Source organism: Leptospira haakeii (genome assembly GCF_002812045.1).
GTDB lineage: Bacteria > Spirochaetota > Leptospiria > Leptospirales > Leptospiraceae > Leptospira_B > Leptospira_B haakeii.
In genome coordinates this window covers 1-57,671 of record NZ_NPEG01000018.1, presented here as the reverse complement: position 1 = coordinate 57,671, position 57,671 = coordinate 1, and the positions used below count along the sequence as shown (strand labels likewise).

The window sequence follows — 57,671 nt, the reverse complement described above, 5'->3', positions numbered from 1 at the left end:
CTTTTTTTATCCACTACAAGCAATGCAAACAAGGCGGAAAAATCTCTGATCGATTTCTCTATGGGATACTTAAAAGGAGATTTTAATTTAAAAATTTCCCCAACTAGGCCCGGCCAAAGTCTGGATTGGCAAATCCTTTCCGAAATACAATCCCATTCGGAACTAAGGAATATTTCCGCAGTCCGACCTCGAATACAACAGGAAGGAATTTCCTCCGATAATCTAAGAGTTTTGTATATGGGAATGGATTTGACCAAAGAATATTTAGGGATCCCTTTAAAGGAAGACGCCGGTTCCGAATTTTCCGGTCCATTAGAAAAAACGTATGTATCCAAATCTCTGGCCGAAAAATTTAAAGGTGCCCCTTTTACTCTTCTACTAAATGGGAAAACCTGGGAGTTTAAAGATTACATCTCAGTGGATATGGAAGGTGGATTTCTGATCATCGAAGATATTTCTTTGATCCAAGAAAAACTCTCTGATATAAACGGAGCAGACTATCTTCTTTTAAAATCTTCCGACCCGAATCTTTCTCAAACAAAAGAAAATTTACAAAAGATCTTAGGATCAAATGTCAAAATAGAAACTTCTGAAGAGATCCAAGAAAAGTCCGCAAATGCACTTCGTTCCTTTCAGTTAAATCTGCTTATCATTTCTTTTATATCGTTATTGATCGCATTCTTCATGGTTTCCAATACTATGACTGGTTTGTATTTAAGTAGAGAAAGAGAATTAGGGATTTTAAGAACTTTAGGATTGGATGTAAAATCTTCTATTTTTCTTTTTTTAAGCCAATCAGTTTTGCTGGGAAGTATAGGTACGGTTTTAGGGATTGTATTCGGTATATTCTTCTCAGGTTTAGATTTTTTCCGTCCTGAATCAGGCCTTGTAGACAAAAACTTATTATCAACCTATAGTTCTATTTCTCTTTCTGACTTAGGTCTCGCGGCAGGACTTGGGATCTTGGGTTCGGTTATTTCTTCAGTATATCCTGCGATACGTGCAGGAAAAGTCCCTCCCCTTTCCATACTTCGAGATTCCCAAAATGAAAAAAGAAAGATCCCGAATTCCAGGCTCGCTATCTATGGAGGGATAATATTTTTTACTTCTTTAGGAATTTCTAATCTTCCTTCTCCTTGGAAACTTCCTCTTCCCGGTTTATTGGGTGTGGGAGGAGTGACAATCGGGATCACATTCGCTTTTCCATATTTACTTTCCTTATTCAGTTCCGGCGTTTCTAAAATCCTGGATAGAAGTGATGAGAGTTTTCCTTTTTTCAGAATAGGTTTGGAAGAATTAAAGGAAAATCCAGGAAGGAATACTTTAACTGCAGCAACTGTGATGCTTGCAGTTTCATTGGTCCTATGCCTGACCATTCTTACTGACAGTTATAAAAAATCCCTGAATGATTGGGTAGATTCAGAATATCCTTCCGATTTTACGATCATCAATGATCGGTTCTTCCATTCTGGGATCCATGGTGGAGTTCCTAAAGATCTTCCGGAAAAGATCAGAGAATTAGGCCTAAGTTCTTATCTGGACGGATTTTTAGTGAATACTTCCTTCGAAACTGATAAAGGGAATTTTATCATTCACGCGTATGATTTCTCAGTATATCGGGACAAACCGGAAAGAATAGAGAATGAAGTAAAAGAAGAAACGGATGTTTTAATTTCTTCGAATATGGCGCATTTAAAAAAGCTAAAAGTAGGAGATATGCTGGTCGCTCAAACTCCTTTCGGCAAAAAGAATTTTCTTATCAAAGGGATTAAAGAACATTTCTTTTCGGAAAAGGGAACGGTGATGATGGATGTAAGTTCCTACGAAAAAAATTTCGAATTTAAAACTTTGAACTCCATTAAACTTTTCTTAAAAAAAGAATACTCCGATATTTCTGGAATGGAGTATTCCAAGAAAAAAATTACGGATTTTATGAAGTCCGACCCTGAATACAAAGACCTGATCCTACTCGATTCAGCACAACTTAGGGAAATTTATCTATACGAGATTAATAAAGTATTCAGAGTTCTAGATTCCCTTAAGGCCACTGCAATTCTGATCTCTGTTATTTCTCTACTTTCTTCTCTGGTTCATACATTATACGATAAGCGTAGGATCTTGGGACTTCTCAAATATTTGGGGGCTTCTCAGGATCAGCTTGGGATTATTCTTAAAACGGAGTCGGTTTATCTGACAGGATTCGGGGCATTCTTCGGGATCATCTCTTCTCTCATCATGTCTCCTATTATTCTTTATGTAGTGAATAAGAACGCGTTCGGTTGGACACTTACCTTCTCCTTTTTACCAGAAACCCCGATCCTTATTTTAATTTTTGCACCTATCTTAGGCTGGATTTCCGCAGTATATCCCCTACGTTTATTGAGAAAAATGAGCTTCCAGCTCAGTCCGGAATAAGGAAAACTATCTTGATTCCTAACTAGCCCGGAAGTATGTTATTCCTTCAATGGCTACTCAGCTAGAAATCGCCCTGGAACTTGCGGAAGAGATCAAAAAGATCAACCAGCAAGAAGACAATCGGATCCCTACTTCCGATTCTTTTTTGAAAGATATGATCGCATTCTTCTCCCGGGATATGCATGAGATCCGCCAAGTCCTGGAAATGCTCCGGGAATCTAAGTATATTTTTATTATTAAGATCGTTCTTCCTGAACAATCCAAAAATTCCAGGGACCAAGACCAGGGAGTGGATGCTTATATTTATGCGGACCTAAAGATCGTGAACGAACTGAAAGGTTTTGCGGAAAAAAAATTGGAGAAGGCTTACGAAGCCACCTATTACAAAAGAAAATCCCCCTTTCAGATCACTAGGGAATTATTTCCCAAGATAAAAGAGCATAATAATACTCCTTTGGGAAGATTTATCAATATCGCAGTGATGTTGGAAGAATACCAGAGAGTTCTAACTGCCGCCCCAAATGATTACGATGATAATAGACGTAGGAATTTATTATCGGAGTTATTGGAAAGAAACGGAGCTCCAGTTACGGTTGCGAGAGACATTCCGGATTACGAGATCACTTCATTGGGCGGAGGAGGAGGTTCTCCTTTAGGTTTTAAAAGAGCTGCCGACGCAGTTGCATCGAATGAAGTCGCTTTTAATCCTAAAAGTCCTTGGTCCAGACTTACTTCTAAATTTTCAGTGGAGTTTTTAGTCCGTATCCATTTGAGAAAATACGAATTCGATACTGTACGTAAGCTGATCCTAGGCGGTAAGTTAGTAAGCTTTGATGATCTAAAGTATGTAAGAGATAGTGTCCAGACCATGGAGAACCATATACATCTGGATCCTATCTTACAAAATTTTACGGAAGAGATGACCGAGCTAAGAAGACTCGCTCAGAAAAAAATGAATATCCTGAAAGGTATCACAAATTCAGGTTCTATCCAAAATTAATCCACTCAAAATATCGAGCAAGTAAAGCAACCAAGAGCACCACTAAGATAAAGATATAACGCCTTCTTGCGGAATATCCAGTATCCATTCTATCTTTAGGAAAATAGATCAGGAATAAAAGTGCATTCGCTACGAAAACTATAAATAGCGCGTCTTGTTTTTCTTTCCAGTATCCGCTTCCGAAAGCGATTGCTGCACCGATAGAAGGCAAAAATGCTATTAAAGTTTTCCAGCTTAAGACTTTTGTATCTTCCTCGAAAATTTTTGCCTTTTTGCCGGACTTCTTCTCTAGTTCACTTAAGAACTGGTCCATATTTTCCAGATTCAGGATCGGGATATAAGTTCCTTGTTTAGAGATGAGTATAATTCGTTCGTAACCGCGAAATCTATCCTTCTCTATACTTTCCAGATCGCGAAATTCGAACTCCATACATTGGCCTTTCGCGTTCCATTGTTTTAAAGAAGAAGAGTCCAATTCCACCTTAGCACCTTCTAATACTTTCAACTGCCTTCTGTAATTTTTTAAAAGAAGAAGTATCAGAACGCCGCTCAAGAGCAAATACATGGAAAGAAATGCGGATCTTTTGTCCAATTCTACCTGAACAAAACTGACACCTATAAATATTACGAAAACCGAAAGCACAAGCCCAGTGCGGATCAATAATTTCTTCTTAAAAACGGGAGAATCGTAATTGAATACGGACATTAGTCTAAACTTCCGAATTCTGATTTTTTAAATAAAGGGAAAACTTTGATTCCTTCTTCTTCTATTGCTTTTCTTCCGCCTTCTTCTCTGTCCAAAATGCAAATACAAGCAGTGACTTCCAATCCGGCATCTCTCAAACTTTTGATCGCTTGCAAGGTAGAACCTCCAGTAGTGATCACATCATCCACAACCACACAGGATTTGACTGCGTTTACTCCACCTTCTACCAAATTTTTGGTTCCATGGTCCTTGGCTTGTTTCCTCACGATCAATGGAAAAACATTCTTGGACTGTTTTCTATATTCTAAGGAAATCCCAAAACAGATAGGATCTGCTCCCATTGTGAGACCACCGAATGCCTCTTCCCCATCCAGACCGGATTCTGGGAGATGTTTTTCCACAATATACTTACAAAGTAATTCTAATCTTTGAGGATGAAGAGTGATTTCCTTACAATTAAAATAATGCCTGGATTTTCTACCACTGGCCAGGGTGAACGGTTCCTCTCGGAAACGATAGGCGTGGGTTTGAATGAGTTGAAATAATTCTTCCCTCAAAGCGGATCTCCCTCGGGCATCGCCCGGAATTCCATGATAGTAGGAACTCCTCAGGAAAAAACAGATTTTTGAGCCGGATTGTGACCACAGGGAAAAATTCTAAATTTCCGAATTTTTTCGCAACCTGGGTCCCCAATTCCGCTCTTATCAGAAAAACCAAGACGGGAAAAACCGACATGGAACAAACGAAAAAGAAATTAGCGTTGAAGACCACAATCTTCTTATTTGCGACTCCGATCATCGGGGTCATCGGGACGGGTGCCTTATTATTTACTAGAGGTATTCCATTAAACACATGGCTTGTGTATCTATTTATGACCGCAGCGACCGGGCTTGCGATCACCGGGGGATACCACCGTCTGTTTTCGCATAGAGCTTATAAAGCGTCTTTTCCAGTAAAACTTTTTTATATTCTTTTCGGAGCTGCTGCGTTCCAGCAATCAGTGATTGAATGGAGTTCTGATCATAGAATTCACCACAGATTCGTAGATAAGGAAGAAGATCCATATGCGATCACAAAAGGATTCTGGTATGCTCATATTCTTTGGTTATTCGAGAATAGAGATCATAGAACTCCTGTTAACGTAAACGATCTTTACGAAGACAAATGGGTGAAATTCCAAGACGATCATTATTATCCGATCGCTATCTTCATGGGATTTTTGTTCCCTACTCTTCTATGTGCTCTTTGGGGAGATGCATTGGGCGGATTATTATTAGCAGGTTCTTTAAGAATCGCGATCAACCACCATATGACATTCTTTATCAATTCCTTAGCTCATTATAAAGGAGATCAACCTTTCTCCGATAAACATACTGCTAAGGACAATTGGATCATTGCATTATTCACATTCGGAGAAGGATATCATAACTTCCACCATGAGTTCCAAGCCGATTACAGAAACGGTATCCGTTGGTTCGATTACGATCCTACCAAATGGTTGATCAACACTTTTGCATTTTTCGGTTTGGCAAGCGATAGAAAGACTATCTCTGAAGAGCAGATCCTGCGTAAAAAAATGGTGATGGAAGAGAAGGCTTTACGTAACAAACTAGAAGCTAAGTCTCAAACCTTAAACCAAGGATTTGAAGAAAGATTAGAGGCTCTGCGTAATTCCGTTCAGGAAAGCCAAGCCAGAATGATCAATTTAAAATCTGTGAAAGAAGAAGCAGGCAAAAAGGCGGTTAAAGAAGCGGAGTCGGAATACAAAGTGGCATTAAACACTTGGAAAAGATTCGTTTCTGGAGATCTTGCGCCGGTCTGATATTATTCCCAGTACCTGATCCATTGCCCTCCTTCGGGAGGGCTTTTTTCATTCAAATATGATTTCCGATCGCGTTAGGATCTCCTAACTGAGAAACATCCACTTCCACCTTCAATTTATGTTTCCCACCACCGAATAGAATTCCTTTTAAAGGAGAAACATCCGAAAAATCCCTGCCCACAGAGGTATGAATGTATTCGTCTGTGATCGCCTTTCCGTTTGTAGGATCAAAATCGAACCAACCTTCTCCAGGACAATATACGGAGATCCAAGCATGGGTTGCATCACTTCCTCTTAACTTAGGTTTACCGGGAGGAGGATACGTTTCTATATAACCGGAAACATATTTGCAAGGCAAACCCATAGAACGAAATGCAGCCAAGGAAAGATGAGTGAAGTCTTGACAGACTCCTTCTTTTTTCTCTAAGACCTCGTCCAAAGGTGTATAAATATTAGTGCTTCCTGCCTTGAACTTAAAATCTTCTCTGAATCTTCTTACATATTCCAAAACAGATTCCAGGTAAGGACGATCCATCGGCAGATATTTTTCTAAAAAATTCTTATACGAAACAGCGCGAGTTACAAAAGAAGAATCTCCTACGAATTCCATCGCTTCCAGATCTTCTTTTTCAGTAACCATTTTCAGTTTTTCTAATATTTCAGAGGTAGAGATCTGGATTTGACCCTTTTTTTTCTCCGGCTCAGAAGTGAAAACTTTCGCTTCCGCAGTCACGGAAAGAATATTATGAGGAGTTTCCACTGCGAATGAATATACCGTATTCCCGAAATAATCCGTTCTGAATTCCTTATATTTAGGTTTTGGGAAAATTTCTATTTTGAATTCCCTACAGATCTGTCTTTCGTTGGATGTAGGACAAAGATGAGCCAGATTCAAACAATGAGAAACTTCTTTCTCGTAAGTATAATGGGTCAGGTGACGAACTGAATATTCAGCCATAAGGTCCTCCCAATCTAACTTGGTTTTCCACATAGCGGAAGTATTTAGTGGCGACCGCATCGGAAACGGATTTTAATTGAGCAAGAATATCTTCTAACCATCTGCGAAGCCCTCCGGCAGGATCCGCATATTCAAAAATACGTTTTGCATCTTCTTCGCTGAATCGAACTAAAACATCAGTCAGCCTTTGGATCTCTTCTGAAATTTCTTCATCTTTTCCGGTAGAAGAGAATAAAGTATTTTCTCTTAATCTTTCCAATTGGAAAGCAAGCGAGCGAGGATTACTTTCGTCGAAGATCAGAATGTCCACTACTGATTCGGCTTCTACTCTATATTTATAACGTCTTCTGTAAGTAATTCGAATATCGTTCACATTCAGAAGACTTTCAAACATACTTTTATTATATACTGAAGATCTTTCGATCGTGGAAAGTAGAAGCCTCGCGATGAATTGAGCCCTTTCCAATCTTTTTCCCATATCCAGGAAGAAATATCCGGTCTCGCGGCTCATACTTTCGTTCGCAAGACCTGAGAGAGAAGCAAACAGATTCACAAGTTTTTGTAGGTATTCCAACACTTCGTCATAACTTGAATTTCGAGGAGATTCCGATTCTAACCTAGAGATCAAATAACGTGTATCGTCTGAGATCCTATCTCGAACCGCCTTTGTGCTTCCCACAAAAAAGTTCAGATCGTGACGAATACTTCCGGAAGAATAAGGAGATGTTGCTAATTGGAATATTTTCTCCCGGATAGAATCCAAAGAGTCCAATCCATTTGTTTCGAAAAACCCAAGGCTGTATCCCGAGAGTTGGTCCAAGATCCCCAGTAACATTGAGAATTGTTCCTTCTCGTAGGACTCTTCTGCTTCTAATATCTTGTGAACAGTTTCTCTAAGAAGTCTGGACATATTTTCTGCACGTTCCGCATAACGTCCCATCCAGAACATATTGTCAGCAACCCTGCTCGGAATACCTGAACCTTTTCTTTTGATAGGCATCCTTCCTATCTGTCCAGGAAGAAGGCTGAACTCCTTCTTCTCTTCTGAAGCTAAGATCCAAAGATCCTTGGAAATAGCTCCTCTTTGGTTGGTAATGATAAGTTCATCCCGCTTAGGAGAAACCCTTACGAGTCCTCCCGGCATACAAGTATATCCATTCTCAGAAAGACAGGTAAATGTCCTTAAGACCGACTTGCCTATTAGAAGTTCTTCCGAATCTCCCGAAAAAATAGGAGATGTAGAACCTGCGAGTATTTCCTGAGCAACATAACGTTCCGGCCTTGCTTCCACCTTGGTTCTTAGTTCTAACATTTCAGTCTCTTTCAAAGTAGAAAGGAATATGGAAGGATCCAAAGGAGAACGAATCGCCGGTTTGATCGTATATTTATGAGGATTGGAAAATACTTCTTTTCGGGAATTTTCATCTCCCATCCAAAGAGTTGGAACATTTGGAAGGATCAGATCCTCTCCCAAATAAAATTTACATAAATTAGGAAGATACGCGTGAATTGCTCGGTTCTCTAAAAATCCGGAGCCAATAGGATTTGCTACGGTAACAGTCCCTGCCCTCACAGCACCTAAGATACCTGGAACTCCCAAAAGAGAATCTCCCTTTAATTCAAGAGGATCCATGTACCAATCGTCCACCCGACGAAAGATCACATCTACTTGTTGTAAACCTTCTATCGTTTTCAGAAAGACCTTATTATCCCTAACGGTCAGGTCCTCAGCTTGGGCCAAAATATATCCCAGATATCCTGCAAGATAAGCATGTTCGAAATAAGTTTCATTGCCAGGTCCAGGAGTCAGAAGAATAGTAAGAGGCTCTCTATCTTTATTCGAAGAAAATGAATTTAAAGTCCTTCTTAATGCTCTGAAGTATAAAGCGACTCTATGGACCTGAGAATCTCGGTAAAGAGAAGGAAAAATACGAGAGAGAACGATCCGATTCTCAAGAGCATATCCGGAACCGGAAGGTGCCTGAATACGATCCCCTATCACATAAAAATTCCCTTGGCTATCCCTGCTGATATCCGTGGCTAAAAATGCCAAACGGAAATTTGTAAAATCATAAACAGGAGCGCAGGCTCTTAAAAATCCGCCGGATTGGAATAGTACTTCGTGAGGGATCTTTTTTTCGTATAAAGATCTTTTAGGACCGTAAACATCCTTTAGAATTTCGTTAAGTAGTTCGGATCTTTGGGCGAGACCTCTTTCTATCCCATCCCATTCTTTGCTGTCCATGAGAAGAGGAAAAAGATCCAGTCCCCAGGCTCTTTCTCTCTCGTCCCCATAAACATTATAAGTTACTCCGCTTTCTTTTAAAATACGGAGACTATCTTCTTTGCGCCTTCTTAATTCTGCTCCGCCTAGATTATTTAAAGAACGAAGTAAAAATTCGTATTTCTCCCTGGACTTTCCGTCGGGGAGGCATAGCTCGTCATAGACTCCTGGAGCAGGTTTATATCCGGAGAGAAGATTTGCTGCTTGGGAAGTTCTCTGATTCATCTTCCGAGAGACATTTTCATCTCCCGTCCGATTTTAATCCAGCTTTAAAGTAGCCCCGATATTGATTTGTCTGTATGGCCCTTGTTGGATCCCGACAGGAAGTCTTCCTGAGATATACACTCTATCTTCTAAATTTTTTCCGTTCACGAAAATGGACCATCTTCCGCCTGGAGCCTCGTATCCAAAGTCGGCATTCCAAATTCCGTATGCAGGAACAATACCTTGGCTTCCATCGGTACTTTGGTTTTTGGTATTCTGCAAATCGGAATATTGTTTGTCGAAATACTGATATTCTACTCTGGCATAAAATCCAGATGGACTTTTTACTCCGATCGCACCTATAAAAACATTCATAGGAACGTACGGTAGATAATTTCCGTTCGTGTTTACCTTGATCAAATTTCCGGCGGAATTAACCGCATACAAAGGTTGGTTCGTGATACTCACGGTACCATCCGCATTTTGTATTGTGCCTACAGGAACGTAAGTGGTAGAAATTGCTTTTGTATATGAATAAGTAAATTCCAAAGGAATTTCCCATCTGGACTCCGCAAATTTTCCGAAATCGAAAACAAAATTACTTTCCACACCTCTATTTACGGATCTTCCCGCATTGATCGGAACGGCTCCGAGCCCTGAACCTGCTTCATTCGTATTTACGATCTGATTCGAAAAATATAATGCGTATGTACTAACCTGAGTGTAGAAGTAGCGGGTGATATTTCCCCTAAAACCCGTTTCGTAATTATTGGATCTTTCCGCACTTAGTTTATAACCTAAACCTAATGCAGGGTTTTGAACGGTGGAAAATGTAGGAGGAGAGAATGCGGTGTGTGCACCAGCAAACCAAATAAACTTCTCCGTAATGTCAAAAGTAAGACCTATCCCTGGTAAAACTACTTTTGTATAAGTTTCGTTCGCATCATTCACCAACATCGATTGCCCGACAGAATCCGCATATCCCTTGGCAACATCATTCGCAGTAGCAAGTCTTCTATGAGTATATACTCCTTGGAAGATATGTTCGTAACGAACTCCAGGGATTACCTTGAACTTATCCGTTAACTTAATTGAATCTTGAACATAAAGCGCATAAGCTCTTGCATTACGATTTTGCTGTTGGGTAGTAATACCTTTTGCAAGAGTCGGGTAAGGAAATACATTATTCGCTGCGTTTACGGATTCATAATGCATTCTTGCTCCAAAAGCGATCTCATGATCAAAGCCGAACGTATTAAACTTACCTTCTACCTTAGTTTCCAGACCTCCAGTCTTAAAGAAAGAGTGTCTATTCGGAGTGGAATTTAACATATAAATCACATCTCCAGGCTGGTTACCGATCACATCGGGAGCATAAACACCAAACGCATTTTCAGGCGGCCTTGCAGGAAAACCGAATTCGGTTAAATTATTATAAGAATATGATTCTTGGCGAAATAAGAAACCTACATTGGTCCAATAAGCCCTTGTGATCATCTTCCAATTTTCATTAAAAGTATGATCATGACCGATCACCGCAGCCTGCCTATCAATTGACTTTTGGTCGTATCTAGCGGGATTGATCTTTGGATTTTTCCAATATAAACCTTGGGTCAGTCCCAAATAAGTAGATTGCGCCTCTTGTTGATAAGATTGGTATTTTAGAAAAACAGAATCCTTCTCTCCTAACTTCTGGATCAACTTCAGGTTCAGATCGTTTACTCTAAAACCTTGGTAATCCCTAAAACCATTTCCTTGGTTATGCATATAAGAAATATCATAACCGGTATTCGTAGTTTGGTTGGTTCCACCATACTGCATCAGACTGGAAGCATAACCGTTCATTCCTCCGATTACCTTTGCACTAAACGTAGGTTTTTCAGGAGGTTTTCGGGTCACATAGTTGACAATACCACCTAGTGTGGTTGGTCCAAAAAGAATGGAGCCTGAACCTTTCACGACCTCTACTCTTTCCATTCTATCTATATGAGGCACAAAATAACTTTCAGGTTGTCCGTAAGGACTTAAAGAAGTGAAAACACCATCTTCTAAGATTAAAGTTTTCCTAGATTCTTCGTTACTCACACCTCTAAATGCGATATTCGGTGTAAGACCCACTGCATCCTGGTAACGGATCGTTGCACCGGGAACCCTGCGTAGAGCTTCCATAGAATCAATTGGATTTGTTTCTTTTAGGATCTTTTTCCCGATCACATTCGCAGAACCGGGGATCTTTTTAATATCGTCATCCTTGGCACCGATCACATTGATCTGACCGCTTTCTAAAAACCTTCTTTTCTTTTCCGCAAGAGTTTCCTCTTGTTTGGAAGTCTCCTTTTTAGAAGGATCTTCTTGCTCGTTTTCCGAGGAAGTTCCATTTGGTTGGGAGAAGAGAAAAGAATTAGAAAAAATTAAAATACTTAAAATAAGAGAAGAACGGAATCGTTTTTGGAACATCAATCTCCGTCCCCTCCTGGTCCACCTGAAACCGGACTCGAGCCTGTAAGAGCGGCTAACTCAGTATTCAGGATTTTTAATAATTCACTTAAATCTGCGATGCTTGATTTGATCGCTACAAAATTCGTAGTATTAGCACTTCCCCACGCAGCAGGCGGATTAGAGGTTGAAGGAGTAATACCCCCTAAATGTCCCTCCAGTTCGGCGATCTCACTTTTAATTTCCTCATCCAAGGTAGGACTATAGAATTTTACATAATCCGAAAGTCCTACACCTGTTCCATTCCCAGTGTAGATCGCTTTAAAAGTACTTAAATTATCAATCAAACTTTGGAAAGATTGTCCTGAAAATCTGAACTCTGCTCGATCGGAGTTAGGAGAAGAACCATTCCCTCCTCCGGAAAGTCCGGAAGGAATTTCCAATTTCCCATCTTTCATGATAGTTAGGAGTTGGACAGCTCCAGTAAAAACAGCGTCTAATGCACTACCTGAAGTCGGAAATGTAGTAGAAGTTCCATCACCTGCAGTCGCAAGCTGAGTACCCAAAGGATTTGTTCCACTTACTTTCCAAGCGTCAGTCACATTCTTCACATGTACACTGTAATTGGCTACTAAAGCTCTAATAAGAGCGGACCTTCCGTTAGGGGCGTTTGCAAAATCAGAACAGGTGGGCGCATTTCCACGATTCGCACCCGCTTGGCTAAAAAGAAGATATTCTATCGCGCCGATTCCTTTGGCATCGTTATCAAATCCTGCTATATAAGTTTGAGCATCCAAAAAATCTCCGGAAGAATCAAAAGCATCCAAGTCATCCATATCACCCGAACTTGGCGGAGCCTCCGTAAGATAATCGATCAGGAAAGGATCCATCTTGGAAAAAGAAGAGAGAGTAGCTCCAAATCTAAAAGGTTCCACTTTTTTAAGATCGCTTGCATGAGCTATCCAAGCTGATTGCGCACTCGTAAGAGTGTCAGAAGAGCATACGCTATCAGTTGCAATTACAAGTGCGGCTCTGCTCGTTTCTAAATTCGCAAAAAGCGGAGGAATTATATTATTTCCTAAATTCTGCAAAAGAGATCTAGGATCGAATGAATTGAACATCTGGTAGAGATATCCATTCGTATTCGCGGCACCCGTAGCGGAGTTTTTGCGAGAACAAGAAATGAGAATAGAAAGTAAGAAAATACTTAGAATGATCCAAGCGGTAAGGATCAGCTTATTAATCCGGAAAAACCTGCCGAATCGTCCGCTTCTGACAGAATTGTTTTGTCGCATAGTTCCCTCGAAACTGGGCTCTTTATCTTGAGAATCAGAATTATTTTTCTAGAACTGGTTGCAACTGTTTTTGAGATCTGTTCTCACAAACTTAGTTTGATAAATATTAGTTATTCAATCCAACGGAGGTCCATTGTGTAACCATTTGTATGTTTCAATCGTTTAGGCTCGGAACCATCTAATGCCGAATGACCATCTGCTAAAAATCTAGAGATCCTACGAGACTCTGCTTCGTATGAATTCACCGGGAAAGTATCGTAAGCTCGTCCACCTGGATGAGAAACATAATAACGACAACCACCTAAAGGGCGAGAAGACCAAGTATCCCAAACATCAAACACCAAAGGAGTATGAACCGGAAGATTTGGATGTAAGGTGAATACAGGATTCCAAGCCTTGAATCTAATTCCGGAAACTGCTTCTCCTTTTCTGCCTGTACCTCGAAGCGGAACTTCGTAACCATTACAACTAAGAAGATAACGATCACTCCAGCCTTCTACTTTTACTTGCAATCTTTCTAATGCAGAATCTACTGCTCTGGAAGTTCCGAAAGAAGAAGACTCTTCCCCTAAAACATTCCAAGGTTCTAAGGCCATTCTAAGCTCTAAGAATACTTCTTCTCTTTGTGTCTTGCCATATACAGGAAAACGAAATTCGAAAAATGGAAGGAACTCTTCTTCTTGGAAAGCAAATCCATGTTCTTTCAGATCTCTTAGAACATCCTTAAAATCACTCCAAACAAAATGAGGAAGAAGAAAACGATCATGCAGTTCTGTTCCCCAATGGATCGGGGATTGCACATAAGGTTTGTCCCAAAATCTACAGATCAAAGACAAAACTAAAAGTTGCTGTACCACGCTCATCTTATAATGAGGAGGCATTTCAAATCCTCTCAGCTCCACAAGACCCAAACGAGGACCTATCGGAGGATAAAGTTTATCTATAGAAATTTCGGCTCTATGGGTATTTCCCGTTAAATCCACAAGTAGATTCCGAAACAGACGATCCACCAGCCATGGATTTGGTTCTTTAATTTTATCTAATTGAGAAGAAGCTAATTCATATTCGTATAATATTTCGTCTCTACCCTCATCTAAACGAGGAGCCTGAGAAGTGGGGCCTATAAACAAACCGGAAAAAAGATAAGAAAGAGAAGGATGATGCTGCCAATAACTTACCAAACTGCGCAGAAGATCCGGTCTTCGAAGGAAAGGACTATCTTCAGGAGACATGGCGCCTATCGTGATATGGTTCCCTCCTCCTGTTCCAGTATGTCTTCCATCTATTAGGAATTTTTCCGCACTTAAGCCTAGTTCCTTTGCCTCTTCGTACAGGATACGGGTCTTTTCTTCTAACTCTTTAAAATTAGAAGAAGGATGTAAATTTACTTCTAACACACCCGGATCCGGAGTTATCCTAAATAGGCCCAGCCTCGCATCCGAAGGAGGTTCATAACCTTCTAATATGATCTGAACCCCAGATTTTTCGGACGCAAACTCTAAAGAGGAGATCAGATCCAACCAAGGTTCCAAACCTTCTACAGGAGGTAAAAATACATGAATGGAACCAAGTCTTGGCTCAATGACCAATGTAGTTCTGATTGGAAGATCTTTCCCTTGTGGAAAAAATTTAGGTTCTTTAGAAGATCTTTTTCCCAAAACTGAATCCAGATCTTTTCGAGAACTTAATTTTTTACTCTTGGACAGGTCCGTAAGTACCGCATTCGGTCTGAAATTTTCGGAAATAGAAGAAAAAGGCAGCCTAAAACCTGCAGGGCTATCTCCTGGAATCAGATATAATCTTTCCCTTTTGTATTTCCATTCAGAACTTTCCCATTCGGATTTTGCATAATTAAATTGTAATGGAATAGCGATAGCTTTTTTGACCTTGAAGTCCCTATCCATGAGTGAAAGAACCTTCTTCCTTTCCAAAGCCTCGAAAGAAAAATCTTCTGAGTTAAAATCCTCACTCTTAGGGTCTTTCCATTCCGGAAGTTGACCTTCTTTCCATAGATAATAAAAACCGTCCTCGAATAGAGGAACCATATGTTTGGGAGAAATCCCTAAAGTTTTACAGACTTCTTCTCCGAACTTTTCGGATGAGATTAATTCTTTATCTAGATCCTGTTTTTCTCTTTCAGAGGAAGAAGATAATAATCCTTCGTTTTTCCATAAAGACTCCCCGTCCTTTCTCCAAAAAACATTCAAGGACCAACGAGGTAAAGGTTCTCCAGGATACCATTTTCCTTGAGTGACTTGGACCACGGAACCGGGTGAAAATTTTTTACGAAGCCTTGTAAGAAGAGATTCTCCTAACTCTAATTTTTCTTTTCCAAGAGCCAGAGTATTCCATTCAGGATCTTGCCTGGAAGTATCCGAAATAAAAGTGGGCTCTCCACCGATAGAAACACGAATATCATTTTTTTTGCATTTAGTATCTAGATCTTTTCCGAGTTTTAAAACTCTATCCCAAGTAGGATCCGTATAAGGTTTGGTAACCCGAGGAGATTCCTGGAAACGTTTGACCTCCATCCTAAATCCAAACTTGGACTCGGCTGGATCCGAGTATCCAAATACTGGAGAAGCACTCCCAGGTTCAGGAACAGCCGCTAAAGGAATATGACCTTCTCCCGCAAACAGACCGGAAGTTGGATCAAGACCCACCCATCCTGCACCTGGTAGGAACACCTCGGCCCACGCATGAAGGTCGGTAAAATCCTCCTTAGCACCGGAGGGCCCATGGATGGAAACTTCATCCGGCTTCAACTGGATCAAATAACCGGAAACAAATCTGGATGCGAGACCAATATGTCTTAAGATCTGAACTAGTAAAAATGCTGAGTCCCTGCAAGAGCCTGATCTTCTTTCCAAAGTTTCCGTACATGTTTGGACGCCAGGTTCCATTCGAATCACATAAGAAATGTCTTGGTATACTCTTTGATTGAGGCCTACCAAAAAATCCACCGTACGTTTCGGTTTTAAGATCCCGTCTTTTCTTAAACCTGAGATATAATTCGCAAGTGCGTTACTCCCATCCGTAGCGCTTAAGTAAGGAAGAAGTTCCTTTCTCAATGCATCCGAATAAATAAATGGAGTTTCCTCTGCGTCAGGCTCTAAGAAAAAATCGAATGGATTGATAACTTGGATCTCAGCAACCAGATCCACGAGTATTTTTAATTTTTCAGTCTTCTTAGGAAATACTAATCTTGCTTGGTAATTCCCGAAAGGATCCTGCTGCCAGTTCAAAAATTGTTCAGAGGGTTCTACCAAAAGAGAATAAGAAACAATCCTAGTTCTGGAATGAGGAGCAGGTCTCAATCGGATAATATGAGGGGATAATGCAACAGGTCTATCATATTCGTAGGAAGTTTCGTGAGTGAGAGAGACTAGTAAGGACATGATCAATTCCTAAAATAGGTCTCGTCCAATTGAGCAGCGATCCCATTCAATCTTACTTGCAATTGATCCAAATATTCATGCATCCCCGAAGAAAAAATCTCATCTATGGAGGCGTAATTCATTTCGGAGAGAAGAACACCTACTCTCTTCTCCGTTTCGTCCCCATAACTGTCTTTTTCAGATCCACTTAAAATTTTCAGACTATCAAATGTTTTGGACAAACAAGAACGTATTGCTCTTGGAAAAATTTTATCTAAGATCAAAAACTCGGCAATATTCTTAGGAGTGATCCTTGTATAAAAACGGTTAAACATCTCATGAGCACTCGCAGATTTTAAAAGAGAAAGCCATTGGATCAGATCCAAAGTGGATCCGACCTCTTCTCTGGCAGGAAGAAGTATAAAATATTTCATGTCCAAGATGCGAGTGGTCTTATCCGCTCTTTCCAATAATCTTCCAAGCAATGCAAAATGCCAAACCTCGTCGTGGGAGATCGTGGCTTCTTGGCAACCGTAAAATAATAAACATTGGTTTCGGATCGCTTTGAAAAATTCGGCAATTCCGGGCATATCCGATTCTTCAAATTTTCTTTTGGATTTGATAGTAAGATAAAATTCGTTGATCACTTCCCACATAGGAGTGGAAATATTTTCTCTGATGGTCCTCGCATTCTCCCTAGCACGGATCAAACAATTCATGATAGAGTTCGGATTTTCAATATCCAAACTCATAAAATGGATCACATTCTCTTTGCTTGGAGAATTATACTTTCTAGAAAATAATTCATTGTCTCCGGTGGTATACACCAAAGGCATCCATTGTCTGTTGGAGTCCTCGTTTAGATCTAAGGAAAGTTGAAAATTCACATCCAAAAAACGTGAATAATTCTCGGCCCTTTCCATATAACGATTCATCCAGTATACGGATTCAGCGACTCGGCTTAACATTTGGAAACCTCTCTAGTTTTATGATATTTTTCGGTTCCGCTTGGGACTTTTCCCTGATTGCCAGTTCTTGATTTTTTTTGATATTAACCCATCACCCAAGTATCTTTAGAGCCACCACCTTGGGAAGAATTCACAACCAATGAACCTCTTCTCAATGCAACACGAGTTAAACCACCGGGCATAACATAGATCTCTTCTCCGTATAAGATAAAAGGTCTTAGATCCACATGTCGTCCTTCTAACTTATCCTCTATCAATGTTGGGATCCTGGATAAACTCAAAACAGGTTGAGCGATATAATTTCGAGGGTCAGCTTTTACTTTTTCTACGAATTCTTCTTTTTCTTTTTCGCTCGCAACAGGACCTATGATCATTCCATATCCGCCTGCTCCGTTAGCCGCCTTTACAACAAGGTTCCCGATATTCTCACAGACATATTTCAGGTCCTTCTCCCTGGAGCATAGATAAGTAGGAACATTAGGAATGATCGGCTCTTCTCCCAGATAATACTTAATAAAATCAGGAACGTAAGAATAGATCACCTTATCATCGGCAACTCCAGTGCCAGGAGCATTCGCAAGTGCAACATTTCCTTTTTTAAATACTTCGAATATACCAGGAACACCTAAAAGAGAATCTTTGCGGAAAGCTTTAGGATCCATGAACGTATCGTCGATCCTTCTATATAAAACATCCACCTGTTTCAAACCTTTGGTGGTTCTCATATAAAGTTTATCATCTCTCACCGTAAGATCCGTTCCTTCTACCAAAGGAACTCCCATACGAGATGCAAGAAAACTATGTTCGTAATATGCCGAGTTGTAGATACCAGGAGTTAAGACACCTATATTCGGATTTGGTTTATCGGAAAGATGCTCGAGCATCCCGCGGAGTCTGATCGGATAATCATAGATCGGTCTCACGGAAAGACTCGCAAAAAGTTCCGGGAAGGTCTTTTTCATTACTTCACGATTTTCTAATACATAAGAAACACCGGAAGGACAACGTAAATTATCCTCGAGGACCAACATCTGTCCATCCCCATCGCGAACAAGATCCGTTCCGGTGATATGGATCCAAATTCCTTTAGGAGGTTTGATCCCTTTACATTCTTTTAAATAACCAGAACTGCTATAAACGATCTCTGCCGGGATCACTCCGTCTTTGATGATCTTTTCGTCGCCGTATATGTCTTGGATGAAAAGATTTAATGCACGGATCCTTTGTTTGAGACCTTCTTCCATTTTTTTCCATTCGAAAGAAGTTACGATCCGAGGAATGATATCGAAAGGCATGATCCTCTCTTCTTCTTCCTCATCTCCGTACACATTAAAGGTAATGCCCAAGGAAAGAAGTGCCTTCTCAGCGGAAGCCTTCCGCTTCAAAAGCTCCTTATCATCCATCCCTTCGATCCTGGATTTCAAGATATGATAACTCTGGCGAATCCCTCCCTCTTCAGAGAACATTTCGTCGTAAAAGGAATCCGTTTGGTAATTAGTCAGGAGCATAGAATCCTCCTCCCATCTATCTGAAGGAGACTAATTTTACTCTTAATAAACAAGCAGAAATTAAATTATGCGCCTATTTTTTATACCGATTATTTATCAATGCTCAATTATTAAACATTATACTAAAACAATAGACCAAGTGTTCTGAAAGAAATCCGATTTTCATCTAAAATCGAAAAAACGGGCCGAAGCGGATGTGGAGTGGTTTATATGCGACTGCGACCATGCAAAGGTAACGGGGCACTCAGTCTGCTCCAGATTACACGCGGGGCTTTGCGAACATACGCATACGTAGAGTGGTTTAGCCGGCTTGACGAACTTGCGCCCACAAGAAACGTTAGACGAAATTAATTAAATTTAATAGGAACAAATATGGCTAACCAATCACATATTGACCAAATGAGAAGTTCATTTGAAAATTTTAAAATATACGATTACAACACGATCCATCCGCAGCATAATTGGAATGGATATACCTACGAAGATGTAAAAGGCATGTATAATGAATTACGCAGAATCTTTGAGTTAGCATTGAATAGAAACTATTTAATAAAACCTCATATCTCAATAAATTTCATTAATTCTATGAATAGCTATTTTAATTCATTGCCACAAATTTATCAGCAAATTTCCGCTTCGATTGGTAACCCTGCTGCATTAGATAGTCATTTTAGTGGTGCCTTAAGCACCTTGGATGCAGCATTAGCTCAACTCCGAACTTATGGGATAGTTCAATTTGTTGATGGAACAATTGATTTCGAAGAAGAAAATAAGAATATTAATTTAACAAAAGATAAACTTTCGGAACTATTAAATGAAGCTGTGAAAATTAATGAAGAATCAAAGAATACATTATTAAATGCAAATAGTGGGGTAATCTCGAGCGCTTTCGAAAAAAGAAAAAGGGCAGTTGCGAAATCGAAAAACTTTTGGTTAATATTTACAATAGCCTGCATTATTGCTACCGTATTAGTGGCCTTGTATACAATCTTGCCTTACGTAGATGAATATAATAAATCAAACCGAACCAACAAAGCATTCAACAATTCCGGAAGTCAAAAGCCAAATAAAACCTCGGATAAAGGAGATAATAATGAAGAACATTACGCTTCAGGTATTGACACATCTGGTCTTTTTGTAGGTCTTTCGATGAGAATCACAGGCCTTGCGCCATTGCTGCTATTGATTATTTTTTCAATCAATCAATACAATAAGGAAAGAGATTTTGAGGAGCAATATGCTCATAGAGAATCCGTATCAGCATCTATCCCAGGATATCATAAAATAATTTCAGATCAGAATGTAAAAGATCAAATGGCAAAAGATGCAACAGGAGTAATCTTTTCTCTGCCCACTCTAAGTAAATCGGAAAAATTAGAAACAAAGGCGCTAGGACTTCTAGAAAAAATTAGTAGAATTGTAAATAATCGAACTTAGTCGTTCTTACCATTTTTATATCTGCTTTTTTAGATTTACATCATATTTTTTATATGGATTTTTTAAATTAATCTTGAATTTGTCATATATCTCTAACATCTATTTAACGATTTGCTTTGAAACGGTAAATTCGAAATCAATAGAAGGCTGTATGAATGCCAGCTGAAATTATATTAACAACGAGAATAAATGAAAAATTTCGACAGTAGAACGTATAGCATCAATGACTTTTTAGAATGGAATGATAAAAAGCAATTACAACTTTCACCAAAATTTCAACGTAAGTCCGTTTGGACTGAAGATGCCAGGTCTTATCTTATGGACACGATCATCTGCGGTAAACCAATGCCTAAGATTTTTATTCGGCAAACGCTTAATGTCGATACCAGACAATCGATACGAGAGGTTGTGGACGGACAACAAAGACTCAGAACAATTATTTCATATTTAAATGATGGCTTTGTTATAAGTAAAAAGCATAACTCAAAGTTCGGCGGATATTTTTTCAGTCAATTGGGCAACGTTGATCCCGACATACAATCACAAATTTTGAATTACGAACTCGCTGTAGATTTGCTCGTCAACTTACCAGACAATGAAATACTCGATATATTTAGTAGGTTAAATTCTTATTCTGTTATTCTTAATGAACAAGAAAAAATTCATGCAAACCATTTTAGTCGATTTAAAATCATAGTGGATAGTCTCGCTCACAAGTTCAATGAATTCTGGATTGAAAATAAACTCCTGACTAATCAGATGATTCTTCGAATGGAAGACACTAGGTTGGTTGCGGATTTAGTAATAGCGATACTCGAAGGAATCCAATCAAAAAAACAGATAAAATCTTATTATTCAAAGTATGAAAAGGAGTTCAATCATGACACAGAGTTAATTGTGCAGAAATTCGACAAAACAATTTATTTAATAAAAGATGTTTTTCATGAAGGTTTAAAAAATACAGAGTTTAAAAGGATACATCTTTTTTATACGCTTTTCGGCAGCTTTTATCATACATTATATGGACTCCATAATGTTGATAAGCCAATTCAAAACATCAAGAAAGAAAAGTTCGAACAACTTAGAATAAGATTAACAAACTTGAACCATCTTTTTGAAACAAAGGTGATAGCGAAACTTTCTGAAGCAGACATCCAATTCTTAGAGGATAGTCGGAGAGCAACCACTGATACAAAAATCAGATCAAGAAGAACCGAATATTTATTAGATATAATAAACTCAATCTGATATGGCTTTATCTCAAAACCTTTTAGATTTCAGAAACAGTATAACTGAGTTAAACAGTCATATCCAGTTTGCTCACCAAAAATATGCAAATGGTGTCTACAAAATAACTAACAACCTAAGAGTATTTATTAGCGAATCGGCTTTCCTTAAGATGTTTGTTGCATGGGAAACTTTTGTTGAAAGCTCCTTCATTGACTATCTAATCAATGAAGAGTCAGTGCTACTTAAAAGACCTGCAAAATGGGCAACACCAATTGACAGAAAACATGCAAACCAGATAATTATTGGCAATCAAAAGTATATGGATTGGTCGAATCCAGAAATTGTTAGAAGTGTAAGCAAAATATTTTTCCATCAAGGCTACGTGTTCGACATAGCGTTATCAGCAATAAATGCGGATTTGATGGATATGAAAACAATTCGAAACTCCGCAGCTCATCTTTCATCCACAACATCTGATAAATTGGATGGATTAGCAACACGGATATTGGGAACTACTTGCTCCAATTATACAGCTTATAAGTTACTGTTTGCAACTGATCCAAGAAGTGTCCCTATACCACAAAATGTATTAGAAAGATATTTGACACTTATTGACATCGCAGCAGAACAAATTGCAAATGGATAACCTGCTATCGCTGAAATTAAACTTTTACTTAATTAATAAGCTCTTACTTCACTATAAATTCCAATATTTTATGTTTTCTTATATAATTGTTCTCTTGCTTAATAATTTTTTAAAATTAGCATAAAATTCGCCAGTTATATCTAACAGCACTGGGCCGATATACTCCAGCACAAACTATCGCTCAATACTCACTAAAAAATATCCACGATGAAACCATATAATGAAAATCTAATCTTGCTTATTTTTTCATTAGTAAATATCTTAATAAAAAGTTGAGCATTTCCTTCAATGAAAGAAATTGAATATTTGTAATAATTCAACGGGCGAAGCCCAAGGTTCAGCGTAACTCAATTTCTCTGCTACTTCTTCTTCTCTAACTCCGCCGCAATCTGGCACTCTTTCGGGATCCACTCCTTCTCCACTTGTTTTTGTCTAACATAACCCACCACATGACCGGTGCTTGCCGCTACCGCAATAATGGAATATGTATATAAAACTGCATAAGGAGAAGCTGGAAGCAAGTCCGAGATACCGCCTCCCACATAAGAACCGTACGCTGGATATAATGTGCGATATGCGGTCATTTCTTCCACTTTGTCACATCTATATCTGAAATATCGTATCGCATCATCCGAAGCCCTAGCTTCCGGATAGAAGGCCCCAAGGATAGGAACCGCATATCCTAATGCATACAAAGAACGATATTCCCTTTGGGCAAAATCTTTTGAGTGTCCGCCTTCATGTATTACAACTGCAGGAATATCAGAGTATACATGAATGGTATTAGAATATGGATTATAATGGTCCCCTCCAAAAATACGACCTACTAAAAGTACATCATACACAACATAGGCGTAGAGACCTATAGTCCATTTTAAAAGTGGATTTACTGTTTTAGAATCCCAAAGTCTTCTGAAATCATTTCCAGGAGCATACTGATTGAAACGGACTTTGACATCTTTCAGATTATTATCCCGGATATAATCCATCAGATACTTTTTCGTTTCGAAAGAAAACTGGTGATTTTGCATCCTTCTGTCCCAGATCATCACTTTTGCAAATAAACTTTCGATCCAGATCCAACTTCCTATAAAGTCTATAACTGAATAAGGTTTTCCTTCTTCAAACTGAGGATTTTCCTCATCAAAATACATTTCGTCATTGGGCTGAAACGGCTGAGCCACTGTGTATCTTTTTTCGGTAGAATAATAGCAGGACTGAAAAGTCGAACAAACAAGTAAGAATATTAGAATTTTCTGTTTCATCTTACTTAGTTCCTTTTCTGTTCGGAATCCGTTTAGTTTCTATGGAATGTTTTTTGATCTCATCCATAAAATCTAAAAGAGCCACTCTGCCCATCTGGTTTAATTGATCTTCTCTGCTTCCTCTATGTCCTAAATAAGGGAGATAAATAATCCATCCGAGTAAAACCGGAGCTGTCGCAATAGCCGCCATAAGATCTGTGGCCTTGGATTTAATTCCGTCCCTGAATTGGTAGTGCCAGGTTTTTCCGGAAGAGATAATATCAGCTTCCATTTCTACATTCACTTGGTTGTAAGCCCAATAATCTACAGATTCTAATCTGAACTTTTGGATTATGATCTTATGTTTTCCTGGATATTCTTCTTTATGATCATTCAATTCCTTTCTGATCAATTTAGAGATTGGTCCGTATAAATTCTCATAATCTTTTCCCCACCCTGTCCAAGATGTGAATCCATCCTGATAATATACAAAGCGAGAAGGATCTTCGTTTGGAAATTCGACCTCGAAATCAGGATCCTTGGAATAATAATCCGGAGCACCGGACCTCACCTCCATCCAATGTTCTTGGATTTCATGAGCACCTGAAAGAGTTTTAGGAATATGCACTTTGATGGAAGTGCAAGCAGAAACAAATATTAGAAAAATCGAAAATATGGACGGACGAAAATAAGACATGATCGACAGCTTTATAATTTAAAAGTAGGAAGAAGGTTGTAAAGAATAAATTCTAAATCGAAACAAGTAGACTTCTATTCAATTTGAAATATCTTTCCATTTAGATCCGGGAATTTCTAAAACGAATTCGGAACCAAATGCTATGCTCGGGGTCTTAAATCCTTTTCCGCCTTTTCCAGAAAGTACTTTGGAAACTGCAGCGAGAGATGATTCCACTGTGAATTCGTAACCTTCTTTACATTCCAAAACTTTGGTGGATTTTTTTCCTTCTTCAGACCGAACTTCTCCCCAAACGGTCGTTTTGACTAAGGTTCTTGTTCTTTCTCCCGGACCTTTGATCGTTTTTCCTACCAGTGCCTGGACTCCTTTTAATACAAAAGGAATTTTTAATAAAGAAATGATCGGTTTAAAATAGCGTAACGCATTCACTTGTCCCGAAGGAATATCCGTATAAACGTCGATATTTGGAATACCTGTAGAAATATAAGCGGTGAAAACATCTCCCCAAGGAATCCCATATACCTTGTAGGTTTTCCCACCAGCGGTAACTTCTCTCATTCTACTCAAATGAGGAACTCCAACCATCTCACCATCCCTTCTGATCTTGGATCCGTAAGGCAATTGAGCGAGAGCACTTTTCATAGTACCTGGAGAGACTTCGCTCAATCCGACAAATGCAAGTTCCAAAAACTTAGGCTTAGCAAGGGATTCTTTCAAAGAAGCAGCTAAACAATCAGTAGGAACAATATCAAAACCGACCCCAGGCAAAAGAAGAACTCCTGCTTTCTCTGCTTCTTCTCCTAAAGATTGTAAAGATTCGTACACTGGAATTTCTCCGGTGATATCCAGATAATGAACCTTTTTAGAAATACATGCCTTTGCCATTGGAACAGAAGTTTGGATGAAAGGCCCCGCACAATGAAGTACTAGTTCGAATCCTTGGATATTCGAACCGACCTCGTTCGAATTGTTTAAATCGAAAATTTTATATTCTAAACGCAGTTCGTTTGCGAGCTCTTCTATTTTGCCTCTGCTTCTTCCTGCGAGTACAGGTTTTAATCCTCGAGACACTGCCCTTCTTGCGATCAGTTCTCCTGTGTAACCGTTCGCTCCATAAATCATCCATTTTGAAACTGCCATAAGGTAGGAACTACGACATCGATTCGGATTTAGTCAACCTGCATACCACGAACGAGTTAGTTTTTTTCACACGATTGATAGGTAAAGAATTTTCGATTTGGAGTTCGTTTTAGTTTTAGATTGACCTAGTTCACAAACGAGGAATGATTGAGGTTACCGGCTTGTATTATGGAAAAAATAAATCTTATCACAATCGCAATTCCATTTTTCTTTCTGCTGATCGGGTTAGAGCTCGCATTCTCCTGGTATCATAAAAGAAAACTTTATCGTCTGAACGATTCCATCAACGATCTCAGCGCTGGGATCGCTAGTCAGATTTTCGGGATCATTTTTAAAACGTTCACATTCTTCGCTTATCTTTGGGTATATGAGAATTGGAGAATATTCAATCTTCCTTCTTGGCCAAGTGAACCAGTTTCTTGGATGCCTTCTTCCGAAGTATTAGGACTTTCCGCTTCCACTTGGGCTTGGACAATTGTAATCGCAGTTTGGATAAGTTGTTTCGTGCTTTATGATCTAGCTTACTATTGGTTGCATCGATTGAGCCATGAGGTTAATTTCCTTTGGGCTGGACATGTGGTTCATCACCAAAGTGAAGAGTATAATCTCACTGTTGCATTACGTCAGGCAAGCTTTCATGGATTATTCACTTGGATCTTCTATATTCCTTTGGCAATATTAGGATTTTCTCCTATCGTAATGGTCCTGAACGGACAATTAAATTTGATCTATCAATTCTGGATCCATACAAAAGCGATAGATAAATTCCCTAAATGGTTTGAGGCAATATTCAACACACCTTCTCACCATAGAGTTCACCACGGTATCAATCCTAAGTATATTGATAGAAACCATGGCGGAACATTGATCGTTTTTGACAGATGGTTCGGAACTTTCCAAGTAGAAGAAGAAACTCCCGTTTACGGAACAGTCAAACCTCTTCGTAGCTTCAATCCATTATGGGCAAACGTTCATTATTGGATCGAAATGTGGGAGCAAGCAAAACAAAGCCCTCGTTTTATTGATAAGATAAAAGCGTTCTTAGCAATGCCTGGATGGAGACCTCAGGAGTTAGGAGGACAATATCCTATTCCTGAAGTGGATGAGAAAACATTCAAAAAATATGATATATCTCTTTCTAAGAGTTTAACCGCATACGCGGTAACTTGGTTTATCCTCACATTGGTCGGAACATTCTCAATGCTCGTGAAAGTGAACTCTATCCCGACGGGCTTACTTTATATGATCTTCTTCTTTAGTATATTCTCCTTAACAACTGTAGGAGGGATCTTAGATCTCAAACGTTGGACCTTATACCTGGAACCGATCCGTATTGCTTTCTTGGTAGGGACCGCTTTCCTTTTGGGAGTTTCCACTGGGACAGCATTCATCGCGGCTGGATTCGGAGCACTATCACTCGCATGGTTTTTCTCTCAGAGACACCATTTCGCAGAATGGAAGGATATCGATCCGGTAAAAGAAATCCGTAGTAAAGCCGCTTAATCAGCACATCTTCCACTTCTCCGCTTGGGATTTTCATTTCTCGCGGAGAAGTTTTACGAATATGGATCTTAACAAAACCGTTTCCTTCGAAAACGGCTCTCTCTTACAAAACGGTTTTTTTCTTTTTTCGGATTTTTTCAGTTCGGCCGAACTTGAAAATATCCGTAACATTCTGCTGGACGCGAATTTAAAATGGAAGTCCAGATTTCCGGACAAAAATTCAATAAACAGCGCCTACTTAACAAGTCCTGATTTTTGTTCAGAAGAGCGAAACAGGCTTTCAGTATTTCGTTTTATTTCTTCAAACAAAATTGCAGAACTTGCAAAAAGTATAATACAAGAAAGGGCTTACTTCCTTAACACACAACTATTCTTCAATCCAAAATCTCCGGACAAAAAGAACTATTGGCATAGAGATCTTCAATATTTAGGAGTTTCGGAAGAAGAGCAGAAAAATATCCTAAGATCCGCAAAGGTATTCCATTTTAGGATCCCATTTTATCCGGATCCAGGTTTAGAATTTATCCCGGGTTCCCATACGAGATGGGATAACGAAGAAGAATATGAAGTCCGTATGGAGAGAAACGGCCGTAAAAATTACGAAGATTTGCCAGGCTCGGTTTTAGTTCCTCAGAATCCGGGAGACCTTTTAGTATTCTCCGCTCATTTGATCCATAGAGGAATTTATGGCCAAAATAGACATTCATTAGATATTCTTTATACAAATTTTCCGGACAAAAAATCCAATTCAAAAATGTTTCGGCAATTTCCGGAAGAGTCTATCCTCTCTAAACTGGAAAATCCTGAAATTTTCGAACAAGTAGAAGAGTGAAAAACTTCTCTGGGCAATAAAAAACCCCCGATCTTCGGGGGTTTTAAAGTAAGTGAAAATGATCCGTAATTAATTTACCGGGATTACCGATCCAACATTTTCTTCTGATGTCTTAAAGGTTACTACAGTATTTAATCCATCGATTGTGGATTTACTCGTATCATCCCATGTCACGCCATGTCCATCTCCAGCGCCACTTTTTCCCTGAGAACCGATACGGCCATAAAGATTAGTAACTCGAAGAGCAGGAACGTAATCACTTGGAATTGCAGAACTATCAACCCCATCACGAACAAAGCCGTTCATATCGAACAAACCAAAATTTAGATTTGTTATTAACCCACAAAGTGTATCGGTCGGCGCAGTAGCAGGGTAAGTTACAGCACCTTCTTCCCAACCGGATTTTGCCGTCACATTCAAATTCCCTGTTAGTTTCTGGCTATACGCTAATTTATAATACTCGTCCGCATTGCCAGATGGGCAAAGTGCTTTGTTAGGAAAAGTCAATGGAAGTAGATTTGTAGTTCCATCTACTCTAACTACAGTTTTAAAACAGAATACTGTTTGATTATCCATTTCTTCCAAGATTACCCGACCTCTCTGAGCATGTAAACCAAGCTCTGAATCAGTTCCAAGAGGTCCTGCCCAAGAATATGTTTGGATCAAACCTTGGTTTGGATAAAGAGAGGAATATGTAGAATCCCCCACTGCATCTGGCATATAAACATAACTTTCAATAGTCGCTTGCGCAGTCCATTCTGAAGGAGCAATTCGAGCTAAATTATAAATTAATAAAGCTCCATCTCCTCCCGCAAGTCTTGGATTATCATCCCAATAAAACTGGAGAGCCATATTAGAAGTGCCTGCCACTTTTAACTCAAGATAGTTTGAAAAAGTTTTTGGCGTGTTGTACACCGAAGAGCTGGGCTGAAACTCACTTCCACTATTAGCCAAAGTTAAACGAACATCAAAAACCCCTCCACCGTCTCCAAGACTAAGATTAGTGGCAGTCACAGTATTACCTGATGCTAATAGGACGAGCAGAGTATTTGACTGAATACCGGCAATGATATCATCCATGAAGAGGGAATTCCCTCTCGCCCATGTTGCAGATTGACGAACAAAACCCCACTCGTCTGCACTTGCATGTAATGGTTGGAGTAATTTAAATTTTAGAGATAAAGGGAATTGAGCATTTTCCTTCTTGGCACCTGAGTTAAATTTAAAACCCGCAGTGATCCCGAAAAAAACCAATAAAGCCAGAACGACTTTAGGAAGAATGGAGCGACGATTTTGTGACTTCACTGTGCAATTCCTTTTGGAACGATAATAAAAAATCCGGTTTTACTTTTTTCCAATTGGTAGCCGAAATTAAAGATAGGAGGGAATGAGTCCTTTCCTCCCGGTGAGCAGGCGGTCCCGACTAATCCAGTCAGGATGATCCCTAAGCTAATAAGTAGGATTCCTCTTTTTAGATTTAAGATCATAAATATCTCCTTATAGAATAATGAACATTTGAGACTTTATTTTTTTCATATCGTTTTGAAATTAAAGAGCTTGTTCTAAATATTAATCCATCGTATCAAAAGATAGCTTTATTTCAGGTAAATCCTTGGAAAAAACGTCCCCCAAGGAATAGATGCCTTAAAATCATAACATCCCGGAGACAAAAATGAAAGGCCCAATCTTGAATATATTTCTAAAAAATCCAGTCCCGGGAAAAGTTAAGACACGTTTAGCTAAGGATATAGGGGAAGAAGCCGCACTGGAAGTGTATCAGGCCCTGGTCGAAAAGACCAGATCTTCCTGCAAAGACTTGGATATTCCTAAGGTGCTTTGGTTCGATTCTTATCTTCCGAATCCATCTGATCTTGGGAGTTGGGGACATTCTCCATTGTTAATTCGTAAACAAGAAGGCAAAGATCTTGGAGAGAAGATGAGAAACGCATTCTTGTATTGTTTCCAGAACGGTTCCGCCCCTGCGATATTGATCGGAAGCGATTGCCCTGAGTTGGACCTATTACATCTAAAAGAAGCATTTCATATCTTGGATCATAAAGATGTGGTTTTAGGACCTGCAAAAGACGGCGGTTATTATTTGGTAGGACTCAAGTCGGACACTCCTGAACTTTTTCACGGGATAGAATGGAGCACTGAAACTGTTTTTGCCAGAAGTTTGGAAAAACTACAATGGGCCAGAAAACAAGTTGGACTTCTTCCTGTATTATCTGACTTAGATGACGTTCAAGATCTGGAATATTTCGAATCGAATGGAATTTGGGACTGGAAAAAGAACGGTTCCTGATCGATAAGCTCCACAAAACATTATAAAAATAGAATATAGTCTATGAACTTCGGTCTCGACCAATGTCCGGAGAAGAATGTCACTTTTTATCATTCACTATGTAATTATTTGATTACTTAAGAAAAATACAAAGGTCTCATATATGTAATTGCTTGATTACAAAAATATATGAGCAGTAAAACTAACTTTATTTTTCTTAAATTTCTGGTGTTTGGATTTTCCGTTTATTTTCTGGCTTCCCTTTCTCCTCTGAGAGCCTTTGGAAAGAAGGGCCCACATACTCATACGAGTATTACACAGGAAGCATTTATAGAATTTGCGGATAAGACCGGTTGGGACCTGAAAATTGACTGTATGGAGTTGATCGTCCAAGGTAATTTGAGAGCGGATGCAGCTTTCATGAATAATGATGCATATCATTGCGATAATGATAATATTCTAGGTTGTGCGGATCGTTTCAGGACCCTAAAGGACGACTCTTACAGAGAAACAAATCACCTTACTGGGCTAATGAAATTGGGAATGGCCCTACATATCGCTCAAGATTTTTATTCTCATTCGAATTGGGCGGAGAATTATCCCATGGTGAGCATTCTTGCTCCGATTGAACATCCTTGGATTTTTTTAAGTATGAAAGAGATCCAGACAGGTTATTTTAATCTTCTTCCAATCTTAGAACATACGGAAGAAGCCGGAAATTGTTTTGATGCGGAAGAAGGTCTACATAGTAATTATACCTTTGCAACCCACGCCTGTCTGAACAAGGATGCCTCCGACAGTTATAGAAGTCTCAAAACTGTTCATCCAGGGATACCGATCAGTTATCATGATTGGGCCGCAAACCTGGCAAAGGAACATACCGTTCAAATTTTAGTGGAACAGTACAAGGCGAAACATCCTCTTATTTTAACTTGCCTAACACCGAAAGTTTTATCATTTTCTTGTGGAAGCCAAGCCTATGATTTTCTCCGCCCGAATTAAGTCTAATTTCCGTTGACTTAAGCCTTCCCCGTACATTACTGTAAATTTATCCGGCCAGTATGCAGTCTGTTTTTACCTGATTGTAAAATTTCCGGATCGATCCTTCCTTAGGTAATATCTGTGAAACTATTTCAAATTTTATTGTTTTGTTTACTTTCCTCGGGTCTTCTTTTCGCCCAGGATTCCCAAACTACTAACGAAACCCAAACCACTTCTCCCGAAGTTTCGGTAGAAGAGCAGACGTTATCCGCCGTTAAAAAATTGATCGGCTTTATCCGTTATAAGAAAAATGACAAGGCAATAGCTTTGATCCATGTGGGAAAATTCTCCGAGAAACTATTAGGAGATCATAAAATTTCCACAGCGGAAAGAAAGGAATTCGAGGAAGCAATCTCCGAGTATATTATAAACAAAGCATTTCCAATCGCATTAAAATATTTTGATAAGATTGATATCACTTACGACAAACCTGCAGTGAACGGTAAACAGGCAAGGATCGGTTCTTCTATTCTTTACAAGGGTTCCGATCAGATCAAGTTTGCCTGGATACTTTCCGAATCAGAAGGAGCTTGGTATGTCAGCGATTTCGAGACAGAAGGTAAACTCGCCACAGAGATCAACCGCACTAAAAATATAGAGCCGTCTATTAAGAAAAACGGAATCAAGGGGACTATCTCCCTAATACAAAAAGCAGCTAAGAACTGATGAGAAAACTTCTTTCTAAAGCGACCGAGTTGGTGTTAACCAAACCGGCCGCTTCTTCCGCAATCCTATTTATCTTTCTGGCGATCTCCGCACTTTTAGCCACCAGACTCTCCATTAACAGCGACAACCTACAGCTCCTTCCTTCCGATAACCCATCCGTTGTCCAAACAAAACGTGTCATCGAAATGATCGGTGGAAGCGGATTTTACACTGTAGCTCTAAAATTCCAAGACGACAAGGGAATGACGGAACATCTTACTAAGGCATTCCAAGCCAAACGTAACGGTGATCCGGAAACCCAAAAGAAAGAATTGGAACTAGCTGACGAAGCAAAACGTAAGAACATCTCTTATTATAAAGCCAGGGAGATCGCACTCAAAAAGGCCTCGGACAAACTTGCCACCGAAGTTTTAAAAGACAAAGAACTGGTTCGTTATGTTTCTTACAGATATAATGTTTCCTTTTTACAGGATAGACTTCCCTTATTCTTAAAAACGGAAGATCTAAAAGAGATCCGAAAAAGAGTAAAACGTAAGATAGATGACGAAATAGAAAAAGCGAATCCATTCTTCATCAAACTTACTAACGAAGAATATAATCCTGACTTCACGGATATTATTTCCAAATACCAAAAACTCGCTAAAAGAGATATATTCGACGAGTATAATATTTCTCCTGAAAAAGGGATGCTTATCGTCCTCATCAAGCCGACCGGATCCTTTGTAGACATTGAGTTCTTGGAAAAAATAGACACAAAAGTCCAAGGTTTAGTAAAAACCTTAGGGATAGAAGAAGACGGAATTTACGCGGGTTACACCGGAGCTTATAAACTTAACCAAGACGATTATGAAACCTTGGTCAAGGCGTTAAAGCCTATCGGGATCGCTTCTTTCTTAGGAATAGGCCTTCTACTTTTATTATTTTTCCGTAATCCTCTTTTTATAATCATCCTATTATTCTCTCTACTTAGTGGACTACTCATGACATTCGGTTTAACCGGACTTGTCATAGGACAATTGAATAGTATCACAAGTATTATCGGTTCCATTCTAATGGGTCTTGGGATAGATTATGGGATCCAATTCTTATATAGATTCCGAGAGGAATTTACTAAAAAACAAGATATAGTAAGAGCGATCAAGGATACGATCTATCATACGGGAATTGCTTCTTTCAGTTCCGCATTAACTACTACTTCCGCATTCGTAGTTCTATCTTTCTCAGAATTTAGAGGATTCAGCGAGTTCGGAATCATAGCAACCTACGGGATCATCCTGATCGCAATTGCGATGTATGGTGTTACCGCACTACAGATCGCTCTTCTTTTAAAATGGTTTCCTTCCCTTTCCAAAGCTTTCCTATTAAACGAGGAACAACAAACACCTTCCGGTTTATTAAGAAAATTTTATTCCAGACCCGGAATTTTATCTGCAAGCGTCTTAGTGCTTGTTTTACTCTTTGGAGTTTTTGCTCCGAAGGTCCAATTCGACGTGAACGGAAGAAACCTATTGGTTGAAAATTTAGAATCCGTAAACTTATACGATGAGATAGCGGATCGTTTTGATATCTCTTCCGATCCTCAAGCAATCGTAGTAAAAACTTTGGAAGAATCAGAAGCTGTATTCGATTATTTGAACCCGGTTCCTGAGTCAATCGCCGGATCAGTGGACCAGGTAGTTTCTCTTTGGAACTTTGTTCCGCCTTATTCCCAACAATTAGAAAACCGTAAAGTTTTAGATCAGCTTGCAAAAGATATGAAGCCGGTAAAGGCTTCCTTCTTAAAACCAGAGCAAAGAAAGTATCTGCCTAAAGCAAAATTATTCTTATCCATTAAACCTTACGATTACACTGCTGTTCCGGATTATTTTTCCTCTCAGTTCAAGGAAGTCGCAAGCTCCAAAGAAAAAGGACATCTATTATTCCTATATCCTAAGGTAGCCTTATGGCATGGTGGAAAATTATTAGAATTTTTTGCCGCTATTGGTAGATTAGAAGTCCCTAAAATTTCGAGAAGGACCTTAAATGCGATCCTTTACTCCACAGGAACTCAAAAGGAATCCGAAATAGATCCGGTTAAAGAGAATTATTCAACTGCGGAAAATAAAATTTTATTAAACGCGCTGAATACTTACTCCAAAGAAAAACTTCTCTCCCTAAAAATCCTTCCAGGAACGGTAGATACGATCTTGGAGCATAGACCTTATAAGGATATTGCCCAAGCAAGATCTTACACATTCCAAACAGATACAGCAGGAAGTTTGATGCTGTTTGCACAGCTCATCATGATCGTAAAAAGAGAAGGAGTTGCTGCATTCTTCATTACTTTGGTACTTGTGATCATAGTTCTGATACTATTCTATAGAGCGTTCTTGCCTGCCCTACTTTCCTTGATTCCACTTTTATTGGGGCTCTTGGTAACAGTAGGAGTTATGTCAATCATAGATCTTAAATTAAATTTTATGAATGTCCTAGTATTTCCAGTCATCATAGGATACGGAATACAGAACGGAATCTATATCTATTATAGATTCAGAGAAGATCATGATATAGTAAAAGCAATGGCGATGGTTGGGCCTGCGGTCATCGCATCCACATTGACCACTTTAGTAGGATGGAGCGCACTACTTCTTGCAAATCAAAGAGGTCTACATTCCATCGGAAAAGTGGCAACGATCGGTATCGCTGCTTGTCTACTGATCGCACTCACCCTACTTCCTGCCATTTTAGAACTCGCATATAGAAGTAGAAAACAGGAAGAAGACGAGGCAGTGCCGTTAGGCTTAGGTCCTGAAGATGAAGAAGGCCCTGAACCAGTTTCCAAATTTATAATAGAAGAAACTTCTCCAAAGCCGAAGGCCAAAAAAACTGTTAAGAAAAAAGCTGCTCCTAAAAAGAAAACCGGAAAGAAAAAATGAGATCTAAACTAATACTTTTATTTTTAATTTCTGGTTCATTTGCAAATTGTGCGGTCAAACAAATCAGGATCGCGCCTAATTTTGAATCTTCTTTGGACAAATTCAAAAGGCTAACTGTGGCAATCGATTCCGGCTCCAAGGTGAATCAAGTTGAGGCGACACTCGTAAAATCTATGGCGGAACAAGAACTTGCCCACCATAAGGAATTTATCGTTTATCCTGACCCTTCGAGTAAAAACCAAAACTGCAAATCCCCTGTGGGAAAATCCCAAGGAGTTCTTACGCTTAAATTAGAAGAAACTCTGAAAGGATCCACACCATCCTTTTTAGTTTGGTTAAGCCCTGCAACATTCGGACCTTCTTCAGATGGGATCAAAATTTCTATCCAAGCACAGATCCAAAAATGTGATACGAAAGAAATTCTATGGGACGGACATGCATCTTCCTCTTATTTCATGGGAGGAGATGAAGAAGCTACACTTAGGACCAGTTACGAGAATAAATTCGGAAAATCGGTTGGCCCCAAAGTGCTTCCATATTACGATATTCTAAAGTCCCTTTTGGATAAGATCGCAAGCCCAGTCTTAAACGAAGTGGAACAAGACGAAAAAATAGAAGTCGAATCCGGCGCTTGAGGCAAAAGGCGGCCCCCACCCAGGTTCGGGTGGCGGAGGAGGGCCAGTGGGAAACCCCTGGCCCCCTATATCATAAAATCATCACGTTCGCTATTCTTATCCGGATTTACCGCGGAATTTTCATTCCAAGTTCACATTAACGACAGTTTCCGATCGAACTTCTTCTTGACCAAATCCTCTGTATCGATTGCTATACTCGGAATCGATTTTTCCAGAGGAAAAGAATGAATCTAGTGAATAATATATCTAAGGCTTCCACTGCCGCATTTTGGCTTTTATGGTTGGGAGTATTAAGCGGAATCGTACAACTCGCAAATTTACATCCAAGTTTAGACGGGATCGTCCTGACTTTAGGCTGGGTGATCTTAGGCATCCATATTTTAGAAGTTGGGATCTATTCCTTTCGCGCTGGAGATAGAGGCGGGTTTAAAATTGCAGATGCAGCTCAGGTTTTTGTGTTCGGTGTATTCCACCTAATCCCTGTAAGTTTTTCAGATAAAAAGTAAGTTACAAAAAACCCCCGGAATCGGGGGTTTAGAATATTCTAAAGTTTTAAACTAATTTAGGCAGCTTATTTACGATATCGGCGTATTCTGCAGCCATTCCTTTTATAACATCTCCCGCAGGAATAATGGAATTGATCTGAGCCACTCCGTGACCAGCAGACCAAATATCTCTCCAACGTTTAAATTCCTGGTCTATATCCGTACTACCTTCGTTGTGAAAATTATCTCCCGCTTTTTCTACGGAACGTTTCAGCCAGTTTGCAGGAATCCCTGAAATTTTTTCAGTATAAACGATCTCTTCCGGTGCAGACTCAACGATCATTTCTTTATATTCTTGAGAAGCGGCAGCTTCTTTGGTAGCGATAAGTCTTGTTCCAATATAAACAGCATCCGCACCTAAAGACATCGCAGCTGCCATTTGTGCTCCACCGCTAATTGCACCAGCTGCAAGAACAGGAAGGCCAATCTCTTTTTTCAGATAAGGGAATAAACTGAAAGGAGAAATATTTCCTGCATGTCCGCCGGCACCTTGAGCAACCGCAACCAGAGCGTCCGCTCCAGACTTAGCAACTAAATTCGCATGTCTTAATGTAGTTACGTCGCAGAAAACTTTTGTTCCTACAGATTTTGCCTCATTGATAATAGAACGAGGGCTTCCTAAACTGGTAATAATCAATTCTACCTTGAATTCTAAAAGTATTTCTAAGTGTTTTGCCCAATTAGGGTTATGAGCTTTATGTAAAATTAAGTTAACGCCGATCGGTTTTTTGGTCCTGGATCGGATATCTTCCAAACCTCTTCTTAATTCTTCTATGGTTCGGTAGTTTTGAGAGGGAAATGTTCCAAGGCCTCCGGCTTCGGAAACTGCAACAACTAGATCAGGGTATGAAACGAGAAACATGGGAGCCCCGATAATGGGCAGATCGATTCCAAGCATCTCCGTTACGGGAGTTTTTATTTTCATAAGAGGAAAGCTTTCATTCTATTCAGATTCCATCTATCTTTTTTTTCTGGCAGAAGAAAATCGGATATTGAAACTGGGGACTATGATCGTTACAGTATCTTCTTACAAAATACTTCCGGAAAGGATCCAAGAATTTCAGGAAATCAGCAGTGAACTTTCTAAGGAATCTCTTAAAGAGAACGGTGTTCTTAGATTCGATTTGCTTCAAAACGATGGAGACGAAGGCAGATTTTTGATCATAGAGGCTTACGAAAGCGAATCCAAACGTAAGTCTCATCTGGAAACCCCTCATTTTGTGAACTGGAGAAGGACTGTGCCTGAGATGTTCTCCCAAGGAACTACTACCGTTTATTATAAACCTGTGTCTCCCAAACCTGAAGATTGGAAAAAGTAATTAGAATATAAGATTAAATTTGGACGCGGTGTATAAGGATTAGTTTGCCGATTTAACCATTATTTTTTTCTAAAATAGATAGTCCCTACAATCTTAGTTTCGCCTTCTTTTTTGGAAACCTCGAATTTTTCCTTACTCATCTATAGATCTCCTGAACCGAAAGAACATGTTTTTATAAGAATCAAGTCCAACTGCAAGTGCAAAAACGGAAGTATTTTTCCGATTTGAAATGAGCAAGATCTCTCTTTTAGGGACTTTCTAATAGAAGCCGGAGTCAAAAAGATTATGGTATTATTTACGAATTCGAGTGCAGACATTCTCTCTTCCTTTGAAAGGAAGAACGATATAAATTCTGATAAAGAAATAAACGAAGCAGAAATCCTAGACGCCTACTCCAAATCCGTGATACACGCAGTCGACTCGGTAGGCCCAAGTGTAGTTCACCTACAAGTTACAAACAAAAAGGGAGAAAGTGGAAGCGGTTCCGGATTCTTCCTAACACCAGACGGATTCATAGCAACCAATAGCCACGTAGTAGATGGCGCAGTAAAAATTAAGGCAAACCTTTCGGACGGGTCCAGCAAAGAAGCCGAACTCGTGGGAAATGATCCTCACACGGATGTTGCGGTTCTTAAAGTACATGGAGGATTATTTCCTCATTCCAGCTTTACAGACTCCAAAAAACTAAAAGTTGGACAATTGGTGGTGGCTATTGGTAACCCTTACGGTTTCGAATCCACAGTCACCGCCGGAGTAGTAAGCGCACTCGGAAGAACATTAAGATCTCGTAATGGACGCCTGATAGATAATGTGATCCAAACGGACGCCGCTCTAAATCCTGGAAATTCTGGGGGACCATTAGTAGACTTCCAAGGAAGAGTTATCGGGATCAATACTGCAATCATTCTACCTGCCCAAGGGATCTGTTTCGCAGTAGCCTCAAACACCGCAGAATATGTGATCACTCGTTTGATCACAAACGGCTCGGTCAAAAGAGGATATTTAGGGATCGCAGGCCAAAATCAAAAGATCCCAACATTCACCAAAGCTCTAAATAAAATAGGCTCCGATTCAGGGATCTTGGTTCTATCATTAGAAACCAGTTCTCCTGCAGACCGTGCGGGGATCCGAAATGGAGATCTGATCATAAATCTAGATGATAAAGAGATCCATACAATAGATGATCTTCACAAGATCTTAGATGAGACTTCCATAGGAAAAAAATTGGGAATTCGTTTATTGAGGGACGGTTCTATAAGAAGTTTTTTCATCGAACCCGGAGAACTGAAATAGAGGCACAAAGAATTAAGAGACACTGAGTCATCGCACACAGAGCGACAAAGACTCAGAGGGTTTTCTATATTAAACTCCGTGTTTCCGTGGCTCTGTGCGAAAAAAACATTGTGCCTCTTTCAGCTCAGTGTCTCTTACTGGATCTCAGGAACATCCATAAGAAGAAGTTCAGAATCTTCCAAAGCATTCACTTTCAAAAGATCCGTTCTTGGAAAACCTGCACCGTCCCGAGTCGAAAGTTCGGTTCCATTAATATTCACTTTTCCTGATATTAGAAAAGCGTAAACTCCACCGCTCTTATTCCTGGACTCGTATTGTAATTCTTTTCCTGCTTCCGCGTTCCCTAAAGAGAACCATGCGTTTTGATTGATCCAAAGACCTTCCGCAGACTCTTTAGGAGATACAACCAGCTGGAATCTATTCTTCCTTTCTTCCGGAAGGAATTTTTTTTGGTCGTATCTTGGTTGTGCTCCCCTTTTATCAGGTACCACCCAAATCTGCAAAAAGTTCACAGGATCCGTTTCAGAATGATTATACTCCGAATGAACGATCCCTGTTCCTGCTGACATTACCTGGACTTCTCCGGATGTGATAACTCCTGAAGTTCCGATACTGTCCTTATGCTCCAAAGCACCTGTAATCGGTATAGAGATGATTTCCATATCTTGGTGAGGATGCGGATCGAAACCTCTGCCCGGGGCAACGATATCGTCGTTCAATACACGCAAAGAACCAAATCTGATCCTTTCCGGATTCATATAGCTTCCGAAAGAAAATGTATGATTCGATTTCAACCAACCGAAATCAACTTTCCCTCTCGTGTTTGCCTTATGAACTACCGCTTCCATTTTTATCTCCTTTCCCCTCTTTCGGGGCGAATACCTTTTAGACCGACCCTGTTCAATATAGTTCAAATTTAAAGTATTTAAGAAAATTTAAAACAAAGATGGGAAGAAATAATTTTCGAACCTTAATCGAAACTAGGAGTCCCGGATACTACGATACAGCGAAATAAAAAGATAGGAGGAAGATACAAACCCTTTGTATAAACTTCTCCGTTTGAAATGGATTGGGTTCCTGGAGGAGCCTTGTCCATTGCATGGTTGTATGCGCTTTGCAGATCAGGAACATATCTGAAAAACATGAATGGAAAAATTTGCACCACACAATCTTCTCCTTCTACTCTTTTAGGAGAGAAAACCGGTCTTTCTTTTGCGGGCACAACTCTTTCTACGCGATATATCAGAGTTTCAGCACCGCTACAGTATGAGAATATAAATAAAAAAAGAAAGAAGATCCCGTGTATAACCTTCATTGAGAGATCTCCAAACCATAATAGAGTCGATAACATGTATCGAACATTCCTTGGTTATACTGGAAGATCTCCAAATCTCTGATATGAGTGGCGGTAGGATTTTTTTCAGGAATTCTTTTTAGGATATTCCGGATATTTTCGTTACATCCCTTTTCATTCTGTTTATATAAACTTTGCTCTACTTGAGGAGGTAGAGGTCTCATTCGGATATTTTGGAAGAAGAAGATAGTTTTCGAATAACATCCGCTAAATACTACACAGAGTAGAAGAATATAAATCCGCTTTAATTCCATGATCTTGAGCACTAAACAATAACCTACAAATTATGCAAGAGATTATATTCCTAATTTCCCTTCGAATAATAAGACGATACATCCTATTGCAGATCCAACTAAAAAACCTAATAAACTTCCGTTGATCCTGATCTTCTCTAGGACTCTTCTGGTCTTGAGTTCTAAATTTTCCCTGAATTGTTTGGGTTCCAATAATTTCAGCCCTTTAGAGATCTGTTCTCCCACATATTCCGAAACAGACTCGTTCGTTTTAGAACTTAAAAATTCCAAGAAGGAGCGGATCGGCCCGTATTCTCTCAAATTTTCCAATCTGGAAATTTCTTCCTTATGGGTCAGAACGACTTCGCTGATCAATCGATTCAATTGTTCTCTACCAAAATCAGCTAAGGAACGGACAGCTTCTTCCCTTCTTTCAACTGGTAATTCGTTCCAAGAACCTATGTATAATTCTACACATTCGGAGAATATGGAATATAATTCGAAAAGTACTTCTTCCTCTTCCGTTTCGAAATCTTTTCCTTCTTTTAAACCTTCTCCGAATTCTTTGATTCTTTTTTGCGGATCAATAAGCCAGATCAAAGGTTTTGCAAGAAAAGAAAGCCCCTTTGTGATCCTTTGAACCCTTTCTCCAAAATCCTGATGGTCTGAAACCTTCATCAAGGTTTCTCCTACTAAAAACCGAACGGTAGATAGTATCTCTTTACGACTATTCAATTCATGTAATATCTGTTTATCTGCACCTGAAAATTTAAAATTAGAAACATATAATACTATATCTTCTTCGATTTTATCCCAGATTAAATTCAGGAATTCTCGAACTTCTTTTTCCCCTTTTAGATGTGTATCTAAAAGTTCTCTGATCGCTTGGATATTTTCAGGCTCATCCAAGATACCGTCTAAATAGGATTTTAATTTATGTTCGCTGATCAGGTCCGAGGATACCCAGCGACCGATTTCTTCTGCAATTGTTTCACTTTCAGACTCGACTGCCTTATACGTTTTCCAAACAGCAAACCAATCACAAATCGCTCCTACCAGTCCACCTTCTAAACCATGAATGAAAATATTTCCCCAAATAAAAAGGCTCCATTTTTGCCAGAGCCCCCAGAGAAGAATACTTCCGAACAACACCAAAAGTGAATTCGAAACGAATTGAAGTTTAGAGTACGGCTTGTTACCGTACAGATTACTCAACGGAAAAACCACCTTCCTTTCACAAAGGAGGAGAATATGAAAAATATAGGCAGAAGGAAAAGAATGATGGTCAAGAATATCGAATTCCCTTTAGAAAATTTCAGATCGGAATTCTGCCTTTGAGAACAGACTAAAATTTCATTCCTTTGGGTTTGGAATAATATTCCACCTTCGGCGTCTTCCCAACTAGGAAAAAAGGACCTTCGGACCAATTTACAATTATAATTTTCTAATGCAGATTGTTCAGGTTTTTCCCTCGAAGAAATTTCAGGGCCTGCAAAAACTTCTTCATCCGAAAAAATACGGGGTAAGATCGGAAGCTCAGGAAGTAATACGGGCTCTTTAGGTTTTTCTTTTACTGGGAAAAACCTACCTAAAAATTCGTTTCTATCGGAGAAGGATAGGTCTCCATATTTGGATCTGAATTCTTCCTTCCAAGTATTGTCTTCTTTAGGGACATTTAAAACCAGTAAACCTTGAAACCATTTATTATAATTCGGACCGATCGCTTCTATCTCTTTTCTGCCAATACGAGCGAATATAATCCCAGCATCCAATCCTTCATGCAAGATAGCTTCATTCGTATTATATAAGAATCTTTTAGGACGAAGTGCTTTGCCTCCGCTTAGTTCCTTATAATCGGCAACTCCCCAAGGTTTTTCCGTCAGGACCGCAATATCCGATCCAGGATTTTTTACCTTGAATAGGAATAGAAAAGATTTATTCTCCAATTCTTTTTCGTAAGTTTCGGAAGGAGAATCATTCGTACGTAGACCTTCTCTATTGACCCAACCTTTTAATAATTCGAAACGAGTCGGATTCAATTTTAGGATTTTATAAAGTTTTTCGGTAGAACCAATAATATAAGAAGTTCCGTTTGCCTGTAAAAAACGGTGTAATCCTATACCTGCATCTTCCAAAGAAAGTTCCTCTTCGTAGCTTGGATTTTTTTTCCAAGCAGTCCAAGGAAGATAACGACTCAAATAAGGCTGAAGCGCAAGGGAAGTCAAAGAAGCATCCGCTTCCATTCCGAGCAAATTCCTATGCCCTGCTCTCCTGATCAATAGCCCCAATGTAAAAGGACTATCTCCCCATTTTCTATGAGAGTCAATTTCCGGAAAAATTTTAGAATCTTTTGGAAGTTCCGAAAGTGCAACTTCCACATCTTTCATTTCCATGGCGGAAAAGCTGTCTTTTAAGAATGTAGTATTCTCCTTCCATTCCAATTCAGGATGCCATAAGAAAAATCTGACTAATGCGAAAAATAAAAGTGCTGAGACTGAATATTGTGCAGTTACAGAAGAAGTTTTATTCTTCAATAAATGGACTGCAGTTTCCAAACCGGATAGAGTTAAGAATAGAAGAGAAAGATCCAATGCTCTATACCAAGGAAATCCTAAACCCGGAAAAAATTTGGAAAGAGAAGTATCTACTCCGATCCAATAAAAGATCAAACTTGCAAAGAATACGAATCTGGATGCAGGAGGAAAAATTTTACGTTTTAGAATAGAACGAATTCCTAATAAAAACAAAGCAGGAAACACTACCTGTGTCCAATGAAGCCCTATGATAAAATTCCATAAAAAAGCGATTACCCCACTTCCTTCCCAAATCGGCCTCAAAGCTTCTGAACCTAAAATGGAAATGAGTCCTGGAGTTGTATCCATCGGGAAAGTTTCCGCGCGGTAAGAAGAATATTTCAAAAAATTCCACCATACGGGTGTGGCCACGATCAGCGGAATAAAGAATGCAATGGAGAACGCCCTCTTTCCGAGCTCTTCTCCCAAAAATAAGAAATAGATCAAAAGAGAAATTAAATAGAATAAAGAAGAAGGAAGATCAGAATAATAAACGCAGGCACTTACAACCAGATATTTAGAAAGAGAAGACAATTTCCCTGTGGTCCGATATTTTTCTAAATAATAAAAACCTAATAAACTCCAACTAAGTCCGAAAAACCCGGTCACTGAACCGCTGAATAGTCCGACTAAAGAAAGTCCAAACGGCTCTTCTCCGGCGCATAAGAAGAAGAATAAAAGACCCGACATCGCGAGCATCACGGTATTCGCCCTATGATTCGTCTCACTTAAGAGTAAAAGACTGAACTTGATAAATGCATACGTAAATAGTAATATAGAAAGAAGTATTCCTATATTAAAAGAAAGTGAAAGTGAAGACCAGAAGAAGACCGTTTTATGAAGTACAGCGACCAAAAAATAGAAGAATGGAGGCTGAAAGTAGAAGACAGGCATCCCGGAAAACCAACGGCTATCATAACCCAAAGACTGGCCATTGTTCAAAAATGAATCGTAGATCTCCGCCAGATGGGTTTGTGCATGGAGACTCCAACCTGAAAGAGTATCCTCGCTAAATAAAAATCTAAATTTGATAATAAGAACTAAGAATGAGGCGAGAAGTAATAAGGGCCTTCGCCAAGCCGGAGCAAGTCTCCATTTTTTCTGAAAAAAAGGCATGCCGAGAGGGTAAGGAAAACCCCTGGAATTGACAAGCAAAAGAGGATATTACGGGAAGGATTCGCCCCGAGAGCTCGGGGCAAAAAGAGGAAGACTATTCCTCTTTTACATTCTCTTGAACGTACTTTCTAAATTCAGCTTCGCTCATTTTGTCCGCATACAATGGATACAAAGCTGTAATCAACTCTTCCAAGGTGGGGAATTTTGCCCCGTCGAGCTTGAATGCCATAGGGTCCTCTACAAGGTAACGATTTCGGGATCCACTCTTAAAAGTATGGACCCGTTCACCTTCTCTCTAACCATGATTTTCGGGGTCCAATACAATAAAACTAGAAAACGATCCAATTATTCCCGAAAGAATAAATGTTTTACTAGTTTAGGAACGTTGGTCCTCTATTCCCAATACTAGTATATCGTCCTTTGGTTCTGAAGTTCCTAAAAATCTGAATAGATCTTCTTGGATGCCGCTTAATAATTCCTCTAAACTTTGAGAGTCTCCAGTTCTTAGGTAAGCCAATACTCTTTCTATTCCGTAAAAATCTCCGGGAAGTCTGGAGGATTCGGTAAGCCCGTCCGTAAAACAAAGTATCCTAAAACCAGGAGTAAGTGGGATCTCCTTATCCTCGAAATCGAAATTTTCCAAAAGACCCACTAACGGGTTTTCACATTCTATTATATGCTCTTCGTCTTTTGTCTGAACTAAAACAGGAGGGGATCCCGCCAAAGAAAGAGTAAGCTTTTTCCCGTCAGGAGAAATTTCTAAAATGGATGCGGAGAAGAATGTGGATACATTTCCGTACTTGCCATGGAATTGAGAGCCTATTGCCGAGAGTAATTTTCCGGGACTTTCTTCTTTTAATCTTAAATCTTCGTAAACACTTCTGATCAGGATAGTGATGAGTGCTGCTTGTATCCCATGACCGGTTGCATCCGCTAAGAAGATACGGATCTTTCCGCTCGGAAGTTCAGCGATATCATAAAGATCTCCACCTACTTCCGCCAAAGGTTTATGTAGAATCCCGAACCTGATCTGTCCTATATTCTTTTCAACCGCATCTTCCAGATTTAAGAGTCCCTTTTGGATCTCTCTTGCTACATTTAGATCATTTTGGATCAGACGAAGTGCATTTCTGAGTTGTTTAGTTCTTTCTTCTACCCTTCTTTCCAAATTTCTGGAAAGATCCATAAGTCTATCTAAACTTTCGGAACTTCTAATGGATAAGAATACTGATTGAGCTATTATAAATATGAATGCTCCGATATTCGTAAAATATCCCGTATCCAAATAAAAAGTCGCGTATAAGATATCGTGGATCATTGCGGCATAGACGAATACGAAACCCGCAAGGATAATCAGTGCACCTTTTCTTCTTCTTAAAGCTGCCTTAGTGAGAGAAAATAACCCCAGCGTTCCGGCAAGAAACGCAACCAGATAATAGATTGTAATCGTGAATGTGAATATTCGAACGGGGAATACAAGAACCACAAGACAGGCTCCGATCGCGATCCACCATACCAGATCTACTAAAATTCGTTTTAATTCTCTTGGGAAAACGGAAAGTATATAACTTAAAAAAACAGGGATTGCGAGGTAGAATGTAACATATTCTATCCTGACATAGTGATGATACTTTAGAAAATCAAGATATTCTGAAATAATCCTTGTACCTGAAAATAGTCCTCTTGCTGCCATAATCACGCAGTATGTGCCGAAATACATAGAGGCGGCTTCCCCTCTTCTTACAACGGCATAAATAAGATGAAGTAGCCCGATGCAGAAAAGACCTCCCGCTAAGAATAGATCCAAAAATCTTTCCGCATTCCAGGTCTTCTCTACGGTCGAGGCGGTTCCGAATCTGATAGGCGCCCAAAAACCGCCAAGCCTATGGTCCCGATTTGCGATTTGCATATCGATCTTCAGCTCTTCTCCATCAGGATTGAACTTCACTAACTTATTACACCAGGCAGGCTTGACTTCGAAGATGGTGATATCTGAAGAAGAAGGAAATTCAACTTCTCCACAAGAGGCTAAAAGTTTGCCGTTCACATACAAAAAATAGGAAGAACTTTGCTCTTGTAGGATAAATGCGAGTTCTCCGTAATTTCGATTTAGTTTTAGGTTAAGTTCGTAAGTTCCATAACCTTCTCCCAATCTAGATCCGTTCTTTCCATTCCAAGAAGAAGGTACACTGACAACTTCGTAAGAGTTTTGGCTCTCTAATCCGGAACTTTTCCAGTATAACCATCTAAATTTCCATAACCCGGAAAGTAGAATGGGACCTTGTTCTTCCAGATCATAATTCTTTAACTCGAGTGCCCCCTGAACAATTGTGGGATGTTCTAAGTTCGAAAACGATTCAGAACATCCGCTAAAGAATATTGAGAGAAATACTAGAATAAAGATACAGAAGGCCTTTTTCATTTTTGGGAAATCCGCTTTAAACCGAAGTCTGAGGGATCGAATCAAAAAAGCGTTCAAAATAGGAAAAAAATGTTCTAAAATATAAAACCCTTCTTGACAAAAAGAAGGGTATTCCGACTATAACAGATAAATATCCAATTTATTGGATAAAAATTCCGAGTTATCGTCGGAAGGGACGTAAAAGTGAACCTTATGAAAGCAAAATCTAATAATTCTGTACTCCGGTCAATCGCCAAAGGAATCGGCGCTCTTGCCTTAACCGGTATATTCTCCTTCTCCGCCTACGCGGATGATACTCTATTAAACGTTTCTTTCGATCCAACTCGGGAACTTTATGAAGAAATAAACAAAAAGTTCATAGAATCTTGGAAGAAGAAGTCCGGTAAAAATCTTACCGTCCAACAATCCCATGGTGGATCCGGAAAACAAGCTAGAGCGGTAATCGACGGATTAGAAGCGGATGTAGTAACTCTTGCACTTGCTTACGATATCGATAGTATCGTTACTAACGGTGGATCTGTTTCCAAAGATTGGGAGAAAGCATTCCCGAACCATTCTACTCCATACTACTCTACTATCGTTTTCTTAGTTAGAAAAGGAAATCCTAAAGCAATCAAAGACTGGGATGATGTTGTAAAACCAGGGATCGGAGTGATCACACCAAACCCTAAAACTTCCGGTGGAGCTCGTTGGAATTATTTAGCTGCTTGGGGATTCGCGAAAAAACAATACAAAACAGAAGAAAAAGCGATCGAGTTCGTTAAAAACCTCTATAAGAACACTTCTGTTCTGGACACCGGTGCCAGAGGATCCACTACTACTTTTGTTCAAAGAGGAATCGGTGATGTTCTTCTTGCTTGGGAAAATGAAGCAGAACTTGCTCTATCCGAGTCCAGAAAAGCAAACGGCGGAGTGGCTCAATTTGAAGTGGTTTATCCGAGCACAAGTATCCTTGCCGAAACTCCTGTAGCAATCGTTGAAAAAGTAGCTGCTAAAAAAGGAACTACTGAAATAGCAAAAGCTTACTTGGAATTCTTATACACCAAAGAAGGCCAAGAGATCATTGCTAAACATTTTTTCCGTCCAAATGATGCAGCTATCCTAAAAGCGAATGTTGCAAAATTCCCTAAACTTCAATTATTCGATGTAAGGACTATTGAAGGTTCCTGGGCGGCTGCTCACAAAAAACATTTTGCTGACGGTGGTCTTTTCGACTCCATCTACGGCGATGCAAAGAAGTAAGTAGAAACTCTACTTATCACTTATGAAAAGGGAGCCGCCTTAAGGAGCGGCTCTTGGTTTGACGAAATAGGGCGTTTCTCAAGAATCGACTCAAAGGGTTTCCCGTTTGAAGCTAATTTTTCGTCCTTATTCTAAAACAAGCTTTGGTCTGTCCTTAGGACTCACAGTCTTCTACCTTAGCCTTCTGGTTATCATTCCATTATCCGCATTATTTTTTAAATCTGCAACCTTAGGTGTTTCCGGACTCTGGGAAGTTTTTTCAGAGGAGAGAATTAAACAGGCTCTGTATTTAAGCTTTGGAGCAGGTGGAGTCGCGGCCATTATTAATCTATTCGTCGGATTTTTATTCGCCTGGGTTTTAGTTCGTTACGATTTCCCGGGCAAAAAGATCTTAGATTCACTGGTAGATCTTCCATTTACCCTTCCCACAGCCGTTGCAGGGATAGCGCTTACCACGATCTATGCTCCTAACGGTTTTATCGGAAAATATCTTACACCTTATGGAATCAAGATCGCATACACTCCGATCGGGATTGTGATCGCTTTAGTTTTTATCGGATTTCCCTTCGTAGTTAGAACGGTCCAACCTATCTTAGAAGATCTTCCTAAAGAATTGGAAGAAAGCGCTTATTGTTTAGGGGCAAGCAGATTCCAAACATTCACAAAGGTGATTCTTCCTGAGTTAATCCCTTCTCTACTTGCAGGAACCAGTATGGCCTTTGCAAGAGGGATCGGGGAATACGGATCAGTTGTTTTTATCTCAGGAAACCTTCCAGGTAAAACTGAAATCCTTCCATTGCTCATAGTTACCAAATTAGAGCAGTATGAATACGCAAAGGCGACAGGGATTGCGGTATTGATGCTGGTCCTTTCATTTACGATCATGTTCGGGATAAACTATCTGCAAAATAGAGCCTCTAGGAGACTTGGATGAAAGAAACAGAATCCGTTTGGATCCGCTTGGCTTTGATCTTTTCAGTCTTAGTCCTTGCATTTATCATTCTAATCCTACCGATCACAGTAGTTTTTTTAGAAGCATTCGCCCAAGGTTGGGAAGCTTATCTACAAGGATTACAAGATAGTGATACTATAGCAGCAATGTTAATGACATTGAAAGTGGCCGGTATCGCAGTTCCTTTGAATACCGCATTCGGCTTAGTCGCCGCATTCCTATTAACCAGATTCGAATTTCCGGGCAAAAATATTCTACTTACGATTATAGATTCTCCTTTTGCGGTTTCTCCGGTAATCTCCGGTTTGATCTTTCTATTACTTTTCGGAAAGCAAGGATGGATGGGAGATGTATTAGAAGAATGGAATATTAAGATCGTATTCAATACTCCCGGTCTTGTGATCGCTACCGTATTTATAACACTTCCGTTTGTTGCAAGAGAACTAATCCCTTTAATGCAAAGTCAGGGAAAAGAAGAAGAGGAAGCGGGTATTTTATTAGGTGCTTCTCTCTACCAAACATTCATCAAAATTATTATCCCGAATATTAAATGGGGACTTTTATACGGACTTATACTCTGTAATGCAAGAGCCATGGGAGAATTCGGAGCAGTTTCAGTATTGTCCGGACATATCCGTGGAAAAACGAATACACTCCCCCTACAGATAGAAATGTTATATAATGAGTATAACTCAGTGGGAGCGTTCTCCGCTGCATCCGTATTAGTATTTCTTTCTCTACTTACCTTACTCTTAAAAACAATCTTAGAAAGAAATCTTCATCGCAAAGAAGAAATAGAGATCCCAGAAACAACCGGTCTCGGAAAAGAAAAAAATACAAATGTTCAGGTTTCCAAATCCTAGGAGAATAGAATGTCTATTGAAATTCGAAATGTAAGCAAACGATTCGGAAAATTCCAGGCCTTGGACCAAGTGGACCTGACAATCCCGGATGGAAATCTGGTAGCATTACTCGGACCCTCCGGAAGTGGAAAGACAACACTTCTTAGGATCATTGCAGGGTTAGACACTCCGGACGAAGGGGAAGTATTATTCAATGGAGAAAGATCCAAATCCAAAAGTTCTAAGGACAGAGGAGTAGGATTCGTATTCCAACATTATGCACTTTTCCGCCACATGACGATTTTCGAAAATATCGCATTCGGTCTAAAAGTCCGTCCAAGATCCACAAGACCTTCTAAAGAAGAGATCCAGGAAAAAGTATTCCAACTTTTGAAATTGGTTCAATTGGAAAATTTCCATGCAAGATTTCCTTTCGAATTATCCGGAGGTCAAAGACAAAGGGTGGCATTGGCAAGGGCTTTGGCAATAGAGCCTAAGTTTTTACTTTTAGATGAACCTTTTGGAGCATTGGATGCAAAAGTAAGAAAAGAATTACGCACCTGGCTCAGAAGGCTTCATGACGAAATTCATATCACAAGCGTATTCGTAACTCATGATCAGGAAGAAGCATTAGAGGTAAGTGATTCCATAGTTATTTTAAGATCTGGCAAAATAGAACAGATCGGTACTCCTGACGAAGTCTATAATAAACCTAAAACACCTTTCGTTTTCCATTTCTTAGGAGATGTAAACCTTTTCCATGGAAGGATCCACGAAGGAACCGCGAAGATAGGCGATATAGATGTAGCAACTCCTGAACATTCGGACGTAGTGGATAAAGAAGGAGTTGCCTACGTTAGACCTTATGATGTGGAAATTTCCAGAACTTCTACCCAAGGAATTCCTGCAGAGATACAATATATCCATTCTACAGGTAGAAATGTGAGAATTGAATTAAAACGATTGGATTCAGGAACTTTAATCGAGTCTTTGTTAGATCAATCTAGTTTTAAGGAATTAAATCTACTTCCTGGTGAAACAGTGTATCTTAGGATCAAAAAAGCGAAAGTATATGTCGAATATATGGAAGATTTTTCGATCTAATCGGAAAGAATTAGAAAAGAATAATAAAGAAAATCCCCGCATTCACGGGGATTTTTTGTATCAATAGATCTTATTTGGTCAGGATTTCAGTACCTGTCCCGTTCCCCCAAGTACCTTCCAATCTACTTCCACCACTTTTAACCGTGTAGATTACTGGATAAGTATCACCCCAATCTACGGTTAGAGTATTTCCACTCAAAGAACCTGTTCCGGAAAAACTATTTCCTACGGACCATTGGAAATTGTAAGACCCATCCTCGTTTAAAGTGACTGTAACACTTCCTCTATATTTACTTCCGTCTGGATTTGTACCTGTCACTTTATAGGTTCCATAAACGTTCAAAGATTGAGCGCTCAAATAGGAGAAGGAAACGGTCAAAGCGATCACGGTAAATAAAGCTATAATTTTAGCTTTAGGACTTCTAAACATGAATACCTCCGGGTGAGGGCAAAATAAAAACATAAATCCGGATCTAATCAAGATCTTTATGGGAGTTCAGAAAACATTTATTTCCAACTGGAATCTCTCTAAATACAAGAATCATAACCCCTCAAGATCCATTTTCTGGATTCGGCAGGGTCTATTACTGCATCTATTTCCAAATAGGAAGCCATATTGATCGCCTTGCCTCTTTCAAATGCCTCAGAAACCAAACGTTCGAATAAAATTTGTCTTTCTTTCCAATCTTTTATTTCTGCGAGTTCCTTTTGGTATCCAGTTCTAATTTCCCCTTCTATGCCCATTGCACCGAATTCTCCCGTCGGCCAAGAGATTGTGAATATAGGAGAATGAAAACTGCCTGCAGCCATAGCCATCGCTCCCAGACCATATCCTTTTCTAAGAACGATAGTAAACACAGGGACTCGTAAGGAAGCTCCCGCCTCAAAAAGTTTTGCCGCTTTACGTACTAATCCTTTCTTCTCCACTTCAGGACCTACCATAAAACCAGGCGTATCACAAAGAAATAATATAGGAAGTTTATTCAGATCGCAGAATTCCGCAAACTCGGAAGCCTTCTCTGCTCCTTCTGCATCGATTGCTCCACCTAAATGAACAGGATTATTCGCGATCAGACCGAGCGCACGTCCCTCTATACGAATCAGAGAAGTTACAATTCCTTTCGCAAAATCCTTTCTGAATTCCAACACCGAATCAGTGTCCGCCAAAGAAGAAATGATGGAGCGGATCTCATAGGACCTCAAACGATTTTCAGGAATTAAAGTCCTTAGGATTTTTTGATCCTTATATTCGAATTTTTTGATATTTCCTTGGAAATAGGAAAGCGCTTTTTTTGCGGTAAGGACCGCCTCTTCTTCATTCTTTACTAATATATCTATGACTCCGTTTTTGGTTTGCACCTCCGCAGGACCGATCTCTTCCGCAGAAAAATTCCCGAGACCTCCACCTTTTACCATTACAGGGCCGCCCATACCGATATTAGAATCTTCTGTTGCGATCCTAATATCGCTCGCACCAAATAATGCGGCATTCCCTGCAAAACATCTTCCTGCAGCTATTGCGATCCTAAGGCTTTTTCCTTTTAAACCTGCGTATTTACGAAAAGTATGTAGATCCAAACCTGCAACTGCAGGAACATCCACTTCTCCTGGACGACCTCCCCCTCCTTCCGTAAAGAATACGAGGGGAAGTTTTTGGCTTTCCACCATTTCCAAAAAACGATCCGTCTTTTTATGGTTCATCGCTCCTTGGGTCCCCATAAAAACTGTATAATCATAAGCTAATACGGAAACTCTTGCTAAATGAGAATCGAATAACTTACCATTCACTGTGCCAAGACCTGCAATCAACCCGTCTGCCGGACTGAGTTTGATCAATTCTTCTAAGGACCTTCTTCTTCTTTGGGCTGCAATTGCAAGGCTTCCGTATTCTACAAAACTTCCTGGATCGCAAAGATCCGCCACATTCTCTCTTGCTGTCCTTTGTCCTCTTTTATGCCGTTTCGAAACTGCTTGTGATCTAGAAACATCTTCATTTAAAAGTAAACGATCTAAAACTTCTTTCAGGTCCGGACGGATCCGGTTCGGATCGATTTCTTCAAAATGAGAAAAAGAAGAATGTTCCAAATCTTCCTCTCGGATCCAAACAAGTATTTCTCCTTCTGAAATAACCTTTCCTGGTTCAATCAAAACTCTTTCTATAATCCCGCTAGTTTCCGAATGTAAAAGATGTTCCATCTTCATAGAAGAAAGAAGTGCGATCTTTTCTCCTTTACGAATAGACTCACCTTCCTTCGAGTAAATTTCCATAAGATTTCCAGCCATGGGAGAATGGAAGGAAATCAATCCTTCTGGAACATCTTCTTTTATTTTAAAATTTTCTAAATTAGAATTTTGTTCCGGATCAAAATTATATTTTTTGTATTTTGTTTGTGAAGAAGCGAGAAGTTCCGGAATTTTCTCCTCTATAAACTTTGTCCAAACAGAATATGATTCCAACTCTTTTCTTTTGAATACATTCAGAAGAAAAGGAAGGTTTGTTTTGATACCTTCTATCCTAAATTCGGATAATGCACGAAATGCAGATTGGATTAGTTTCGGAAATTCGGAATGTTTAGAATGAACGATTAATTTCGCGAGTAATGAATCAAAATTAGAACCGATCTCATAACCTGAATAAGCAGAACTATCCACCCTGACCCCAGGACCAGAACTTGGCTCGAATACTTTTATTTTCCCGGAAGAAGGAACGATTTCCCCTTTTTGGTTCCAGGTTTCAGAATTTATCCTGATCTGGATCGCATAACCTTTGGGAAATTCCAGATTCTTTTGTTCCAAACCTATCTCTTGGAAAGATTTTCCGGAAGCGATTTCCAACTGTGCTTCCACAAGATCTACTCCAGTGATTTCCTCAGTGATTGTATGTTCTACTTGTAATCTAGGATTGGATTCTATAAAATAAATTTCAGACTCAGGGCTGATCAAAAACTCAAAAGTGCCTAAACTTCTATAGAGAAGATGGGAAGCCATCTGCAAAGAATAAGAGATAATCTTTTCCCGGATTTTAGGATCCAAAAATGGAGCAGGCGCGATCTCGAGCAGTTTCTGGTTTTTTCTTTGTAGAGAACAATCCCTATCCCAAAAATGGAGGACCTTACCGGAACCATCTCCTAAAACCTGGACCTCTACATGTTTTGCTATCGGTAAATATTTTTCGGCGTATAAATCAGAATTTCCGAATGACTGTAAAGCTTCTTCCGAACAACTTTTAAACTTTGTCTCTAATTCCTCAGCATTGTTTATGATGCGGATCCCTCGTCCACCACCACCTGCGATCGCCTTTAATAGGAATATTCCATTTTTAGAATAGAATTCTTTCGCTTCTTTCAAATCGATTATCTTACGAAGTCCCGGCAAAGTAGGAACTCCTAATGATTCTGCGAGTAGGACCGCTTTTAATTTATCTCCCAAGATCTCAAGTGTCTTGGAATCCGGGCCTATAAATTTGATTTTTGAAGTTTCACACCTTTTTGCAAAGTCTGGATTCTCACTTAAAAATCCATAACCTGGATGGATTGAATCACAACCTTCTCTTAACGCGATGGAAAGTATTTCCTCCTGGTCTAAATATACTTTTACACCTCTGCCCTTGAGTGGAACGGAAAAATCAGTCACCAATCTATGCCTGGAATTTACATCGTCTTCTGAATAAATGGAAACTGTAGGAACTCCTAATGCTGAAGCAGCTCTTGCAATTCGAATGGAAACTTCTCCCCGATTCGCTATTAATAATTTGGATAATTTCATAAGTTGGAGGAAGTTTTATGAGAAAAGTCCCTAAGTCGATCCTGTTTCCAAGCCACCTCTAAATTTTAAACAAATGTATAATATATTGTGTATTTGTATAAATCATTATCCATAATAACGATTTTTATTCCAATATATTAGATATACGAATCGAAGCGGATCTATACATTCTCTGAAGTGGTTTTAAGGGGAATTAATATGCCTGCAACTAGCCTCACTCGATCTTCAGGGAAAAAGAAATCTCTAGTCAAAAAAGTGAATTCGGAGAAAGAGAAAACTAGAGTCTCCAAAACTTCGGAAGAAATTTCCAAAAATCTAATAAAGGGACTGAAACTCCCTATCGTATACTCTCCTTCCTCTCCGGAGAAGGCAGATCTAAAACATCTAACTAATTGGATCAAAAAAAACCAAAAAGAAATACAAAGAGATCTGTTGATCTATGGTGCCATCCTATTCAGAGGTTTTAATATAGGCTCTTCCGAAAATTTCGAAAAGGTCGCTTTAGGTTTAGATTCTAATCTATCAGAAGCATATTTAGGAACTTCTCCCAGAGATAAAAAGACTAAGTTTGTTCATACTGCTAGTGAACTTCCTTCTGCTTATCCCATCATGCAACATGCAGAGATGAGTTTCTTAAATAAACCTCCTAAAAAACTTTTCTTTTACGCCAAGGTAGCTCCTTCCAAAAATGGAGAAACACCTATCACAGATCTAAGAACAGTTTTGAGAGAAATGCCTTCTCATATTTCAGACAAGGTGGAAAAACAAGGTATCAAGTATATTCGTCATTATGATGGTCCGGGAGCTTCTAGGTATAGTCTTTGGAAAACAAAACCTTGGAACGAAATGTTCAAGACTATAGATAAAAAGGAAGCTGAGAAGGAGATAAAAAAACAGGATTTCGATCATGAATGGCTGCCCGGAAATAAATTAAGATTAATTAATTCTCAAGTAGGCGTGAGAAAACATCCAATCTCAGGATCGAAAGCTTGGCATAATCATAGCCAAACATTTCACATAGATTCTCCTAGATTAGAATATCAATATGTTTTCAAAAGACAAAAAACTTTAAGAGGACTTGGGGTTTATTTGATCCTAAGCCTATTAACCGGGATCAAAAAACTATTCAGTAAATCTGAAGACCTGGATGTTCATGCAACTTACGGAGATGGATCAGAAATCTCTAATAAAGATATCAAAACAATCATAGGTGTTTTCTGGAAGAATATCCAAATTTTCTCCTGGCAGAAAGATGATATTCTTTATATAGACAATTATTCAGTTTCTCACGGAAGGCTTCCATTTGTCGGTCCAAGAGAGATCCAAGTTGCCTGGACTGAATAAGGAATCCCAAGTCAGATCCAATTAGCAGAGATTTTTTAAGCATACTTTGTTTAAGAAATCTCATATTATGACCGGCAATTTTTATATCTTTCCTTAAAGCCTCATGACATCCATGAGGCATTCCGCATGCTTATTTTTGATAAAACTACTTTCGGATACAAAACTTAAAAAGGTCTTTAAAGAAGGATTTTGATTTTCCGGAACATAAAAAACAGAAACAGGTAAATATAATTTTCTGATCGGAACAAATTTTGTATCTGCAGGTGCAAAATTCTGTGCGCCTAAGATTGTCAAAGATACTCCTTTACCTGTAGCCACCAGGATAGGACAACTCTCTCTTTCATTCTTTATATAAACCTTGGGCTTAATACCGCTCTGTTTAAAAAGAGAAGAGATTGTATCATAAAAACTTCCTGAATCTTTCTTAGGATGTAATATAATAGTTTCGTCCTTTAATTCTTTAAATTCGATTTCTTCTCTTTTGGCAAGAGGGTGTTTTTTTGGAACAAGGACGCCAAGCACTTCGTCATGAACAGGATGTTTTTCCAAACGAGGATCGGAAACTTCTCCTTCTAAAAAACAAATATCGAACTGGGCTGATTTTAATCCTTTAATGATCCTATTTCGAGTTTCCTGTTGAAGTTGCAGCTTGATCCGAGGGAATCGATCCTGGAATTCATTGATGATCTGAGGCAGACTCGCCATAAAAGTAGTCGTCGAAAAACCGATACTGAGTCCTCCGGCTTTGAGTTTACCGATAGATCGGACTTCTTTTTCTATTTTTTCCGCTTTCGCAATGATCTCCCTGCCTTCCTTCAGGAGATGGACTCCCGCTCCTGTAAGTTTTACATGCCTTGTAGATCTCTCGAATAATTTAGTGGAAAGTTCCTCTTCAAAAGAAGAGATCAATCTAGTTAGAGGGGGTTGGGACATTCCCAAAATTTCCGCACTTTTCCTAAAATTCAATTCTTCAGCAACGACTATGAAAGATCTTAATTTAGATAAATCCATAGAATATTGATACCTAATTGGTATCAATAAATCAACTAAATTCGGAATAAAATAAAAAAATTACAAATTTACACCAAATGTATTTACAGTTTATAGTATGGTAAAATTTCAATAATTATTATCATCGAAAGTTCTTATAGGAGGATGAAAATGAAATTCGATTATGAAGTATTGATCATTGGCGGAGGTCCAGCAGGACTCAGTGCCGCATTGGCTTTGGGAAGAATGAGTAGGACTGCCCTAGTCTGCGACGATAGTCGTCCAAGAAATGCAGCGTCTTCTCATCTAAACAATTTTCCGACTCGCGATGGTATCCATCCGGCAGAGTGGAGAAAATTAGTAAGAAAAGATTTAGAAAAATATAATACTATCGGCTTTTTCGAAGGAAGTGTCATTTCTGTTGAAAAATCAGGGTCGGGATTTGCCGCCAAGTTATCCTCGGACAAACTTCTTCATTTCAAAAAAGTTATCCTTGCTTACGGAGTAGAAGACAAATATTTACAGGTCCCTGGTTACAAGGAGCTCTGGGGTAAATCAATCTTCCATTGTCCTTATTGCCATGGCTTCGAAGTGAGAGGCACCAAGCTTGGTCTGATCGGAAACGGAGATACTTTGTTCTATATGCTTCCTCTTATATACGATCTTGCATCTGACTTAGTAGTTTTTACGAACGGAAAAGCCGAATTCAAAGATGAACAAAAGGCGTTATTGGAGAGAAAAAAGATCCGTTTTATAGAAGATAAGATTACAGGTTTTGATTATGAAGGAGAAAAACTCAAAAGTGTTCTTTTTGAAAATATAGAGAGTGTAAAAAGAGACGGCCTTTATGCACTTCCTACTTTTCCATTTAACTTAAAATCCAAAATCGGAGAAGTACTTGGCTGCGAAAAAGACCAGTTCGGATTCTATAAAGTTGGAGAAAGAGGAAAAACAAGTGTAGAAGGAGTCTATGCTTGCGGAGACAATTCGAATGGAGCACATTCCGTTTTACTAGCTGCGGCTTCCGGAGGAATGGCAGGCGCAGGTGTAGTTCATGAGTTATTAAGCGAGAAATTATTAGAGTAATCTTTGTTGGAATTCCAACATGAGTTATGGATTGGAAATTGGGTTGATGTTTTTGGGAATTTAGTGTATAGGGGGAATGGCTTCTCCCACAAGCCCGCCTCCTCCACCCGAACTTGGGTGGGGGCGATCTTCATTCCCATGTAGGAATTCCAACAGTACGACAAAATTCCGATTATCAGAATTCTTACTAAGAGTTGTATCTTAGATCATTAGCTTTGATTAGAATGTCAGGAAATTTGAAGAAGAGA

Annotated in this window: 47 protein-coding genes (1 of these 47 running past the window's edge); 22 read left to right on the top strand and 25 right to left on the bottom strand. The window is 39.3% G+C overall.

The features are described 5' to 3' along the window. Together CH377_RS18130 and CH377_RS18125 are read left to right on the top strand one after the other, a co-directional pair. Positions 1–2,415: the 3' portion of an ABC transporter permease gene (locus CH377_RS18130; protein ID WP_100725148.1), read on the top strand. It extends 93 nt beyond the left edge of the window; the window shows 2,415 of its 2,508 coding nt (coding positions 94–2,508); its start codon lies beyond the left edge, outside the window; its stop codon occupies positions 2,413–2,415. Positions 2,416–2,464: 49 nt separating this feature from the next. Then, on the top strand, positions 2,465–3,415 hold the full coding sequence (locus CH377_RS18125; protein WP_100725147.1) for a hypothetical protein: 951 nt from the start codon (positions 2,465–2,467) through the stop codon (positions 3,413–3,415). Here the strand turns inward: CH377_RS18125 and CH377_RS18120 are convergent. Together CH377_RS18120 and pyrE are read right to left on the bottom strand one after the other, a co-directional pair. Further along, the gene (locus CH377_RS18120) at positions 3,402–4,121 is read right to left on the bottom strand and encodes a hypothetical protein (RefSeq protein ID WP_100725146.1); all 720 of its coding nucleotides are present in this window, start codon (positions 4,119–4,121) and stop codon (positions 3,402–3,404) included. The two genes, CH377_RS18125 and CH377_RS18120, sit on opposite strands and share 14 nt — an antisense overlap. Next, the gene (gene pyrE, locus CH377_RS18115; protein WP_100725145.1) at positions 4,121–4,678 is read right to left on the bottom strand and encodes an orotate phosphoribosyltransferase; all 558 of its coding nucleotides are present in this window, start codon (positions 4,676–4,678) and stop codon (positions 4,121–4,123) included. Before pyrE ends, CH377_RS18120 begins: the two co-directional genes overlap by 1 nt. 176 nt (positions 4,679–4,854) lie before the next feature. Between pyrE and CH377_RS18110 the strand changes: the two genes are divergently transcribed. Continuing rightward, complete coding sequence (locus CH377_RS18110) at positions 4,855–5,943, top strand: acyl-CoA desaturase (RefSeq protein WP_100725155.1); 1,089 nt, start codon at positions 4,855–4,857, stop codon at positions 5,941–5,943. Between the two features lie 52 nt (positions 5,944–5,995). Here the strand turns inward: CH377_RS18110 and CH377_RS18105 are convergent, their stop codons facing one another. From CH377_RS18105 to CH377_RS18075, 7 genes are all read right to left on the bottom strand, one after another. Next, positions 5,996–6,901: a transglutaminase family protein gene (locus CH377_RS18105; RefSeq protein ID WP_100725144.1), complete on the bottom strand. Its 906-nt coding sequence runs from the start codon at positions 6,899–6,901 to the stop codon at positions 5,996–5,998. Continuing rightward, the gene (locus CH377_RS18100; protein ID WP_100725143.1) at positions 6,894–9,410 is read right to left on the bottom strand and encodes a circularly permuted type 2 ATP-grasp protein; all 2,517 of its coding nucleotides are present in this window, start codon (positions 9,408–9,410) and stop codon (positions 6,894–6,896) included. Before CH377_RS18100 ends, CH377_RS18105 begins: the two co-directional genes overlap by 8 nt. Before the next feature lie 33 nt (positions 9,411–9,443). Then, positions 9,444–11,846, bottom strand: a complete 2,403-nt coding sequence (locus CH377_RS18095) for a TonB-dependent receptor family protein (RefSeq protein WP_100725142.1) — start codon at positions 11,844–11,846, stop codon at positions 9,444–9,446. Beyond that, entirely contained in the window at positions 11,846–13,120 is a 1,275-nt protein-coding gene (locus CH377_RS18090) for an imelysin family protein (protein WP_100725141.1), read from the bottom strand. Before CH377_RS18090 ends, CH377_RS18095 begins: the two co-directional genes overlap by 1 nt. A 110-nt stretch (positions 13,121–13,230) precedes the next feature. Next, entirely contained in the window at positions 13,231–16,518 is a 3,288-nt protein-coding gene (locus CH377_RS18085) for a transglutaminase family protein (RefSeq protein WP_100725140.1), read from the bottom strand. A 2-nt stretch (positions 16,519–16,520) separates the two neighbouring features. After that, on the bottom strand, positions 16,521–17,465 hold the full coding sequence (locus CH377_RS18080; RefSeq protein WP_100725139.1) for an alpha-E domain-containing protein: 945 nt from the start codon (positions 17,463–17,465) through the stop codon (positions 16,521–16,523). 83 nt (positions 17,466–17,548) lie between these two features. Next, positions 17,549–18,973, bottom strand: coding sequence for a circularly permuted type 2 ATP-grasp protein (locus CH377_RS18075; protein ID WP_100725138.1), 1,425 nt, complete (start codon positions 18,971–18,973; stop codon positions 17,549–17,551). Between the two features lie 372 nt (positions 18,974–19,345). Here CH377_RS18075 and CH377_RS18070 point away from each other — a divergent pair, with 372 nt between their 5' ends. The 3 genes from CH377_RS18070 (at position 19,346) to CH377_RS18060 (ending at position 22,286) form a co-directional block, all read left to right on the top strand. Then, a complete protein-coding gene (locus CH377_RS18070) occupies positions 19,346–20,410 on the top strand; it encodes a hypothetical protein (RefSeq protein ID WP_100725137.1) in 1,065 nt (354 codons plus the stop codon). A 189-nt stretch (positions 20,411–20,599) separates the two neighbouring features. Next, the gene (locus CH377_RS18065; RefSeq protein WP_100725136.1) at positions 20,600–21,658 is read left to right on the top strand and encodes a DUF262 domain-containing protein; all 1,059 of its coding nucleotides are present in this window, start codon (positions 20,600–20,602) and stop codon (positions 21,656–21,658) included. Position 21,659: 1 nt separating this feature from the next. Then, complete coding sequence (locus CH377_RS18060; RefSeq protein WP_100725135.1) at positions 21,660–22,286, top strand: hypothetical protein; 627 nt, start codon at positions 21,660–21,662, stop codon at positions 22,284–22,286. A 359-nt stretch (positions 22,287–22,645) separates the two neighbouring features. On the opposite strand, the gene CH377_RS18055 is transcribed toward CH377_RS18060, so the two are convergent. The 3 genes from CH377_RS18055 to CH377_RS18045 all read right to left on the bottom strand — a co-directional run bounded on the left by CH377_RS18055 (position 22,646) and on the right by CH377_RS18045 (position 25,367). Beyond that, positions 22,646–23,551 (bottom strand): hypothetical protein, encoded by a 906-nt coding sequence (locus tag CH377_RS18055; RefSeq protein ID WP_207797633.1) that lies wholly within the window; start codon positions 23,549–23,551, stop codon positions 22,646–22,648. A 1-nt stretch (position 23,552) separates the two neighbouring features. After that, positions 23,553–24,227 (bottom strand): hypothetical protein, encoded by a 675-nt coding sequence (locus tag CH377_RS18050; protein ID WP_243402071.1) that lies wholly within the window; start codon positions 24,225–24,227, stop codon positions 23,553–23,555. A gap of 78 nt (positions 24,228–24,305) precedes the next feature. Then, entirely contained in the window at positions 24,306–25,367 is a 1,062-nt protein-coding gene (locus tag CH377_RS18045) for a saccharopine dehydrogenase family protein (RefSeq protein WP_100725134.1), read from the bottom strand. Positions 25,368–25,535: 168 nt separating this feature from the next. On the opposite strand from CH377_RS18045, the gene CH377_RS18040 reads away from it, so the two are divergent. Then, positions 25,536–26,870, top strand: coding sequence for a sterol desaturase family protein (locus tag CH377_RS18040; protein ID WP_100725133.1), 1,335 nt, complete (start codon positions 25,536–25,538; stop codon positions 26,868–26,870). Positions 26,871–26,931: 61 nt separating this feature from the next. Beyond that, the gene (locus tag CH377_RS18035; protein WP_100725132.1) at positions 26,932–27,702 is read left to right on the top strand and encodes a phytanoyl-CoA dioxygenase family protein; all 771 of its coding nucleotides are present in this window, start codon (positions 26,932–26,934) and stop codon (positions 27,700–27,702) included. Between the two features lie 69 nt (positions 27,703–27,771). On the opposite strand, the gene CH377_RS18030 is transcribed toward CH377_RS18035, so the two are convergent. Then, positions 27,772–29,007 carry an LIC_12337 family protein gene (locus CH377_RS18030; RefSeq protein WP_100725131.1) on the bottom strand — a complete coding sequence of 412 codons (1,236 nt, stop codon included), beginning with the start codon at positions 29,005–29,007 and terminating at the stop codon, positions 27,772–27,774. Next, positions 29,004–29,189, bottom strand: a complete 186-nt coding sequence (locus CH377_RS18025) for a hypothetical protein (RefSeq protein WP_100725130.1) — start codon at positions 29,187–29,189, stop codon at positions 29,004–29,006. The genes CH377_RS18030 and CH377_RS18025 overlap by 4 nt, the downstream gene beginning before the upstream one ends. 185 nt (positions 29,190–29,374) lie before the next feature. On the opposite strand from CH377_RS18025, the gene CH377_RS18020 reads away from it, so the two are divergent. The 6 genes from CH377_RS18020 (at position 29,375) to CH377_RS17995 (ending at position 35,749) form a co-directional block, all read left to right on the top strand. Next, on the top strand, positions 29,375–30,007 hold the full coding sequence (locus CH377_RS18020; RefSeq protein WP_100725129.1) for a TIGR04282 family arsenosugar biosynthesis glycosyltransferase: 633 nt from the start codon (positions 29,375–29,377) through the stop codon (positions 30,005–30,007). 168 nt (positions 30,008–30,175) lie between these two features. After that, positions 30,176–30,988 (top strand): hypothetical protein, encoded by an 813-nt coding sequence (locus tag CH377_RS18015; RefSeq protein WP_100725128.1) that lies wholly within the window; start codon positions 30,176–30,178, stop codon positions 30,986–30,988. Between the two features lie 120 nt (positions 30,989–31,108). Continuing rightward, positions 31,109–31,693, top strand: coding sequence for an ABC transporter substrate-binding protein (locus CH377_RS18010; protein ID WP_100725127.1), 585 nt, complete (start codon positions 31,109–31,111; stop codon positions 31,691–31,693). Then, positions 31,693–34,608 carry an MMPL family transporter gene (locus tag CH377_RS18005; RefSeq protein ID WP_100725126.1) on the top strand — a complete coding sequence of 972 codons (2,916 nt, stop codon included), beginning with the start codon at positions 31,693–31,695 and terminating at the stop codon, positions 34,606–34,608. The genes CH377_RS18010 and CH377_RS18005 overlap by 1 nt, the downstream gene beginning before the upstream one ends. Then, positions 34,605–35,243 carry an MXAN_6521/LA_1396 family lipoprotein gene (locus tag CH377_RS18000; protein WP_100725125.1) on the top strand — a complete coding sequence of 213 codons (639 nt, stop codon included), beginning with the start codon at positions 34,605–34,607 and terminating at the stop codon, positions 35,241–35,243. Before CH377_RS18005 ends, CH377_RS18000 begins: the two co-directional genes overlap by 4 nt. Before the next feature lie 224 nt (positions 35,244–35,467). Beyond that, positions 35,468–35,749: a hypothetical protein gene (locus tag CH377_RS17995; protein WP_100725124.1), complete on the top strand. Its 282-nt coding sequence runs from the start codon at positions 35,468–35,470 to the stop codon at positions 35,747–35,749. Between the two features lie 46 nt (positions 35,750–35,795). Here the strand turns inward: CH377_RS17995 and CH377_RS17990 are convergent, their stop codons facing one another. Beyond that, positions 35,796–36,713 carry an NAD(P)H-dependent flavin oxidoreductase gene (locus CH377_RS17990; protein ID WP_100725123.1) on the bottom strand — a complete coding sequence of 306 codons (918 nt, stop codon included), beginning with the start codon at positions 36,711–36,713 and terminating at the stop codon, positions 35,796–35,798. Positions 36,714–36,795: 82 nt separating this feature from the next. On the opposite strand from CH377_RS17990, the gene CH377_RS17985 reads away from it, so the two are divergent. Both CH377_RS17985 and CH377_RS17980 read left to right on the top strand, forming a co-directional pair. After that, positions 36,796–37,107 carry a putative quinol monooxygenase gene (locus CH377_RS17985; protein ID WP_008597036.1) on the top strand — a complete coding sequence of 104 codons (312 nt, stop codon included), beginning with the start codon at positions 36,796–36,798 and terminating at the stop codon, positions 37,105–37,107. A gap of 285 nt (positions 37,108–37,392) precedes the next feature. Next, on the top strand, positions 37,393–38,400 hold the full coding sequence (locus CH377_RS17980) for a S1C family serine protease (protein WP_100725122.1): 1,008 nt from the start codon (positions 37,393–37,395) through the stop codon (positions 38,398–38,400). 134 nt (positions 38,401–38,534) lie between these two features. Here CH377_RS17980 and CH377_RS17975 read toward each other — a convergent pair whose 3' ends face one another. The 7 genes from CH377_RS17975 to CH377_RS17945 all read right to left on the bottom strand — a co-directional run bounded on the left by CH377_RS17975 (position 38,535) and on the right by CH377_RS17945 (position 46,098). Further along, positions 38,535–39,248: a pirin family protein gene (locus CH377_RS17975; RefSeq protein ID WP_100725121.1), complete on the bottom strand. Its 714-nt coding sequence runs from the start codon at positions 39,246–39,248 to the stop codon at positions 38,535–38,537. Between the two features lie 122 nt (positions 39,249–39,370). Next, a complete protein-coding gene (locus tag CH377_RS17970; protein WP_100725120.1) occupies positions 39,371–39,715 on the bottom strand; it encodes a hypothetical protein in 345 nt (114 codons plus the stop codon). Then, entirely contained in the window at positions 39,712–40,008 is a 297-nt protein-coding gene (locus tag CH377_RS17965) for a hypothetical protein (RefSeq protein ID WP_100725152.1), read from the bottom strand. Before CH377_RS17965 ends, CH377_RS17970 begins: the two co-directional genes overlap by 4 nt. Positions 40,009–40,050: 42 nt before the next feature. Continuing rightward, positions 40,051–41,202: a DUF445 family protein gene (locus tag CH377_RS17960; protein WP_243402070.1), complete on the bottom strand. Its 1,152-nt coding sequence runs from the start codon at positions 41,200–41,202 to the stop codon at positions 40,051–40,053. Next, positions 41,199–43,676, bottom strand: a complete 2,478-nt coding sequence (locus tag CH377_RS17955; protein ID WP_100725119.1) for a hypothetical protein — start codon at positions 43,674–43,676, stop codon at positions 41,199–41,201. Before CH377_RS17955 ends, CH377_RS17960 begins: the two co-directional genes overlap by 4 nt. A 94-nt stretch (positions 43,677–43,770) precedes the next feature. Next, positions 43,771–43,905 carry a hypothetical protein gene (locus tag CH377_RS19915; protein ID WP_008589440.1) on the bottom strand — a complete coding sequence of 45 codons (135 nt, stop codon included), beginning with the start codon at positions 43,903–43,905 and terminating at the stop codon, positions 43,771–43,773. A 147-nt stretch (positions 43,906–44,052) separates the two neighbouring features. Further along, positions 44,053–46,098 (bottom strand): PP2C family protein-serine/threonine phosphatase, encoded by a 2,046-nt coding sequence (locus CH377_RS17945; protein WP_243402068.1) that lies wholly within the window; start codon positions 46,096–46,098, stop codon positions 44,053–44,055. Positions 46,099–46,290: 192 nt separating this feature from the next. On the opposite strand from CH377_RS17945, the gene CH377_RS17940 reads away from it, so the two are divergent. The 4 genes from CH377_RS17940 (at position 46,291) to CH377_RS17925 (ending at position 50,238) form a co-directional block, all read left to right on the top strand. Then, the gene (locus CH377_RS17940; protein ID WP_100725117.1) at positions 46,291–47,340 is read left to right on the top strand and encodes a sulfate ABC transporter substrate-binding protein; all 1,050 of its coding nucleotides are present in this window, start codon (positions 46,291–46,293) and stop codon (positions 47,338–47,340) included. A gap of 106 nt (positions 47,341–47,446) precedes the next feature. Beyond that, complete coding sequence (cysT, locus tag CH377_RS17935) at positions 47,447–48,274, top strand: sulfate ABC transporter permease subunit CysT (protein WP_100725116.1); 828 nt, start codon at positions 47,447–47,449, stop codon at positions 48,272–48,274. Continuing rightward, positions 48,271–49,155 carry a sulfate ABC transporter permease subunit CysW gene (gene cysW, locus CH377_RS17930; RefSeq protein WP_100725115.1) on the top strand — a complete coding sequence of 295 codons (885 nt, stop codon included), beginning with the start codon at positions 48,271–48,273 and terminating at the stop codon, positions 49,153–49,155. The genes cysT and cysW overlap by 4 nt, the downstream gene beginning before the upstream one ends. A gap of 9 nt (positions 49,156–49,164) precedes the next feature. Beyond that, complete coding sequence (locus tag CH377_RS17925) at positions 49,165–50,238, top strand: sulfate/molybdate ABC transporter ATP-binding protein (protein WP_100725114.1); 1,074 nt, start codon at positions 49,165–49,167, stop codon at positions 50,236–50,238. Between the two features lie 70 nt (positions 50,239–50,308). On the opposite strand, the gene lfb1 is transcribed toward CH377_RS17925, so the two are convergent. Beyond that, entirely contained in the window at positions 50,309–50,668 is a 360-nt protein-coding gene (gene lfb1 / locus CH377_RS17920; protein ID WP_100725113.1) for an LIC10280 family protein, read from the bottom strand. A 98-nt stretch (positions 50,669–50,766) separates the two neighbouring features. Continuing rightward, positions 50,767–54,003, bottom strand: a complete 3,237-nt coding sequence (locus CH377_RS17915; RefSeq protein WP_100725112.1) for a carboxyl transferase domain-containing protein — start codon at positions 54,001–54,003, stop codon at positions 50,767–50,769. 198 nt (positions 54,004–54,201) lie between these two features. Between CH377_RS17915 and CH377_RS17910 the strand changes: the two genes are divergently transcribed. Next, positions 54,202–55,347, top strand: coding sequence for a TauD/TfdA family dioxygenase (locus CH377_RS17910; protein WP_100725111.1), 1,146 nt, complete (start codon positions 54,202–54,204; stop codon positions 55,345–55,347). Between the two features lie 93 nt (positions 55,348–55,440). Here CH377_RS17910 and CH377_RS17905 read toward each other — a convergent pair whose 3' ends face one another. Further along, on the bottom strand, positions 55,441–56,358 hold the full coding sequence (locus CH377_RS17905) for a LysR family transcriptional regulator (RefSeq protein WP_100725110.1): 918 nt from the start codon (positions 56,356–56,358) through the stop codon (positions 55,441–55,443). 150 nt (positions 56,359–56,508) lie between these two features. Here CH377_RS17905 and CH377_RS17900 point away from each other — a divergent pair, with 150 nt between their 5' ends. Further along, positions 56,509–57,423 (top strand): NAD(P)/FAD-dependent oxidoreductase, encoded by a 915-nt coding sequence (locus tag CH377_RS17900; protein WP_100725109.1) that lies wholly within the window; start codon positions 56,509–56,511, stop codon positions 57,421–57,423. The last annotated feature ends 248 nt before the right edge of the window (positions 57,424–57,671 follow it).

Excerpts from the sequence above, each read along its gene's own strand:
- CH377_RS18125 (WP_100725147.1), top strand. The coding sequence starts at position 2,465 with ATGGCTACTCAGCTAGAAATCGCCCTGGAACTTGCGGAAGAGATCAAA.
- CH377_RS18120 (WP_100725146.1), bottom strand. The coding sequence starts at position 4,121 with ATGTCCGTATTCAATTACGATTCTCCCGTTTTTAAGAAGAAATTATTG.
- CH377_RS18110 (WP_100725155.1), top strand. The coding sequence starts at position 4,855 with ATGGAACAAACGAAAAAGAAATTAGCGTTGAAGACCACAATCTTCTTA.
- CH377_RS18105 (WP_100725144.1), bottom strand. The coding sequence starts at position 6,901 with ATGGCTGAATATTCAGTTCGTCACCTGACCCATTATACTTACGAGAAA.
- CH377_RS18100 (WP_100725143.1), bottom strand. The coding sequence starts at position 9,410 with ATGAATCAGAGAACTTCCCAAGCAGCAAATCTTCTCTCCGGATATAAA.
- CH377_RS18095 (WP_100725142.1), bottom strand. The coding sequence starts at position 11,846 with ATGTTCCAAAAACGATTCCGTTCTTCTCTTATTTTAAGTATTTTAATT.
- CH377_RS18090 (WP_100725141.1), bottom strand. The coding sequence starts at position 13,120 with ATGCGACAAAACAATTCTGTCAGAAGCGGACGATTCGGCAGGTTTTTC.
- CH377_RS18085 (WP_100725140.1), bottom strand. The coding sequence starts at position 16,518 with ATGTCCTTACTAGTCTCTCTCACTCACGAAACTTCCTACGAATATGAT.
- CH377_RS18080 (WP_100725139.1), bottom strand. The coding sequence starts at position 17,465 with ATGTTAAGCCGAGTCGCTGAATCCGTATACTGGATGAATCGTTATATG.
- CH377_RS18075 (WP_100725138.1), bottom strand. The coding sequence starts at position 18,973 with ATGCTCCTGACTAATTACCAAACGGATTCCTTTTACGACGAAATGTTC.
- CH377_RS18070 (WP_100725137.1), top strand. The coding sequence starts at position 19,346 with ATGGCTAACCAATCACATATTGACCAAATGAGAAGTTCATTTGAAAAT.
- CH377_RS18065 (WP_100725136.1), top strand. The coding sequence starts at position 20,600 with ATGAAAAATTTCGACAGTAGAACGTATAGCATCAATGACTTTTTAGAA.
- CH377_RS18060 (WP_100725135.1), top strand. The coding sequence starts at position 21,660 with ATGGCTTTATCTCAAAACCTTTTAGATTTCAGAAACAGTATAACTGAG.
- CH377_RS18055 (WP_207797633.1), bottom strand. The coding sequence starts at position 23,551 with ATGAAACAGAAAATTCTAATATTCTTACTTGTTTGTTCGACTTTTCAG.
- CH377_RS18050 (WP_243402071.1), bottom strand. The coding sequence starts at position 24,227 with ATGTCTTATTTTCGTCCGTCCATATTTTCGATTTTTCTAATATTTGTT.
- CH377_RS18045 (WP_100725134.1), bottom strand. The coding sequence starts at position 25,367 with ATGGCAGTTTCAAAATGGATGATTTATGGAGCGAACGGTTACACAGGA.
- CH377_RS18040 (WP_100725133.1), top strand. The coding sequence starts at position 25,536 with ATGGAAAAAATAAATCTTATCACAATCGCAATTCCATTTTTCTTTCTG.
- CH377_RS18035 (WP_100725132.1), top strand. The coding sequence starts at position 26,932 with ATGGATCTTAACAAAACCGTTTCCTTCGAAAACGGCTCTCTCTTACAA.
- CH377_RS18025 (WP_100725130.1), bottom strand. The coding sequence starts at position 29,189 with ATGATCTTAAATCTAAAAAGAGGAATCCTACTTATTAGCTTAGGGATC.
- CH377_RS18020 (WP_100725129.1), top strand. The coding sequence starts at position 29,375 with ATGAAAGGCCCAATCTTGAATATATTTCTAAAAAATCCAGTCCCGGGA.
- CH377_RS18015 (WP_100725128.1), top strand. The coding sequence starts at position 30,176 with ATGAGCAGTAAAACTAACTTTATTTTTCTTAAATTTCTGGTGTTTGGA.
- CH377_RS18005 (WP_100725126.1), top strand. The coding sequence starts at position 31,693 with ATGAGAAAACTTCTTTCTAAAGCGACCGAGTTGGTGTTAACCAAACCG.
- CH377_RS18000 (WP_100725125.1), top strand. The coding sequence starts at position 34,605 with ATGAGATCTAAACTAATACTTTTATTTTTAATTTCTGGTTCATTTGCA.
- CH377_RS17995 (WP_100725124.1), top strand. The coding sequence starts at position 35,468 with ATGAATCTAGTGAATAATATATCTAAGGCTTCCACTGCCGCATTTTGG.
- CH377_RS17990 (WP_100725123.1), bottom strand. The coding sequence starts at position 36,713 with ATGAAAATAAAAACTCCCGTAACGGAGATGCTTGGAATCGATCTGCCC.
- CH377_RS17985 (WP_008597036.1), top strand. The coding sequence starts at position 36,796 with ATGATCGTTACAGTATCTTCTTACAAAATACTTCCGGAAAGGATCCAA.
- CH377_RS17980 (WP_100725122.1), top strand. The coding sequence starts at position 37,393 with ATGGTATTATTTACGAATTCGAGTGCAGACATTCTCTCTTCCTTTGAA.
- CH377_RS17975 (WP_100725121.1), bottom strand. The coding sequence starts at position 39,248 with ATGGAAGCGGTAGTTCATAAGGCAAACACGAGAGGGAAAGTTGATTTC.
- CH377_RS17970 (WP_100725120.1), bottom strand. The coding sequence starts at position 39,715 with ATGAAGGTTATACACGGGATCTTCTTTCTTTTTTTATTTATATTCTCA.
- CH377_RS17965 (WP_100725152.1), bottom strand. The coding sequence starts at position 40,008 with ATGGAATTAAAGCGGATTTATATTCTTCTACTCTGTGTAGTATTTAGC.
- CH377_RS17955 (WP_100725119.1), bottom strand. The coding sequence starts at position 43,676 with ATGCCTTTTTTTCAGAAAAAATGGAGACTTGCTCCGGCTTGGCGAAGG.
- CH377_RS19915 (WP_008589440.1), bottom strand. The coding sequence starts at position 43,905 with ATGGCATTCAAGCTCGACGGGGCAAAATTCCCCACCTTGGAAGAGTTG.
- CH377_RS17945 (WP_243402068.1), bottom strand. The coding sequence starts at position 46,098 with ATGAAAAAGGCCTTCTGTATCTTTATTCTAGTATTTCTCTCAATATTC.
- CH377_RS17940 (WP_100725117.1), top strand. The coding sequence starts at position 46,291 with ATGAAAGCAAAATCTAATAATTCTGTACTCCGGTCAATCGCCAAAGGA.
- cysW (WP_100725115.1), top strand. The coding sequence starts at position 48,271 with ATGAAAGAAACAGAATCCGTTTGGATCCGCTTGGCTTTGATCTTTTCA.
- CH377_RS17925 (WP_100725114.1), top strand. The coding sequence starts at position 49,165 with ATGTCTATTGAAATTCGAAATGTAAGCAAACGATTCGGAAAATTCCAG.
- lfb1 (WP_100725113.1), bottom strand. The coding sequence starts at position 50,668 with ATGTTTAGAAGTCCTAAAGCTAAAATTATAGCTTTATTTACCGTGATC.
- CH377_RS17915 (WP_100725112.1), bottom strand. The coding sequence starts at position 54,003 with ATGAAATTATCCAAATTATTAATAGCGAATCGGGGAGAAGTTTCCATT.
- CH377_RS17910 (WP_100725111.1), top strand. The coding sequence starts at position 54,202 with ATGCCTGCAACTAGCCTCACTCGATCTTCAGGGAAAAAGAAATCTCTA.
- CH377_RS17905 (WP_100725110.1), bottom strand. The coding sequence starts at position 56,358 with ATGGATTTATCTAAATTAAGATCTTTCATAGTCGTTGCTGAAGAATTG.
- CH377_RS17900 (WP_100725109.1), top strand. The coding sequence starts at position 56,509 with ATGAAATTCGATTATGAAGTATTGATCATTGGCGGAGGTCCAGCAGGA.